57 protein-coding genes (1 of these 57 only partly in view) are annotated in these 54,918 nt (G+C 63.1%); 29 read left to right on the top strand and 28 right to left on the bottom strand.

All coding sequences use genetic code 11. From position 1 onward, the window contains the following. The 5 genes in view from folK to C5F53_RS08920 are tightly spaced (at most 30 nt apart) and all read right to left on the bottom strand, a layout consistent with a single transcriptional unit that may run on beyond the window. Positions 1 to 141, bottom strand: the start of a protein-coding gene (folK, locus tag C5F53_RS08940; RefSeq protein WP_105261041.1) for a 2-amino-4-hydroxy-6-hydroxymethyldihydropteridine diphosphokinase. 330 nt of this gene lie to the left of the window's left edge; only the first 141 of its 471 coding nucleotides appear in the window; its start codon is at positions 139 to 141; the stop codon falls past the left edge of the window. Between the two features lie 14 nt (positions 142 to 155). Further along, on the bottom strand, positions 156 to 1,730 hold the full coding sequence (gene pcnB, locus C5F53_RS08935) for a polynucleotide adenylyltransferase PcnB (protein ID WP_105261040.1): 1,575 nt from the start codon (positions 1,728 to 1,730) through the stop codon (positions 156 to 158). A gap of 30 nt (positions 1,731 to 1,760) precedes the next feature. Next, complete coding sequence (locus C5F53_RS08930; protein WP_105261039.1) at positions 1,761 to 2,447, bottom strand: HAD family phosphatase; 687 nt, start codon at positions 2,445 to 2,447, stop codon at positions 1,761 to 1,763. Further along, complete coding sequence (hda, locus tag C5F53_RS08925) at positions 2,444 to 3,130, bottom strand: DnaA regulatory inactivator Hda (RefSeq protein ID WP_105261038.1); 687 nt, start codon at positions 3,128 to 3,130, stop codon at positions 2,444 to 2,446. Before hda ends, C5F53_RS08930 begins: the two co-directional genes overlap by 4 nt. A 10-nt stretch (positions 3,131 to 3,140) precedes the next feature. Further along, positions 3,141 to 4,220 carry an AI-2E family transporter gene (locus C5F53_RS08920; RefSeq protein WP_105261037.1) on the bottom strand — a complete coding sequence of 360 codons (1,080 nt, stop codon included), beginning with the start codon at positions 4,218 to 4,220 and terminating at the stop codon, positions 3,141 to 3,143. 133 nt (positions 4,221 to 4,353) lie between these two features. Here C5F53_RS08920 and purM point away from each other — a divergent pair, with 133 nt between their 5' ends. Then, positions 4,354 to 5,403, top strand: coding sequence for a phosphoribosylformylglycinamidine cyclo-ligase (gene purM / locus C5F53_RS08915; protein ID WP_105261036.1), 1,050 nt, complete (start codon positions 4,354 to 4,356; stop codon positions 5,401 to 5,403). Between the two features lie 134 nt (positions 5,404 to 5,537). Next, positions 5,538 to 6,410, top strand: coding sequence for a ParA family protein (locus C5F53_RS08910; protein WP_105261035.1), 873 nt, complete (start codon positions 5,538 to 5,540; stop codon positions 6,408 to 6,410). Position 6,411: 1 nt separating this feature from the next. On the opposite strand, the gene C5F53_RS08905 is transcribed toward C5F53_RS08910, so the two are convergent. After that, entirely contained in the window at positions 6,412 to 7,269 is an 858-nt protein-coding gene (locus C5F53_RS08905; RefSeq protein ID WP_105261034.1) for a SirB1 family protein, read from the bottom strand. A 14-nt stretch (positions 7,270 to 7,283) separates the two neighbouring features. Continuing rightward, the gene (gene murJ, locus C5F53_RS08900; RefSeq protein WP_105261033.1) at positions 7,284 to 8,849 is read right to left on the bottom strand and encodes a murein biosynthesis integral membrane protein MurJ; all 1,566 of its coding nucleotides are present in this window, start codon (positions 8,847 to 8,849) and stop codon (positions 7,284 to 7,286) included. A gap of 109 nt (positions 8,850 to 8,958) precedes the next feature. On the opposite strand from murJ, the gene C5F53_RS08895 reads away from it, so the two are divergent. Further along, positions 8,959 to 10,260 carry a diguanylate cyclase gene (locus C5F53_RS08895; RefSeq protein ID WP_105261032.1) on the top strand — a complete coding sequence of 434 codons (1,302 nt, stop codon included), beginning with the start codon at positions 8,959 to 8,961 and terminating at the stop codon, positions 10,258 to 10,260. A 66-nt stretch (positions 10,261 to 10,326) separates the two neighbouring features. Further along, positions 10,327 to 10,626, top strand: coding sequence for a 30S ribosomal protein S20 (gene rpsT / locus C5F53_RS08890; RefSeq protein WP_105261031.1), 300 nt, complete (start codon positions 10,327 to 10,329; stop codon positions 10,624 to 10,626). Positions 10,627 to 10,769: 143 nt separating this feature from the next. Here rpsT and C5F53_RS08885 read toward each other — a convergent pair whose 3' ends face one another. After that, positions 10,770 to 11,081, bottom strand: a complete 312-nt coding sequence (locus C5F53_RS08885; protein ID WP_105261030.1) for a DUF3579 domain-containing protein — start codon at positions 11,079 to 11,081, stop codon at positions 10,770 to 10,772. A 243-nt stretch (positions 11,082 to 11,324) separates the two neighbouring features. Here C5F53_RS08885 and C5F53_RS08880 point away from each other — a divergent pair, with 243 nt between their 5' ends. Next, positions 11,325 to 12,542, top strand: coding sequence for an aspartate aminotransferase family protein (locus tag C5F53_RS08880; RefSeq protein WP_105261029.1), 1,218 nt, complete (start codon positions 11,325 to 11,327; stop codon positions 12,540 to 12,542). After that, positions 12,539 to 13,501, top strand: coding sequence for an ornithine carbamoyltransferase (gene argF / locus C5F53_RS08875; protein ID WP_105261028.1), 963 nt, complete (start codon positions 12,539 to 12,541; stop codon positions 13,499 to 13,501). The genes C5F53_RS08880 and argF overlap by 4 nt, the downstream gene beginning before the upstream one ends. Before the next feature lie 74 nt (positions 13,502 to 13,575). Here the strand turns inward: argF and C5F53_RS08870 are convergent, their stop codons facing one another. Beyond that, positions 13,576 to 14,067: a hypothetical protein gene (locus C5F53_RS08870; RefSeq protein ID WP_105261027.1), complete on the bottom strand. Its 492-nt coding sequence runs from the start codon at positions 14,065 to 14,067 to the stop codon at positions 13,576 to 13,578. Positions 14,068 to 14,184: 117 nt separating this feature from the next. Between C5F53_RS08870 and kynU the strand changes: the two genes are divergently transcribed. Together kynU and kynA are read left to right on the top strand one after the other, a co-directional pair. Beyond that, on the top strand, positions 14,185 to 15,486 hold the full coding sequence (kynU, locus tag C5F53_RS08865; RefSeq protein WP_105261026.1) for a kynureninase: 1,302 nt from the start codon (positions 14,185 to 14,187) through the stop codon (positions 15,484 to 15,486). A 1-nt stretch (position 15,487) separates the two neighbouring features. Further along, entirely contained in the window at positions 15,488 to 16,381 is an 894-nt protein-coding gene (gene kynA, locus C5F53_RS08860; RefSeq protein ID WP_105261025.1) for a tryptophan 2,3-dioxygenase, read from the top strand. 72 nt (positions 16,382 to 16,453) lie between these two features. Here kynA and C5F53_RS08855 read toward each other — a convergent pair whose 3' ends face one another. The 6 genes from C5F53_RS08855 to dctP all read right to left on the bottom strand — a co-directional run bounded on the left by C5F53_RS08855 (position 16,454) and on the right by dctP (position 22,099). Then, positions 16,454 to 16,900: a nuclear transport factor 2 family protein gene (locus C5F53_RS08855; RefSeq protein ID WP_105261024.1), complete on the bottom strand. Its 447-nt coding sequence runs from the start codon at positions 16,898 to 16,900 to the stop codon at positions 16,454 to 16,456. After that, positions 16,897 to 17,622: an alpha/beta fold hydrolase gene (locus tag C5F53_RS08850; RefSeq protein WP_105261023.1), complete on the bottom strand. Its 726-nt coding sequence runs from the start codon at positions 17,620 to 17,622 to the stop codon at positions 16,897 to 16,899. The genes C5F53_RS08855 and C5F53_RS08850 overlap by 4 nt, the downstream gene beginning before the upstream one ends. Before the next feature lie 2 nt (positions 17,623 to 17,624). Continuing rightward, positions 17,625 to 18,797 carry an ABC transporter substrate-binding protein gene (locus C5F53_RS08845; RefSeq protein ID WP_105261022.1) on the bottom strand — a complete coding sequence of 391 codons (1,173 nt, stop codon included), beginning with the start codon at positions 18,795 to 18,797 and terminating at the stop codon, positions 17,625 to 17,627. A 98-nt stretch (positions 18,798 to 18,895) separates the two neighbouring features. Beyond that, positions 18,896 to 20,110, bottom strand: a complete 1,215-nt coding sequence (locus tag C5F53_RS08840) for a LysR family transcriptional regulator (protein WP_105261021.1) — start codon at positions 20,108 to 20,110, stop codon at positions 18,896 to 18,898. Between the two features lie 5 nt (positions 20,111 to 20,115). Then, positions 20,116 to 20,946, bottom strand: a complete 831-nt coding sequence (locus C5F53_RS08835; RefSeq protein WP_105261020.1) for a phytanoyl-CoA dioxygenase family protein — start codon at positions 20,944 to 20,946, stop codon at positions 20,116 to 20,118. Positions 20,947 to 21,007: 61 nt separating this feature from the next. Next, positions 21,008 to 22,099, bottom strand: a complete 1,092-nt coding sequence (gene dctP, locus C5F53_RS08830; RefSeq protein WP_105261019.1) for a TRAP transporter substrate-binding protein DctP — start codon at positions 22,097 to 22,099, stop codon at positions 21,008 to 21,010. 205 nt (positions 22,100 to 22,304) lie between these two features. Between dctP and C5F53_RS08825 the strand changes: the two genes are divergently transcribed. Then, entirely contained in the window at positions 22,305 to 23,024 is a 720-nt protein-coding gene (locus C5F53_RS08825) for a response regulator (protein WP_105261018.1), read from the top strand. After that, positions 23,021 to 24,427, top strand: coding sequence for a HAMP domain-containing sensor histidine kinase (locus C5F53_RS08820; RefSeq protein WP_105261017.1), 1,407 nt, complete (start codon positions 23,021 to 23,023; stop codon positions 24,425 to 24,427). Before C5F53_RS08825 ends, C5F53_RS08820 begins: the two co-directional genes overlap by 4 nt. 16 nt (positions 24,428 to 24,443) lie before the next feature. On the opposite strand, the gene C5F53_RS08815 is transcribed toward C5F53_RS08820, so the two are convergent. Both C5F53_RS08815 and C5F53_RS08810 read right to left on the bottom strand, forming a co-directional pair. After that, positions 24,444 to 24,722, bottom strand: coding sequence for a hypothetical protein (locus C5F53_RS08815; protein ID WP_105261016.1), 279 nt, complete (start codon positions 24,720 to 24,722; stop codon positions 24,444 to 24,446). A gap of 33 nt (positions 24,723 to 24,755) precedes the next feature. Continuing rightward, entirely contained in the window at positions 24,756 to 25,259 is a 504-nt protein-coding gene (locus C5F53_RS08810; RefSeq protein WP_105261015.1) for a DinB family protein, read from the bottom strand. Positions 25,260 to 25,376: 117 nt separating this feature from the next. Here C5F53_RS08810 and C5F53_RS08805 point away from each other — a divergent pair, with 117 nt between their 5' ends. The 5 genes from C5F53_RS08805 to C5F53_RS08785 all read left to right on the top strand — a co-directional run bounded on the left by C5F53_RS08805 (position 25,377) and on the right by C5F53_RS08785 (position 28,320). Continuing rightward, a complete protein-coding gene (locus tag C5F53_RS08805) occupies positions 25,377 to 25,853 on the top strand; it encodes an Rrf2 family transcriptional regulator (protein ID WP_105261014.1) in 477 nt (158 codons plus the stop codon). Beyond that, positions 25,850 to 26,746 (top strand): NAD(P)/FAD-dependent oxidoreductase, encoded by an 897-nt coding sequence (locus C5F53_RS08800; protein WP_105261013.1) that lies wholly within the window; start codon positions 25,850 to 25,852, stop codon positions 26,744 to 26,746. The genes C5F53_RS08805 and C5F53_RS08800 overlap by 4 nt, the downstream gene beginning before the upstream one ends. 584 nt (positions 26,747 to 27,330) lie before the next feature. Next, positions 27,331 to 27,519, top strand: coding sequence for a hypothetical protein (locus C5F53_RS20330; RefSeq protein WP_201740826.1), 189 nt, complete (start codon positions 27,331 to 27,333; stop codon positions 27,517 to 27,519). Positions 27,520 to 27,714: 195 nt separating this feature from the next. Further along, positions 27,715 to 27,996, top strand: a complete 282-nt coding sequence (locus tag C5F53_RS08790) for a type II toxin-antitoxin system RelE/ParE family toxin (protein WP_105261012.1) — start codon at positions 27,715 to 27,717, stop codon at positions 27,994 to 27,996. A 9-nt stretch (positions 27,997 to 28,005) separates the two neighbouring features. Then, positions 28,006 to 28,320 (top strand): HigA family addiction module antitoxin, encoded by a 315-nt coding sequence (locus C5F53_RS08785; protein WP_105261495.1) that lies wholly within the window; start codon positions 28,006 to 28,008, stop codon positions 28,318 to 28,320. A gap of 137 nt (positions 28,321 to 28,457) precedes the next feature. On the opposite strand, the gene C5F53_RS08780 is transcribed toward C5F53_RS08785, so the two are convergent. Then, positions 28,458 to 29,384: a LysR family transcriptional regulator gene (locus C5F53_RS08780; protein WP_105261011.1), complete on the bottom strand. Its 927-nt coding sequence runs from the start codon at positions 29,382 to 29,384 to the stop codon at positions 28,458 to 28,460. A 147-nt stretch (positions 29,385 to 29,531) separates the two neighbouring features. Here C5F53_RS08780 and C5F53_RS08775 point away from each other — a divergent pair, with 147 nt between their 5' ends. Continuing rightward, positions 29,532 to 29,927 (top strand): RidA family protein, encoded by a 396-nt coding sequence (locus C5F53_RS08775; protein WP_105261010.1) that lies wholly within the window; start codon positions 29,532 to 29,534, stop codon positions 29,925 to 29,927. A 17-nt stretch (positions 29,928 to 29,944) separates the two neighbouring features. Here C5F53_RS08775 and C5F53_RS08770 read toward each other — a convergent pair whose 3' ends face one another. The 4 genes from C5F53_RS08770 to C5F53_RS08755 are packed head-to-tail and all read right to left on the bottom strand — an operon-like array spanning position 29,945 to position 33,195. Then, complete coding sequence (locus tag C5F53_RS08770) at positions 29,945 to 31,603, bottom strand: hypothetical protein (RefSeq protein ID WP_105261009.1); 1,659 nt, start codon at positions 31,601 to 31,603, stop codon at positions 29,945 to 29,947. Between the two features lie 39 nt (positions 31,604 to 31,642). After that, positions 31,643 to 32,395, bottom strand: a complete 753-nt coding sequence (locus C5F53_RS08765; protein ID WP_105261008.1) for an SDR family oxidoreductase — start codon at positions 32,393 to 32,395, stop codon at positions 31,643 to 31,645. Positions 32,396 to 32,422: 27 nt separating this feature from the next. Further along, complete coding sequence (locus C5F53_RS08760) at positions 32,423 to 32,818, bottom strand: DUF1398 domain-containing protein (protein WP_105261007.1); 396 nt, start codon at positions 32,816 to 32,818, stop codon at positions 32,423 to 32,425. An 11-nt stretch (positions 32,819 to 32,829) separates the two neighbouring features. Continuing rightward, complete coding sequence (locus C5F53_RS08755; RefSeq protein WP_255413705.1) at positions 32,830 to 33,195, bottom strand: MarR family winged helix-turn-helix transcriptional regulator; 366 nt, start codon at positions 33,193 to 33,195, stop codon at positions 32,830 to 32,832. A 250-nt stretch (positions 33,196 to 33,445) separates the two neighbouring features. On the opposite strand from C5F53_RS08755, the gene C5F53_RS08750 reads away from it, so the two are divergent. The 3 genes from C5F53_RS08750 to C5F53_RS08740 all read left to right on the top strand — a co-directional run bounded on the left by C5F53_RS08750 (position 33,446) and on the right by C5F53_RS08740 (position 35,197). Next, a complete protein-coding gene (locus tag C5F53_RS08750; RefSeq protein WP_105261006.1) occupies positions 33,446 to 33,985 on the top strand; it encodes a PEP-CTERM sorting domain-containing protein in 540 nt (179 codons plus the stop codon). A gap of 155 nt (positions 33,986 to 34,140) precedes the next feature. Then, positions 34,141 to 34,392: a hypothetical protein gene (locus tag C5F53_RS08745; protein WP_236635318.1), complete on the top strand. Its 252-nt coding sequence runs from the start codon at positions 34,141 to 34,143 to the stop codon at positions 34,390 to 34,392. Further along, positions 34,382 to 35,197, top strand: coding sequence for a zeta toxin family protein (locus C5F53_RS08740; RefSeq protein WP_105261004.1), 816 nt, complete (start codon positions 34,382 to 34,384; stop codon positions 35,195 to 35,197). Before C5F53_RS08745 ends, C5F53_RS08740 begins: the two co-directional genes overlap by 11 nt. 31 nt (positions 35,198 to 35,228) lie before the next feature. On the opposite strand, the gene map is transcribed toward C5F53_RS08740, so the two are convergent. The 5 genes from map to hutU form a co-directional block, all read right to left on the bottom strand. Further along, a complete protein-coding gene (gene map / locus C5F53_RS08735) occupies positions 35,229 to 36,020 on the bottom strand; it encodes a type I methionyl aminopeptidase (protein ID WP_105261003.1) in 792 nt (263 codons plus the stop codon). Then, entirely contained in the window at positions 36,020 to 36,277 is a 258-nt protein-coding gene (locus C5F53_RS08730; RefSeq protein ID WP_105261002.1) for a ParD-like family protein, read from the bottom strand. Before C5F53_RS08730 ends, map begins: the two co-directional genes overlap by 1 nt. A 68-nt stretch (positions 36,278 to 36,345) precedes the next feature. Continuing rightward, positions 36,346 to 37,761 (bottom strand): DHA2 family efflux MFS transporter permease subunit, encoded by a 1,416-nt coding sequence (locus tag C5F53_RS08725; RefSeq protein ID WP_105261001.1) that lies wholly within the window; start codon positions 37,759 to 37,761, stop codon positions 36,346 to 36,348. A 52-nt stretch (positions 37,762 to 37,813) separates the two neighbouring features. Further along, positions 37,814 to 39,361: a histidine ammonia-lyase gene (gene hutH / locus C5F53_RS08720; RefSeq protein WP_105261000.1), complete on the bottom strand. Its 1,548-nt coding sequence runs from the start codon at positions 39,359 to 39,361 to the stop codon at positions 37,814 to 37,816. A gap of 26 nt (positions 39,362 to 39,387) precedes the next feature. Beyond that, positions 39,388 to 41,091 (bottom strand): urocanate hydratase, encoded by a 1,704-nt coding sequence (gene hutU, locus C5F53_RS08715; protein ID WP_105260999.1) that lies wholly within the window; start codon positions 41,089 to 41,091, stop codon positions 39,388 to 39,390. A 77-nt stretch (positions 41,092 to 41,168) separates the two neighbouring features. On the opposite strand from hutU, the gene hutC reads away from it, so the two are divergent. From hutC to C5F53_RS08670, 10 genes are all read left to right on the top strand, one after another. Next, positions 41,169 to 41,870: a histidine utilization repressor gene (hutC, locus tag C5F53_RS08710; RefSeq protein WP_105260998.1), complete on the top strand. Its 702-nt coding sequence runs from the start codon at positions 41,169 to 41,171 to the stop codon at positions 41,868 to 41,870. Further along, positions 41,867 to 42,466: a HutD family protein gene (locus C5F53_RS08705; RefSeq protein WP_105260997.1), complete on the top strand. Its 600-nt coding sequence runs from the start codon at positions 41,867 to 41,869 to the stop codon at positions 42,464 to 42,466. Before hutC ends, C5F53_RS08705 begins: the two co-directional genes overlap by 4 nt. Further along, positions 42,463 to 43,680, top strand: a complete 1,218-nt coding sequence (gene hutI / locus C5F53_RS08700; protein ID WP_105260996.1) for an imidazolonepropionase — start codon at positions 42,463 to 42,465, stop codon at positions 43,678 to 43,680. Before C5F53_RS08705 ends, hutI begins: the two co-directional genes overlap by 4 nt. Then, on the top strand, positions 43,677 to 44,474 hold the full coding sequence (gene hutG, locus C5F53_RS08695) for an N-formylglutamate deformylase (RefSeq protein ID WP_105260995.1): 798 nt from the start codon (positions 43,677 to 43,679) through the stop codon (positions 44,472 to 44,474). Before hutI ends, hutG begins: the two co-directional genes overlap by 4 nt. Further along, complete coding sequence (locus C5F53_RS08690; protein ID WP_105260994.1) at positions 44,471 to 45,850, top strand: formimidoylglutamate deiminase; 1,380 nt, start codon at positions 44,471 to 44,473, stop codon at positions 45,848 to 45,850. The genes hutG and C5F53_RS08690 overlap by 4 nt, the downstream gene beginning before the upstream one ends. Positions 45,851 to 46,028: 178 nt before the next feature. After that, positions 46,029 to 50,333, top strand: a complete 4,305-nt coding sequence (locus tag C5F53_RS08685; RefSeq protein ID WP_161499908.1) for an EAL domain-containing protein — start codon at positions 46,029 to 46,031, stop codon at positions 50,331 to 50,333. Then, on the top strand, positions 50,330 to 50,479 hold the full coding sequence (locus tag C5F53_RS20250; protein WP_161499907.1) for a hypothetical protein: 150 nt from the start codon (positions 50,330 to 50,332) through the stop codon (positions 50,477 to 50,479). Before C5F53_RS08685 ends, C5F53_RS20250 begins: the two co-directional genes overlap by 4 nt. After that, positions 50,476 to 51,318: an HDOD domain-containing protein gene (locus C5F53_RS08680; RefSeq protein WP_105260992.1), complete on the top strand. Its 843-nt coding sequence runs from the start codon at positions 50,476 to 50,478 to the stop codon at positions 51,316 to 51,318. Before C5F53_RS20250 ends, C5F53_RS08680 begins: the two co-directional genes overlap by 4 nt. Before the next feature lie 12 nt (positions 51,319 to 51,330). Beyond that, positions 51,331 to 52,791 carry an ATP-binding protein gene (locus C5F53_RS08675; RefSeq protein WP_105260991.1) on the top strand — a complete coding sequence of 487 codons (1,461 nt, stop codon included), beginning with the start codon at positions 51,331 to 51,333 and terminating at the stop codon, positions 52,789 to 52,791. Next, a complete protein-coding gene (locus tag C5F53_RS08670; RefSeq protein ID WP_105260990.1) occupies positions 52,788 to 54,167 on the top strand; it encodes an HD domain-containing phosphohydrolase in 1,380 nt (459 codons plus the stop codon). The genes C5F53_RS08675 and C5F53_RS08670 overlap by 4 nt, the downstream gene beginning before the upstream one ends. Positions 54,168 to 54,397: 230 nt before the next feature. Here the strand turns inward: C5F53_RS08670 and C5F53_RS08665 are convergent, their stop codons facing one another. After that, positions 54,398 to 54,685 (bottom strand): hypothetical protein, encoded by a 288-nt coding sequence (locus C5F53_RS08665; protein WP_105260989.1) that lies wholly within the window; start codon positions 54,683 to 54,685, stop codon positions 54,398 to 54,400. Positions 54,686 to 54,918: the final 233 nt, after the last annotated feature.

Raw genomic sequence — 54,918 nt, 5'->3', positions numbered from 1 at the left:
GGCGCTGCCGTACAAGGCGGACTGGCGCCGCAGCGTGCACTGGGGCACGGTGGCCAGCGCCGCCAGCGCTGCCTGCAGTGCAGCCACCGGTTCCCCGAGGTTGGCCCCCAGGCCGATGTAGGCCAGCACCGGCGCACGCATGGTGAAACGTCGGCTTATTCGGCGCTGCCGCCGGATGCGCCACCCTCGGCTCTGCCCGCGCCAGAGCGGCGGCGACGGCGGCGTTTGCGTGGGGCATCGTGGCCATCGGCGGGAAAGTCTGCTTCGGGGCTGTTGTCCACTGCATCCGCGGCGGCCGGGCCGGCAGGCGCCGATTTGGCCGGTGCGCGGTGCACACGCGGCGCTTGTTTGCGCTGCTGTTGTTGTTCGGTACGCACCTGGTCCACCATGTCCTGGCGCACATCGTCGCTGGCCATGCTGAACTCTTGCCACCAGTCGGCCAAGACCTCGTCAATTTCACCGGCGTCAGCGCGCAGGCGCATGAAGTCGAACGCCGCACGGAAACGCGGCTGGTCCACCATGCCAAAGGGCGTGCTGCCCACACGTTTCTCGAAGCGGGGCTGCATGAGCCATATTTCGCGCATGTCGCCGGCCAGCTTGCCGCGGCCGGACACATCACCAATACGCGCGTTGAACACGTCCTCGATCGCGTCTTGCAGTGCTGGATGGCCGTGCTGGCCATTTTTCATGCGCTGGTCCCAGCCATCGCGCACGTCGGCCCACAACACACAGGCCAGCAGGAAGCTGGGCGCCACGGGTTTGCCTTCTCCCACACGGCGGTCGGTGTCTTTGAGGGCGGCAGCCACAAAGGGCTGCTCGGCGCGCTCCACCACCACGTCCAGCAGCGGGTAAATGCCGCGGGCCATGCCCAAGAACTTGAGTTGCTCCACCGAAGCCAGCGCGTGACCGGTCTGCAGCAGCTTGAGCATTTCGTCGAACAAACGGCTTTGCGGCACGTCGTTCAACAGGCTCTGGCTCTTAATCAGCGGGCCGGCGGTTTTGGCTTCCAGCTTGAAGCCCAGCGGGCTCAACTTGGCAGAGAAACGGATGGCGCGGATGATGCGCACCGGGTCTTCGCGGTAACGCGTGGCAGCGTCGCCGATCATGCGCAGGGTGCGGCTTTTCGCGTCCTTCAAGCCGTTGTGGTAATCGACCACGATTTGCGTCTCGGGGTCGTAGTACATCGCGTTGATGGTGAAGTCGCGGCGCACCGCGTCTTCTTCCTGCGGGCCCCAGACGTTGTCGCGCAGCACCCGGCCGGTGCTGTCGACGGCGTGTTTCATGCCGGCGAGCTCGTTTTTGCTGGTGCGTTCGTTGCCCGCCACCTGTTCGGCGGCGGCGTTGTCCAGGTAGGCACGGAAGGTAGAGACTTCAATCACTTCGTGCTCACGCCCGCGGCCATAGACCACGTGCACGATGCGAAAGCGCCGGCCAATGATGAAGGCACGGCGGAACAGGCCCTTGACCTGCTCCGGTGTGGCGTTGGTGGCCACGTCAAAGTCTTTGGGGCGCAGGCCGACCAGCAGGTCGCGTACGGCGCCGCCCACCACATAGGCTTCAAACCCGGCTTGCTGCAGGGTGCGCACGACGTTGATGGCGCGTTCGTCCACTAGGTTGGGATCGATACCGTGGACAGAGACAGGCACTTCCACCCGTTTACCGAACTGGGGCTTTTTACTGGCGGCAGACGGGCTCTTGCCCAGCAATTTGTCGATGAATTTCTTGATCAAGAGAAGGTTCCAAGCGGTCAGGGCCGCGGGTCAGGGAAAGAGGTCAAGTATGCGCCATCCGCGCTCTTGGGCCAGGGCGCGCAGGCGCGCATCGGGGTTGGTGGCCACGGCCACATTGGCTTTTTCCATCAAGGGCACGTCGTTGATGGAGTCGGAATAGAAGGTGGTGTGCACGGTCTCCCAGGCCAGGCCGCGCTCGCTGAGCCACTGGTCCACACGTGTAACCTTGCCTTCGCGGAACGACGGCACGCCGGCAATTTCACCGGTGTACCAGCCGGTGCCGCCGGGGGCGTCGTCTGTCACCAGGTCCACGGCAATCAGGTCTTCCACACCAAATGCCGTCGCAATCGGGCGGGTCACAAAAGCGTTGGTGGCGGTCACGATGATCACCGTGTCGCCCGCGGCCTGGTGGTCCTGCACCAGCTTCAGGGCCTGGGGTTGGATGGCTTTTTGGATCACGGCCCGCATGAAATCTGCGTGAGCAGCTATCGATTTCGCAGCACCCTGCTTCACCACGGCTGCTGTGGCAAAGCGGCAGTAGGCATGAATATCCAGCGTACCCGCCTTGTAGTGTTCGTAGAACGCGTGGTTTTGCGCCTGGAAGCTGGCAGCGTCCGTCCACCCCAGGGCGGTGGTGAATTCGCCCCAGGCGAAGTCCGAATCCAGCGGAATCAGCGTGTGGTCCAGATCGAAAAGGGCAATCTTTTTGAGTGTCATTGGTTGTCCAGCATGGCTTTGATCATCGGAATGGTGATGGCGCGCTGGGTTTGCAGCGCGTAGCCGTCCATCAGTTCCAGCAGTTCCATCAGGCTGCCCAGGTCGCGGCTGAAGCGGTTGAGCATAAAGTCCATCACCTCGTCGCTCAGGAACACGCCGCGCGCATCGGCCGCCTGGCGTAACACAGCGCGCCGCTCGGGCTCGCTCAGGGCATGCAGGCCAAACACATGGCCCCAGCCCAGGCGGGTACGCAGGTCGTCGCGCAGTTTCAGCTCCACCGGCGCCAGTTCCCCGGCCGCCAGCACCGGGCGCTGGTGGGTCTGGGCGTTCACAAACCAATTGAAGGCCATGTGTTGCTGCTCGGCGGTGTACAGATGCACATCGTCCATCAGCACCGCGGCCCAGCCTTCGTCAAACTCGGCCGGCTCCAGCACGGCAGCATCCAGCCAGCCCACGCGGGCGCCCTGCTCGCGCAGCGCCTCACGCGCAGCCTTGAGCAGATGGCTTTTGCCACTGCCTTCGGGGCCCCAGAAGTAGGTGGGCACGGGCGAGCGGGCTTGGGCGCTGCTTTTGGCCCCAATCCAGAGTTCCAGGTGCTTGAGTGCCGCCTCATTGGGCCCGGCGAAGAAGTTGGCCACTGTCGGCCCGGCGGACAAACCGATGTCCAGCGCGATCTGTTGCATCACTGAAGTCTTACCCCAAATACAGGCGACTGGCCAGGTAGCTGGTGCGCACACGGCGCACGGCCACCAGCAGCACGGCACTGGCCGGCAGGGCAATCAGCACACCCACAAAACCGAACAGCTGGCCAAAGGCCAGCAAGGCAAAAATGACGGCCAGCGGGTGCAGGCCAATGCGCTCGCCTACCAGGCGCGGCGTCAAATACAGACTTTCTACCAGTTGGCCCAGGCCGTAGACCACGGCCACCATGACCAGCGGGTAGACCAAACCGCCACTGGAAAACTCCAGCAGACCGGCAAAGGTGGCCAGCACCAGCCCCACGCCAAAACCCAGGTAAGGCACCGAAATCGCCAAGCCCGTAAAGATGCCGATCGGCAAGGCCAGGTCCAGCCCAAACAGGGCCAGACCCACGCTGTACGCCACGGCCAGAATCACCATCACCAACAGTTGGCCGCGCAGGTACTGGCCCAGCACGTCGTCCGCCTCGGCCAGAAAACTGTCCACACTCTCGCGCAGCCGTGGGGGCACCAGGTCGCGCACCTGGCCCACAAAACGGTCCCAGTCCATCAACAAATAAAACAGCGCCACGGGAATCAGGATGGCGTTGCCGATGATGGCAAAGGCCACGCTGCCACCCAGCTTGACCGAGGCCAGCACCGAACCCAGCGCGTCTTCCACATTGGCGTTGAGGTACTTCATGACAAAATTCTTGATGCTGCCCACATCCAGCGACACGCGGATACCCCACTGCGCCAGCCAGGGTTTGACGGTGGTGTTCAGGCTGTCCAGCAGCACCGGAAATTGCTCTCGCATCAGCGGCAACTCTTTGGCAAAGATGGGAACAATGAGCAACAGCACGCTGAGCAATACCACCACAAACAGCAGCTCCACCACCACCACGGCAGCCAGGCGCGGAACCCGGCCCCGCCCCACATCGTCCAGCCAGTCCACCACTGGGGTCAGCGCATAGGCCAACACTGCCGCCACCACAAAGGGGGCCAGCACCGGGGCCAGCAGCCACAGCGCGAGCACCACCAGGCCCGCAATCAGCAGCCAGGCAGTGAATCTTTTTTGGGCGGGGGTGAATTGCATGGGGTGGGGTCAAACCTTATAGGGCGGTTTTAGCGAAGGCGGAGCATGATCCGGGGAGGCTGGTCCAGTCGAAGCTAAAATCTGGGCAAATTCTATCGGGGTCTGCCTCTGTTCTGCCCCAAAGCCACTTCCCATGACCCAATCTGCCTCCCCCACTCCCCTTTCCTACAAAGACGCCGGTGTCGATATCGTTGCTGGCGACGCGCTGGTTGAGCGCATCAAGCCCCTGGCCAAGAAGACCATGCGAGAGGGCGTACTGGCCGGTATTGGCGGTTTTGGCGCCCTGTTTGAAGTGCCCAAGCGCTACAAGGAACCCGTGCTGGTGAGCGGCACCGACGGCGTGGGCACCAAGCTCAAGCTGGCGTTTGAGTGGAATATGCACGACACCGTGGGCATCGACCTGGTGGCCATGAGCGTGAACGACGTGCTGGTGCAAGGCGCCGAACCCCTGTTCTTTCTGGACTACTTTGCCTGCGGCAAGCTGGACATCGACACCGCCGCTGCCGTGGTGGGTGGTATTGCCAAGGGTTGCGAGCTGTCCGGCTGCGCGCTGATTGGCGGCGAAACTGCCGAAATGCCCGGCATGTACCCCGCGGGTGAATACGACCTGGCCGGTTTTGCCGTTGGTGCGGTCGAAAAATCCAAGATCCTGACCGGCGCCGATGTGAAGCCCGGCGACGTGGTGCTGGGCTTGGCCTCCAGCGGCGTGCATTCCAACGGTTTCAGCCTGGTGCGCAAATGTATTGAGCGTTCAGAAGCCGCCGGTACGGTACCCGCCACGCTGGACGGCAAGCCGTTCAAGCAGGCTCTGATGGAGCCCACCCGCCTGTACGTGCTGAACGTGCTGGCTGCGCTGGCAAAACACCCGATCAAGGCCCTGGCCCACATCACCGGCGGCGGTCTGCTGGAGAACATTCCCCGGGTGCTGCCCGAAGGCACGGCCGCGCATCTGGTCAAGGGCAGCTGGCCCCAAACCGAGCTGTTTGCCTGGCTGCAAGCCACGGCGGGCATTGACGACATCGAGATGAACCGCACCTTCAACAACGGCATTGGCATGGTGGTGGTGGTGGACGCCGCCAACGCCGAAGCCACGGCCGCCACGTTGCGCGCCAGCGGCGAAGCGGTGTACACCATCGGTGTCATCGCCCCCCAAGGCAGCGGCGCACAAGTCGTCGTCGCCTGACCGGCAAACCGGGGCCTGTTGCCCCGGCGCCACCCCGTGCTAGTAAATTTGTAGCTGCTCGCGCAAGCACCATCTGGACTTTTGGCACTTTTTGCTCCAAACTTTGCGCTTCGTTGGTTACCACACGGAGCAGCATGCCGGTTATCGCAATCGTCAACCGCAAGGGCGGAAGTGGAAAAAGCACCCTGGCTACGCACCTGGCCGCTTGGCTGGCGCAACTGGGTGTGGCCGTCATGCTGGGTGATGTGGACCGCCAGCAAAGCACCAAGGCTTGGCTCAAACGCCGCGCGCCGACCCTCCCCGCCATCTCCCCCTGGGCGCTGGACCAAAAAAACGTATTAAAGGCGCCTCCCGGTGTCACCCATGTGGTGCTGGACACCCCCGGCGGCATGCAGGGTTTTGAATTGGCGCGTGTGATCATGTCCGCCGACGCCGTGGTGGTGCCGGTGTGTAACTCCCTGTTCGACCGTGAATCGGCCGCCGCCTGCCTGGCCGAACTGTCCGCCCTGCCCCGCGTCGCCTCCGGGCGCTGCCAGCTGGGCGTGGTGGGCATGCGGCTGGACGCACGCACCAAAGGCGCCGAGACGCTGCGCCTGTGGGCCGAAGACCTGAAGTTCAATTTTTTGGGCGTGCTGCGCGAAACCCAAAGTTATGTGCGCGGCCTGGAAACCGGCGTCACTTTGTTCGACACGGCCAGCGCGGCCCAACAGGCCGACTTGGCCCAGTGGGAGCCCATCCTGCAATGGCTGCGCCCTATTGCACGACTGCAGCCCCCTGTGGTCGCCACGCCAGCACCGGCCAGCAAGCCCACGGCCCAGCCCAGCACCATCCAGGCATCCCGTGCCGCCAGCCTCATGCCCGCGCAAGAGTCTTTGGTGCACGGCAGCCGCCTGACGGTGTTTGCCCCGGGTATCAAAACCGAGTCCGACGCGGTGGTAGGGGTGGACCTGAACCGCGCCCTGCCGGGCCACGGCGGTGCGGTCCCGCAGTTTTTACTGCGTCACTAGGTCAGGGCTGGCGCAGCTGCCGGCGCAACACGTTCACCTGCTCGGCCACGGCATCCACGTCCACCACGTTTTCGGCGTGGACCAGGTAACACTCCAAGTCAGCCAGCGCCGCCGCCTGGTGCCCCAGAGAAGCGTGCACCAGCCCCCGGTCGCGGTACTCGGACCAGGACTCGGGCAACAAGACCACCAGGCGCTCCTGCACGGCTAGCAGACGGGGCCAGTCTTCCTGGGATTTGTAGATCTCTTTAAGGTTGCGCAGCATGCGCGCCAGGATCTCGCGCGGCGTGGCCGACTGCAGGTACAGGCCCAGCGGCGCTTCGAAGGCATCGACCAGCCCGCTGCGCTTGCGGTAGGGCTCCAGCATTTCGGACAGTTCTTCGCGGCTCAACGAGCGCCCGGTCAGGGGTTCGATGACCGCCTGGCCGATGGGCAACATGACCTTGACCAAAAAGTGACCTGGAAAACCCACCCCTGACACATCCAGCCCCAGGCCCTGGGCCAGCTCCATCCAGACCACGGCCAAAGAAATTGGAATGCCGCGCCGGGTGCGCAAGAGCACGCTGGGAAAGCTGTTGTCCGGGTCGTAGTAGTTGTTGAGGTTGCCACCAAACCCCAGGTCGTCATAAAAAAAACGGTTCAGCACGCGCAGGCGCTGGATCGGTGGGGCGTCGGCCGCCAGGCGACGTTTGACCCGGGCCAGCAGCTGGTCCACATCCCCGAGCACGGTTTGCACATCGGTGTCCGGGTACTCGTCCTGCGCCAGGCTCACGGCGGCTTCGAACAGGGCAAAGTCCCCATCGCTGCGCACCAGGGCGCCAAAGTAGTCCAGCGGGGTCGGAATGGCAAATTGCAGGGCCACGGCAACGTCTCCGTCTAGCGGCGCACAAACTGCCGCAGGTTCAGACCAGCGGCCCAGGCCGCCCCCAAGTACACCAGCATGGCACCACCCAGCAGCAGGGTCAACCAGCCAATGCGCAACAGGCTGTGGCTGCGCAGCGCCACCCAGTCCACCAGACCGGCAGCCCACAGCAGATAAATCACCAGCAGCGCACTGGCGGCCAGCACCTGCAGCACAAACCGCCCCCAGCCCGCCTGCGGCCGGTAGCTGCCTCGGCGCAGCAAGCCGATCAGCAACCACAAGGCATTGATCATGGCGCCCAGGCCAATGGACAGTGACAAACCCGCGTGTTTGAAGAGGGGCACCAGCGCAATATTGAGCAACTGGGTGACCACCAGCACCACCACGGCAATACGCACCGGCGTCTTGATGTCCTGGCTGGCGTAATACCCCGGGGCCAACACCTTGATGGCCACAATACCCACCAGCCCCACCCCCCAGCCCATCAGGGCCAGCGTGGTCTGCTGCACATCGTTGGCCGAGAACGCCCCGTAGTGGTAAAGCACCGCCACCAGCGGCTTGGCAAAGGCCAGCAGCCCAATGGCGCAGGGCACCGCCAACAGCACCACAATGCGCAGCCCCCAGTCCAGCAGGGCCGAGTATTTGTCGGCATCCCCCGTGGCTTTGGCACCGGCCAATTGCGGCATCAGCACCACGCCCAGGGCCACCCCCAGCATAGCGGTGGGAAATTCCATGAGCCGGTCGGCATAGGTCAGCCAACTCACACTACCCGTGGGCAGGTGCGAAGCAATCTGGGTATTGATGAGCAAGGAAATCTGCGCCACGCTCACGCCCAGCAGGGCTGGCAGCATGAGTTTGCCAATGCGGCGGGTTTCGGGGTCGGCCCATGCTTCACGCAAGGCGGGGCCCATCAGCCGCAGGCGCGGCAGCATGCCCAACTGCGCCAGCGCCGGAATTTGCACCGCCAGCTGCAACACTCCCCCCACCATCACCCCCCCCGCCATGGCGTAAATCGGTTCGATCCCCCGCGCCGCCAACCAGGGCACGCCCAGCCAGGCGGCGGTGATCATGGACATATTGAGCAGCACGGGCGTGGCGGCCGGCACCGCAAAGCGCTTCCAGGTATTCAAGATGCCGGACGACAGGGCCACCAAAGACATGAAACCGATGTAGGGAAACATGAACCGCGTCATTTGCACCGCGGCGTCGTAACCCGCCGGGTTCTGCTGCAAGCCGCTGGCCATGGCCCACACCAGCAACGGGGACAACACCACGCCCAGCACACAGGTCAGCACCAGCGCCAGCGCCAGCAGGCTGGCCACCCGGTCCACCAACAGCTTGGTGGACGCTTCGCCATGCTGGGCTTTGTTGGCGGCCAGGACCGGCACAAAGGCCTGGCTAAAGGCGCCCTCGGCAAACAGGCGGCGAAACAGGTTGGGGATGCGAAAGGCCACGTTAAAGGCATCGGTCATGGCGCTGGCGCCAAAGGCCGCCGCCATCAGCAGCTCTCGGGCCAGCCCGGTAATGCGGGAGGCCAATGTCCACAGGGACACGGTAGATACAGATTTGATCAAGCTCACCCGCCGAAGTGTAGCCGCGGCTCCCCGAGCATTCCGTGCGCCTGCACTTTGCCCCAAGGCGTTTCATATGTTTGAATAGACGTCTATCCGTACCAGCAGGCCCAGACCGATGACTTCCTTATTGCGACACGCCGATCGCTCCGTCCCTGGTGCATCTCAACGCGCAGCCTCCCGCTCCGTGCTGATCGTGGAAGACCAGCGGGCCTTGTCGGAAATGCTGGCCAGCATGCTGCAAGCCCGGTGGGGCTACACCGCACGGATCGCTGCCACGATGGCGGAAGCCCGCCAACTCCTGGACACCCGGGGCGACGAGTTTTTTGCCGCCGTCTGCGATGTCAACCTGCCCGATGCACCATATGGTGAAGTCATCGACCTGGTGGCCAAGCACCACATCCCCGCCATTGCGCTGACCGGAACCATCAGCAACGACATCCGCGACATGATGACGCAAGGCCACATCGTGGACTACGTGCTGAAAAAAGGCATGCCATCGTATGAGTATGTCGTGCAGTGGGTGGGCCGGCTGCACCGCAACAGCGGCATCAAGGTGCTGGTGGCGGACGACTCACCGTCCTCGCTGGAGGTGATACGCCATATGCTGGGCATGCAAGGCCTGCAAATTCAGGTGGCCCACAACGGCCAGGAAGCGCTGGCGGTACTGGCGGCACAACCCGACATCAAACTCGTGCTGGTGGACTACAACATGCCGCTGGTAGATGGCTACGAGTTTGTGATGGAAGCCCGGCGCATGATGGGCAAGGAGCGTTTGGCCATCATCGGTATATCTGGAGACAACCGGGCCGACATCTCGGCCCAGTTCCTCAAGCACGGGGCCAACGACTTCATCTCCAAGCCCTACTCTTTTGAGGAAATGACCTGCCGGGTCAACCAGAACCTGGAAATGCTGGAGCTGCTGGACAGCCTGAACAAGCTGGCCAGCAAGGACCACCTGACGGGGCTGCACAACCGGCGCTACTTTTTTGAGCAGGGACAGGCCCAATTCCAGAGCGCCTGCAAAAACGCACTCCCCGTGGCAGCCGCCATGCTGGACATCGACCACTTCAAATCGATTAATGACCGTTTTGGCCACGCCTTTGGCGACCAAGTCATCCAGCAGGTAGCGCAAAGCCTGGAAAAACACTTCCCCGACATGCTGATCGCACGCATCGGCGGAGAAGAGTTCGCCATCCTGGCCACGGGTGATGCGGTGTTGGACATCCGTACCCGACTGGAAAACTTCAGGGCGCGCTTGCCCATCAATACCGGAGCCCTGGCCCCCGCCTTCATCGCCACCACCGCCAGTATCGGCGTGCACACCCAAAGCGACACCGACCTGAACGCCCTGCTACAGGCTGCCGACCAACGGCTTTACGAGGCCAAAGCGAATGGGCGAAACCGCCTAGAAGGCTGATTCAGGGCCCCGGTGTATAATCTTTGGCTTTGCTGACAACATCCTCAGACACAAGGAATATTTACTATGGCATCTGGAAAACCCAAGAAAAAGAACCCGCGCCTGGCGTCGGGCCGTAAACGCGTCCGCCAGGACGTCAAAATCAACGCAGCGAACACTTCCCTGCGCTCCAAATACCGCACTGCGGTGAAGAACGTGGAAAAAGCAGTTCTGGCTGGTGACAAGACCAAAGCCGGTGAACTGTTTGCCAAGATGCAAGCCGTGGTGGACACCGTGGCCGACAAGGGCATCTTCCACAAGAACAAAGCAGCCCGCGACAAGAGTCGTTTGGCTACCAAGGTGAAAGCCTTGGCACTCGCCGCCTAACTCGTTAGGCAATCGCACGAATCCTGCCCGTCAGGATTCGCCGTTTGTAGTGGGTGCGCTGTCAGCAAAGCAAAAAAGCCGTTCATTTGAACGGCTTTTTTGTTTCCGGGTCCCGCGTGTGGGTTGCGCCGGGGGCGGTCGTATCAACACGGTGGAATTTCGGGACGGGTTTCGCTGACCTGCAATTCGTTGTCGCGCGCAAAGTTCAGGCAAAAGTCCCAGGCCATCACGTCGTAGTCACGCAGGTCGCTGTGAACTATGACACATTTGGTCTGCCCGAACGAGGTGGGCACACACCAAGGAGAGTAACCCAGATGGCTGCCCGGCTGCGGGCCGCCGGGGCGAAACTGGCTCATCACCCCAGCCAGTCGCTCTGCCCAATCGCTGGGGCGAAACGTCTTGCCTTGCAAGGTCAATCCCAGGATGTAGAGTTCTTTGGAAGGAGTGGAAGCCATCGGTTACAGGGTTAGGGCGGCAGGGTCCGCGCAGGGTCTTGATGCTGTGCTGCGCCGCACAAGAATTCTACCCGCTCCGCTGTCGTCCAGATGACAAAGCAGCTATGCCGGCGTGCATCACTGTGATGTGCATTTGTCACCAAACGGCCACTGGGCATGCGCCTAAAATCAGGCTTCAACGGCCCAACCTGCCTTTGTTCAAGTTGGGCCGCCTTGTTTTGTAGCCAACCCCGGAGTTATTGCATGACCGCCGCCACCGTTACCACGCCGTCTTCGCCCCACGTGATGAACACCTATGGCCGCCTGCCCATCGCCCTGAGCCATGGCCAAGGCTGCCGCGTGTGGGACGTGAATGGCCGCGAATACCTGGACGCGCTGGGCGGCATTGCCGTCAACACCCTGGGCCACAATCACCCCCAACTGGTGCCCGCGCTGCAAGACCAGTTGACCAAGCTGATCCACACCTCCAACTACTACCACATCCCCCTGCAAGAAGAGCTGGCCAAGCTGCTGGTCGAACGCTCGGGCATGACGAATGTGTTCTTCTGCTCAACCGGCCTGGAGGCTAACGAAGCCGCGCTCAAGCTGGCACGCAAGTTCGGCCACGACAAGGGTATTGAGCGCCCCGAGGTAGTGGTGTACGAGAAGGCCTTCCACGGCCGCAGCATTGCCACCCTGAGCGCCACCGGCAACCCCAAGGTGCAAGCCGGCTTTGGCCCACTGGTGGAAGGCTTCATCCGCGTACCCGTCAACAACATTGACGCACTGAAGGCCGCAACCGAAGGCAACCCCAATGTGGTGGCCGTGTTCTTTGAAGCCATCCAGGGCGAAGGCGGCGTGAACCCCATGCACATGGACTACCTGCGCGACGTGCGTGCCTTGTGTGACCAGCGCGACTGGCTCTTGATGATTGACGAAGTGCAGTGCGGCATGGGCCGCACCGGCAAGTGGTTTGCCCACCAGTGGGCTGGCATTAAGCCCGACGTGATGCCATTGGCCAAGGGCCTGGGCTCTGGCGTGCCAGTGGGCGCGGTGGTGGTGGGTCCCAAGGCCGCCACCATCTTCCAACCCGGCAACCACGGTTCCACCTTTGGCGGCAACCCGCTGGCCATGCGCGCCGGGGTCGAAACCATCCGCATCATGGAAGCCGAAGGCCTGCTGGCGAATGCGGAGAAGGTGGGCAACTACCTGAAGGCCAGTTTGGAAAAAGCTTTGCACGCCGAGATTGCTAACGGCGGCGTGAAAGAAGTGCGCGGCCAGGGCCTGATGCTGGGCATTGACCTGGCCAAGCCTTGCGGTGCGCTGGTGCAACGCGCCCTTGATGCCGGCCTGCTGATCAGTGTCACCGCGGACACCGTGGTGCGCTTGGTGCCTCCGCTGATCCTGACCACGGCAGACGTCGACGAGATTGTTGCCATCCTGGCCCCGCTGATCTCGGCCCTGCTGAAGGAGGCCGCATGAACCCCGTAGTACCCAGCACCCTGCCCCAGGGAGCGCCGCCCGTGCGGCACTACCTGCAGTTTGACGACTTCACGACCGAGGAATACCGCTACCTGCTGGAGCGCACGGCGTTTATCAAAGCCAAGTTCAAACGGTTTGAGCGCCACCACCCGCTGGCAGACCGCACGCTGGCCATGATTTTTGAAAAAGCCTCAACCCGCACGCGGGTGAGCTTTGAGGCCGGCATGTACCAGCTGGGCGGCAGCGTGGTGCACCTGACCACGGGTGACAGCCAGCTGGGCCGCGCCGAGCCGATTGAGGACAGCGCCAAGGTCATCAGCCGCATGACCGACATCGTGATGATCCGCACCTACGAGCAGACCAAGCTGGAGGCCTTTGCCGCCAACTCGCGCGTGCCCGTCATCAACGGCCTGACCAACGAGTTCCACCCCTGCCAAATTTTGGCCGACATCTTCACCTACATCGAGCACCGTGGCCCCATCGAAGGCAAAACGGTGACCTGGGTGGGCGACGGCAACAACATGGCCAACACCTGGCTGCAGGCAGCCGCCATTCTGGGCTTCCACCTGCGCGTGAGCACCCCCAGTGGTTACGAGGTGAATGAAAAATTGGCCGCCAGCGCCGGTGGAATGGGCGCGGGCAGCTATAAAACTTATAGTGACCCGCTGGAAGCCTGCCGCGGTGCCGACCTCATCACCACCGATGTGTGGACCAGCATGGGCTACGAGGCCGAGAACGAAGTGCGCCGCAAGGCCTTTGCCGCCTGGTGTGTGGACCGCAAAATGATGGCCGTGGCCGCACCCAATGCGCTGTTCATGCACTGCCTGCCCGCCCACCGTGGCGAAGAGGTGGAAGCCGAAGTGATCGACGGGCCGCAAAGCGTGGTCTGGGATGAGGCCGAAAACCGCATGCACGTGCAGAAGGCGCTCATGGAGTACCTGCTGCTAGGCAAACTCTGAAACCCTGAGACACCCAGCCCCTCGCAGCAAGCACGGCTTGCACGCAGGGGTCCGTGTGTCTGATTGATGCTGCCTTAACGCATCAGGTCTTCAATCGCATCCACCACCATGCTGGTACCGATGGCGATCATCAAAATGTCATTCGCTACGCGCACATATTTGTAACCTGCAGGTGGCAGACCGATCTTCACGGTCACCGCCCGGGGCACGGGGTAAAAGACCACGTCCCGTGGCAAGGGCTGGCCTTTGGCCCACTTCTTGGCCTGGCCCGGGGGCATACAACCATTGTTCTTTTTGGCCAGGCCGGGCGGGCAGTGGCCCTTGGCTTTTTGCTTGCCGTAGTAGTCATGTGCGGCATGGCGCTGGTCATCGCCAAAGTAGCCGCCCACGCGGATTTCTACTGCCGCGCCCTGCTCCTGCCGGTGTTCTTCTTCACCTTGTTTGTTTTTTCCTTTGCCAGCCCACTCGGGCTTGGCCGCTTGGGCGGCGGCGGCCAGCACAACGCCGGTGAACAGCAGCGCAGTAGCGCGGGCCAAAGATGTGAGGGATTGAGAGGGACGGTGCATAACGACTCCTTGTATTTCTGCTTGGAAAGCCCGATTGTGAACCTGTTGGAAATAACCGACACCACGCTTTGAAACCAGGTGTTACCTTTGCGCCGCTTTACGAATTTGAGGACCGACATGAGCACTTCCACCACCACTTTGCAAGACTGCCAGGCGCTGGACGCCGCCGATACGCTGCGCCCGCTGCGCGAGCTGTTTGACATCCCCGCCGGCGTGATTTACCTGGACGGCAACTCCCTGGGCGTGATGCCCAAAACCGCCGCCGCACGCGCCGCCGAAGTGGTCACCCAGGAATGGGGCCAGGGCCTGATCCGCTCCTGGAACACGGCCGGCTGGTTCAGCCTGCCACAGCGCCTGGGCAACCGCATTGCCCCACTGATTGGCGCCGATACCGACGAAGTGGTGGCCACCGACACCACCTCCATCAACCTGTTCAAGGTGCTGTCCGCCGCGCTGTCTATTGCCGCGCAGGACGCGCCCCAGCGCAAACTCATCGTGAGCGAGCGCAGCAACTTCCCCACCGACCTCTACATCGCCGAAGGCCTGTGCAAGGAACGCGGCTACACGCTCAAGCTGGTGGAGCCCGAAGAGATTGCCAGCGCACTCACGGCCGACGTGGCCGTACTGATGCTCACCCATGTGAACTACCGCACCGGTGCCATGCACGACATGACCGCGGTGACGGCCGCGGCCCATGCGGCAGGCGCGCTGGTGGTGTGGGACCTCGCGCACAGCGCGGGTGCCGTGCCTGTGACGCTCAAGGCGTCCAACGCCGACTTCTCGATTGGCTGCGGCTACAAGTACCTGAACGGTGGCCCCGGCGCGCCGGCCTTTGTGTGGGTACACCCCAAACATGCGGACCGCTTCTGGCAGCCGCTGTCGGGCTGGTGGGGCCACGCGGCTCCATTCGCTTTCACACCCGAGTACCAACCCGCCCCCGGCATCACCCGCTACCTGTGCGGCACGCAGCCCATCGTCAGCATGTCGCTGCTGGGCTGCGGTTTGGAAGGCTTTGAAGCCGCCGACAAGCTGGGCGGCATGGCCGCGCTGCGCACCAAGTCGCTGGCGCTGACCGACGTGTATATCCAACTGGTGGAAGAACGCTGCCAGGGCTACGGCCTGGGCCTGGCGACCCCACGCGCCCACGCGCAACGCGGCTCGCAAGTCTGCCTGACGCGTGAGCATGCGGTGGGTGGCTCGGGTGCCTTTGCCATCGTGCAGGCGCTGATTGCGCGCGGCGTGATTGGTGACTTCCGCGCGGGTGACGACGGCATCCACAAAGACATCCTGCGCTTTGGCTTCACGCCGCTCTACATCGGGTTTGAAGATGTGTGGAATGCGGTAGAGCAACTGCGCCAGGTGCTCGAAACCGAAGAATGGAAGCGCCCCGAATTCAACCAAAAACACGCGGTGACCTGAGATGAGCGAGCCCACCTCTGGCTGCCCCATGCACGGGGCCGCAGCCCACCCGGCATCATCCGCGGGCGAGTCCATCGTGGCCGACGAAAAGGCCCAGCTCGACTTCAGCCAAAGCATGAGCTATGGCGACTACCTGCAGATCGACACCATCCTGTCGGCGCAGAAGCCGCTCTCGCCCACGCACGACGAGCTGCTGTTCATCATCCAGCACCAGACCAGCGAGCTGTGGATGAAACTCATGCTGCACGAGCTGACGGCCGCCATTGCGCACATTGCGCAGGACGACTTGCCACCCGCCTTCAAGATGCTGGCACGTGTGAGCAAGATCATGGAGCAGCTGGTGCACGCCTGGGACGTGCTGGCCACCATGACGCCGCCCGAATACAGCGCCATGCGGCCCTACCTGGGTGCAAGCAGCGGCTTCCAGAGTTTTCAGTACCGCTGCATCGAGTTCTCGCTGGGCAACAAAAACGCCGCCATGCTCAAACCCCACGCCCATGCGCCCGAGCGCCTGGCGCTGGTGCAGGCTGCGTACGCAGCGCCCTCGCTGTACGACGAAGCCTTGAAACTCATAGCCCGCCGCGGCATAACCGTGCCGGCCAGCCACATGCAGCGCGACTGGACCCAGCCCTATGTGGCCGACGCGGGTGTGGAAGCCGCCTGGTTGCAGGTGTACCGCGCGCCGCGCGAACACTGGGACCTGTACCAGCTGGCCGAAGAACTGACCGATCTGGAAGACGCCTTCCGCCTCTGGCGCTTCCGCCACGTCACCACCGTGGAGCGCGTGATCGGTTTCAAGCGCGGCACCGGCGGCACCGGCGGCGTGAGCTACCTGCGCAAGATGCTGGACGTGGTGCTGTTCCCCGAGATCTGGACGTTGCGCACGTCCTTGTAGGGAGAAATTATTGGTCAAATTGACTGCTATCCCCCGTGGAATATGCGCGAGCAGCTACTGAATCAATAGCAACTACGGCGCGCTTCCACGGTACAAAATGAACTGCGCGTGGCGGCTGCGGATGCGCCAGCCTTCGGGGGTGTGCTCCAACTGGTCCACGAACTCACCCACCTGGCTGACCACGTCGGCCGGGCGGCCCTGCGGGGTGGATGGGCTGCTGTGGCGGCCGGTCCAGAACAGAACTTTGCTGCGGGCGTGGGCCCGCCCTTGCACCACATCCACAGTCACTTGTTGGTTGCACACCAAGTGCTGGGTCAGCCGGTCCGGGTCGCGGTTGGCGTAGGCCTGGGCAATGGCCGCACGGCCTTGCAACACGCTACCATCTGGCCGCACCAACGTGCCCTCGGGCACAAACAGCGCGGCAAAGCCTTGCGCATCCCCACCGTCCACCGCGTCGGCGCCCTGCAGCACCAGGGCGCGGCACGCGGCCTCTGCGGCCAAAGTCTCCAGCGTGCTCATGTCGCCGTATCAACCAACCAGCGCAACAAACTTTGCGCCACCGCCAGCGGCCGCTCCATAGGCGCCATGTGGCCCGCATGGCCAATCACGTCCAGCACGGCATGCCGCGCCAGTGTTTGCATGTCTGCATGTTGCGCGGGCGGCGACCAGCTGTCTTGCGCGCCACACTGCAGCAGGGTGGGCACGGCCAGCGTACGCAGCACGTCGCTGGCATCGGGCCGCGCCAGCAGGGCCTCGATCTGCGCAGCAAACACGTCGGCGCTCTTGCGCGCAAACATGGCCACAACTGCTTCAATCAGCGCCACGTCCTGCAAGCGGTCGGGGTGCACCATGCCCTGCACCCAGGTCTGGGCCATGGCACGCACACCTTGGGTGCGCGCCACCTCCAGCAGGGCATGGCGTTTGGCTGCCTCTTGCGCACCGGCCTCACCCGCTGCGCGCGGCAGGTGGCCCGTATCCATCAGCGCCACGCCGGTCACGCGCTGCGGCGCCTGGCGCAGCACCTCCATGGCCACACGCCCGCCCATGGAGTGGCCAGCCAGTGCAAACCGCTCGGCCGGCGCCTGCTGCAGCACCAGCGTGGCCATGGCGCCCAGGCTGTTGGCCATGCCGTAGTCGGCCACCCACGGCGTGGTGCCTGCAGGCAGGTGCGGGTACAGTGGCTCCCACACACCGGCGTCGCACATCAGGCCGGGCAGCAAAACGAGTGTCGACGCGCCCATGTTTATTTGCCCGCCTTGGCCGGGTCTTTGACGGCGGTGAAGGTTTGCACCTCGGTGTTCCAGAGCTGGCCACCCACCTTCTCCACCTTACGCACATAAATGTTGTGCACCACGTCACGCGTCTGTGGGTCGATGGTGACCGGGCCGCGCGGGCTCTCAAAACTCTGGCCTTTCATGGCCTGCAGCAGTGCTTCGCCCGTGCCACCTTGCGTGGCCTTGGCAGCCTCATAAATCACGCGCATGCCGTCATAGGCGCCCACCGCCATGAAGTTGGGGCGCAGGCCACCATTGGCCTTGCCAAAGGCTTCGACAAACTTTTTGTTAAGCGCCGAGTTGTGCGCGGCCGAGTAGTGGTGCGCGGTCACCACACCCAGCGCCACCTCACCCATGCCATCCAGAATGTCGTCGTCCGTCACGCTGCCCTCGGCAATCACGCGGATGCCGGCCTTGTCCATGCCGCGCTCGGCAAACTGCTTCATCAGCGCCGTGCCCACGCCGGCGGGCACAAAGGTGAACAGCGCGTCGGGCTTGGCGTCACGCACCTTTTGCAAAAACGGCGCAAAGTCCGGGCTGCGCAGCGGTACCCGCAGCGACTCCACCACCACCCCGCCCTGCGCCACAAAACGCTGGTTGAACCAGGTCTCGGAGTCCACTCCCGGGGCGTAGTCGGTCACCAGCGTTACCACCTTGCGGATGTCGTTTTTGATGGCCCAGTCCGCCAGGATGGTCACCACCTGCGGCACCGTAAAGCTGCTGCGCACGATGTAGGGCGAGGCCTCGGTAATGCTGGAGGTGGCCGCCGCCATCACCACCATGGGGGTTTTGGATTGGGTGGCAATGGTGGCACTGGCCATGGCCAGCGGCGTGAGGCCAAAACCGGCCAGCACGTTCACTTTGTCGTTCACCACCAGCTCCTGTGCCAGGCGCTTGCTAACGTCGGCCACACCGGTGTCGTCTTTCACAATCAGCTGCACTTTTTTGCCTCCCACGGTGTCTCCGTTCTGGGCGATGTAGAGGCGCGCCGCACTCTCCAGCTGTTTGCCGGTGGACGCAAACGGCCCGGTCAGCGGCAGCAGCAGGCCAATCTTGAAGGTGGTGTCTTGCGCCCAGGCCAGCCCTAAGCTGGCGGCCAGCGCGGTGACCGCAGCGGTGCGAATGAAGTTACGTTTTTGCATGGGCTTGTCTCCGGTTTTTAGGGTCCGGCGCCAGTGTGCAATTCCCGCGCAACAGCGTCCAATGCAAAGGCCTGCTGACCTATGCAATCTGCTTATGTCTACCGGCCACCATCAAGTGCCAACCCCACCTGCCGCAAGATGCCCTGCCACTGTGCTGCGGCTGGTGTGGGCAAATAGCTGGTGCGCCACATGGCGCCAATCTGCCGCGGCGCGTGTTGCACCGGCAAGGGCAGCTCCACCAGCAGGCCCGCCGCCATTTCGCGCGCCACCTGGCGGGGCGACATCAGGGCCAGGCGGTCGCTGTCTTGCAGCATGGCCTGCATCATCAGCGCGCTGTTGGCACGCACCTGCCCGGCCGGTGCTGGCAGGCCCGCGGCCTGCAGCATCTGTGCAAATGCCTTTTCGGCCGGGGTGTTGGGCATGGGCATGACCCACTGCGCCGTACGCAGGGCCGCCCAGCCCAGGCGGCGGCGCTGCGCCAGCGGGTGGCCGGCACGCGCCACCACGGCCAGCCGGTCTTCAAACAGCACCTCCTGGCTCAGGTCTGCCGACGGTGGTGTGTTGCGCAAGGCCCCCACGATGCAGTCCAGCTCCGCATGGCGCAGCTGCGCCACCAGCGCATCAAAAGTGCCGTCGATCAGCACCAGCTGCACACCGGGCTGCTGCGCCAGCAACTGCTCCACTGCAGGCGCAAGCAGCACGGTGGTGGAAAACGGCAGCGTGCCAATCACCAGCCGCCCCTGCAGCGCCGCACCGGGCTCTGGCCATTCGTCCACCGCTTGGCGCAGCTCGGCCTGCGCCAGCTTGCTGGCCAGCAACAGGCCCTCACCCGCCTCGTCCAGCCGCAGGCCGCTGCGTGCGCGAATAAACAGCGACGCCGCCGCCATGTGCTCCAGCTGCTGCAGGCTTTGGTGCACGGCCGGCTGGCTCACACCCAGCTGCTGCGCTGCACGCCCTTCGCTGCCCGTGTCCACCAGCGCCTGCAGCACCTGCAGGTGGCGCGCAGCCACGCCCAGCGCCAGCGGGCTGTGGTGCCAGACCGCCGCACTGCGCGTGCGATGCCGGTCCGCATCGGCCAGCAACTGCAAGGCCCGCGTGGCCCGCAGCGCCAGTTGGCGGCCACGCGGCGTGGGCTGCATGCCGCGCCCACCGCGTTCAAACATGGGGCTGCCCAGCGCAGCCTCCAGCTGCTGCACCGCGCGGACGACGGAGGACTGCGCCACATGCAATAGCGTGGCCGCCCGCTGGCTGCTGCCAGCCTGCGCCACGGCGGCCAGGGCGCGCAGCAAACGCACGTGCGGCAGCAGCTCCATGCGGCCTACCGCCAGTTCAGCAAGGGGAATAACGCGTCGTCCATCACTGCACCATCGGGCAGGCGGTCTGCCAGGCCGGGGAACGGCGGCGAGGTGCGCCAGCTGCGCACCGCGTGGCGCGCGTCGTCGCCCAGGTAGCGGGCCGAGAACACGCGCCGCCGCGTGCCCGGCCCCACGCCACTGCTGGCGTGCAAAGTGAGCATGTGGAAGGCCACGGCATCGCCCGGCTGCAGCGCCCAGCCCAGTTGTTCAAATTGGTCCGGTTGCGCGTCAATCTGCGGCAGCTCGGCCAGCGCGCCTTCGGGGAACCACTTGGCCTGCTGGTCGCGAAAGGTGCGTGGCATGTACCAGGTGCCCGCGTGCGAGCCGGCCACAAAACGCAGCGTGCTTTCCAGCGGCACCGGGTCCACGGGTATCCAGAAGCTCACGTTTTGCCGGCCACTCACGTTGTAGTAGGGCTGGTCTTGGTGCCAGGGCGTGGGTTGGCGCGTGCCGGGCTCTTTCACCAGCAGGTGGTCGTGGTAAATGCGCACGGTGTCGCTCTGCATCAGCTGCGCGGCCACGCGGGGCAAGGCGCTGTGCTGCATCACATCGGAATAGTCGGGGTTGTGTTGCCAAGTGCAAAAGTCTTCGACAAACCTGCCCGGGTCATCGGCCTGGCTGGCCACCAGGGCCAGCGGGCTCAGGTGGGCCAGGTTGTGTTCGATGCCGCGCGCAAGCTGGGCCACTTCATTCGGACTGAGCACACCGCGCAGCACCACAGCGCCCTGGCGCGCGTAGTCTTGCACGGTGGCGGGGGGCAAGGTGTAGCTGCTGCGTGTCGAGGTAGTAGCCATAAAAACGGATAGATCAACGATGCTGGAAGTCTATCCGCCAGCCTTGAGAAAGGCGCCTCGTCTAGCGCAAGGATGCTTCCAGGATCGTGGAGACTTGTTGGAGCACGGCCGTAGCGTTGCCCACGCCTTGCGTCTGTTGCTTGGCCGCCCAGGCATCCTGAATCTGCCGGTACTGCGTCATGGTTTGCCAGGTCTGTGCCTCGGCCAGGCTCAGCGTGCGCACCTTGGCACCCGCTTTTTGCAGATCATCGATCTGTGTGTTGAAGCTCTCGTCCATCACACGGCCCAAGGTGCGGTAAGACCGCTCGGCGGCACGTCGAATCGCATCTTTGTCCTCCACAGCCAAGCCCTCCCACACGCTCTTCTTCATGGCGACCAAGTACAGGTGCCCCAACCACAGGTCTTTGGAGACCAGCACATTGGGTGCCATCTCATGGGCCTTGAGCATGTAGCCGCTGTCCACGTTGACCATCAGGCCGTCCAGCGTTTTGTTCTTCAGCGCGGCGGCAACTTCCGGGCCCCAATGCATGGTGACCGGCGTGGCCCCGGCATTGCGCAAAAAGTCCAGATGCCAAAAGCTGGCCGACCGCCATTTGTTGCCCGCCACGTCCTTCACATCTGCAATCGGGGTGGTGCTGTAAAACGCTACGGGGTAACCCGTGCCGAAGTACAGGCTCACCAAATCATTCTTGGCCAGCTCATCGTTAAACGCAGGTACCTCCTGGTACACACGGCGGAAAAACTGAACCTGCTTGTCACCCGTGGGCCCCACCGGAAAACTCTTGAAAAGTTGGTGCAACGGCAGCTCTTTGGCCGTGTACTCGGGCACCACCGTGGCCATGTCTACGGTGGGCAATTTGCCAGCGCTACCCAGTGCTTCATACGGCCCTGCCAGTTCGCCATTCCAGTGGTCTTCCACTTTCAGTCGCCCTTTTGATTCCTGCTCAATCGCAGGGAAAAACACCTCCTTGAGAAAACGGGTGCGCATGCCACCCAAAGGCTCGTGGTCGCTGAAGCGCAGGACCGTGGGCGAGGCAGTTTGTGCGATGGCAAGACCGCTGACCAACGTCATAGACATCAGGGCCGCAACGGCTTTGAACAGGGTGCGCCGATAGGGCTGCTGCAGCTTGCTGTGGATGGGAGATTTCGTCATGTTTTTTCCTCTGGTGAATACGGTGTGGTTGCCAATAGAAACCGAGGTTAACGAACACTTGTCGCCAAAGTGTGCCGAGAAAATCCGCAGCTGTACTAATTTGTATCAAGCGCCAAATGGGTGCCATAAACCGGCATCGCGCCGCTATAGTTTCCTGGCTACCCCGCTGAATCAGCCGCTCGCCAGCTCCAACAAAAACACACCCATGACCCAAGAGTCACATGTCATCGTCGTGGATGACCACCACGACATCCGTGACCTGCTCTGCCAATACCTGTCGCAGCATTTCCTGCGCGTCAGTGCGGTGGAGAGCGCCGCCGCATTGCGCAGCCTCATGGCGCGCGAGAAGGTGGATGTGATCGTGCTGGACATCATGATGCCCGGCGAAGATGGCCTCTCCGCCTGCCGCCAGATCCGCCTGACCAGCCAGGTGCCCATCATCTTCTTGACCGCGCTGGCCGACGATGCGGACAAGGTGGTGGGCTTGGAACTGGGTGCAGACGACTACCTGGTGAAACCCTTCAACCCACGCGAGCTGCTGGCCCGCATCCGCACCATCCTGCGGCGCAGCGCTGGTGCCCCCGTGTTGCCCGACAAACCCGCGAGCCAGGTGCTGGGCTTCCACGGCTGGCGCCTGAACCTGCCCCAGCGGGAGCTGCAAAGCCAAGACGGTGTGGGTGTCGCGCTGAGTACGGCAGAGTTCCGCCTGCTAAAGGTGTTTCTGGAGCATCCACACACGGTGCTCTCACGCGACCAGCTGCTGGACTTGACCAGTGGCCGCACCACCAGCCCGCTGGACCGCACCATCGACAACCAGATCAGCCGGTTGCGCAAGAAGATCGAACCCGATCCCAAGGCCCCCACCATCATCCAGACGCACTGGGGCGGCGGGTACAGCCTGTGTGTGGACGTGGAGGCGCTATGAGGCGCTGGTGGCAACGCAGTCTTGCGGGGCGGTTTGTGGCCCTCATTCTGCTGGCGCTGCTGGTTGGGCAGGGCATTGCGTTTCTCATCTCCTCGGTGCAGCGCGAAGCGGCCATCCGCCAAACCGTGCAGGCGGATTTCATCAACCGCAGCACGGCGCTGTCCAAGGTGCTGGGCACGGTGCCACGCGAGGTACGTCAAACGGTGCTCATCGCCAGCTCCACCGGCTACGCGCGTTTCTGGCTGTCTGATGAAGCCTCCACCCGCGATCCGCAGGTGTGGTTTGGCATGGCCCGGTCATACCTGGACCAATCGGTGCAAGAGCTGATCCGTACCCAAACGCAGGCCGACCGCTCCATCAGCCCTGCAGCAATACCCACAGGTGCCGCGCCCCCCGCTGACGTCACCGCCTGGCAAACCTTCACCGCTGATTCCGGTCTGGCCAGCGCGCGTTTTGTGTACTTCTCGGGCCACGAAGGTATGGGCATCGTGGGGCAGCTGGACGATGGAACCTGGCTAAACGCCGCGTACCACAAGCCCACCCCGGTGAGCCTGTGGAGTTCGCAGTCGCTGCTGTCGGTGGGCATTACCGCGGCCGTGTTGTGCCTGATTGGTGTACTGGTGGCTCGGCAGATTGCGCGCCCGCTGCAGCAACTCACCGCCTCTGCGGAGGCGCTGGGCCGCGGTGAATCCGCCCCACTGGAGCCACCCAGTGGCCCGGACGATGTGCGCCAACTGTATGAATCCTTTAACCGCATGCAGCTGCGCTTGCACCGCTTCATCGTGGACCGCACGCGCATGCTGGCCGCTATCGGCCACGACCTGCGGACACCGCTGACCACCCTGCGCCTGCGCGCCGAGTTCATTCCCGATGCCGAACTCCAAGCCCGAATTCTGGACACCGTGGCCGAGATGCAGGCCATCACCGAGGCAACGCTGTCATTTGCCAAACACGAAGGGGCTGAGGAAGAAACCCGGGTTGTGGACATCACCGCCCTGCTGGGCAGCCTGTGTGACGATCTGGCCGAGCTAGGGCTGGCCGTGGAGTTTCTGGAGAGCGAACGCATCGACTACCGCTGCCGGCCCAACAGCCTGCGCCGCGCCATTCGCAACCTGATCGAAAACGCCGTGCGTTATGGCGGCTCGGCGACCGTGAGGCTGCAGGAGCTACCGGGTTCGCTGGACATTGCGATCCAAGACCCAGGCCCCGGCATCCCGCCCGAAGAAATGGAGCGGGTGTTTGAACCCTTCTACCGGTTAGAGCACTCCAGAAGCCGGGACACCGGCGGGGTGGGCTTGGGTTTGTCCATCGCGCGAGCCGTAGCCCGACAGCATGGCGGCGACGTTACCTTGGCATCCTTAAACCCCGGCTTGCAAGCCGTGGTGTCTTTGCCCCATGGCTAGGTGTAACTACTGCGCCCTACTCCGCCCCACCCTGCGCCAGCGCCTGCTGCATGCCAGGGGCGTAGTCGGTGCTGATCCACTGGGCAATCACCTCGGGCGTCAGGCTGTCGGGGTGGCCAGCCTCTTCGCTCACGCGGGCCACTTCTTCGGCACCGGTGAGCGTGCCCACAAACATCTGCAGCACGGCTTGCAAGCCACCCTGCGCCAGCGCGGCGTCGCCCAGTTGTTTGAGTGCCTCCCAGGCTTGGGCTTCGGAGGTGGCGCTGTTGGAAACGAAAGGTGTGTTGTTTGGCATAAATGGAAGCATCTATCAAAAGAAATGAAAACATCAGCCCTGCCGTCTGGCAGGTTCACGCTGGTGCAAAAACTTGGTCAGCAGATCACGCGGTGGCGTGACGCTGATGCCCTTGAGCACCTGGCCCACATTGCCGCGGTGGTAGGCCCCGTGGGTGAGCACATGGAACAGCATCTCCTCCCGCGTCATGCGCCCGGCGTCGCCATCGGTGAACTGGAACGTCAGGCTCTCCGTCAGCGCGCTGGCGTCCAGCCCGGCCAGGTGGGCCTCAAACCACAGGTCCGTCTCGGCCGCCGCAAAGTGCAGCTCGCCCAGTTCGGGCGTCTCTACCGTGTTGCTCTGCGTGTAACCATGGGGCTCGCCCAACAGGTGCGCGCGAAAGATGCGGTCCACCACATAGATGTGGTTGAGCGTGCGGATGGCCGTGTGCAGCGGCTCGGCGTGCTGGGCCGGGTCCACCGTGGCCATGCAGTCGTACAGCTCGGCATTGGCCCAGGTCTTTTGGGCATACAGGGTTTTCAGCATCGCAAGGGACATGACAGGCTCCGGGTGGGTGGCTGCGGGGTGTCTGCCTATTATCGAGCGGCGCCAGCAACCAGCCCGCCAAAATCCTTGCACCTAGCAAGGTTTACATCATGAAACTATATTTGTTGCATGAAACAAAACAGCCAACTGTCCGACGTATTGCACGTGTTGCTGCACATGGCCGAGGGCGAAGGCCCTGCCACCTCCGAGGCGCTGGCCGCCGCCATGCAGACCAACCCCGTGGTGCTGCGCCGCCTGATGGGCGGCCTGCGCGACGCAGGGTTTGTGGTGTCGGCCAAGGGCCACGGCGGCGGCTGGCTGCTGTCGTGCGATATGGACCGCATCACCCTGGGCGACGTGTACCAGGCGCTGGGCGCGCCGCCACTGGTGTCGCTGGGCTTTCGCGAAGACCGGCCCACTTGCCTGGTGGCCCAGGCCGTGAACGACGCCCTGGCCGGCGCCGCGCAAGAGGCCGAGGCCCTGCTGCTCAAACGCTTTGGCGCCGTCACCCTGGCCACGCTGTCTGCCGACTTTCACCGCCGCATGGTGCGGCACCAAGCCGCAGGCCACGCAACACACCACCATCTGAAGGAACACACCACGTGAAACACATCGACTTTGCCGTCATCGGCGGCAGCTACGCCGGCCTGTCTGCCGCCCTGCAACTTGCCCGCGCGCGCCGCCAGGTGCTGGTGGTAGACGCAGGCCAGCGCCGCAACCGCTTTGTGGACGCCGCGGGCGAAACATCACACGGATTCCTGACGCAAGACGGCCGCCCACCAGCTGAGATAGCCGCCGACGCCCGCGAGCAGCTCATGAACTACCCCAACGTGGAATGGCAACACGGCACCGCAGAAGACGCGCGTGTGGCAACTGATGGGCGGCTGGAGTTCCGCGTGGGCACGGAGGCCATCAGCGCCCACCGCCTCATCCTGGCCACCGGAGTGCGCGACGAGCTGCCCCCTGTGCCCGGTCTGGCCGAGCGCTGGGGCCGCAGCATCTTCCACTGCCCGTATTGCCACGGCTACGAGATGAACGCGGGCCCCATCGGCATCATCGCCGCGTCGCCCCTGGCGCTGCACCACGCCCTCATGCTGCCGGACTGGGGCAGCCCCACCCTGTTTCTGAACGGCGCCTACACACCCAGCGACGAAGACTTGGCCGCCATCGCCCGCCGCGGCACGCAGGTGGAGCCCGTGTTGATTGAACGCATAGACGGCCACGCCGACGTGGTGCTGCAAGACGGCCGGACCGTCCGCTTGAACGGCCTGTTCACCCAGCCACGCACGCTGATCAGCAGCCCCGTGGCCGAGCAGCTGGGCTGCGCGCTGGAAGACGGCCCCATGGGCTTGTTCATAAAGGTGGATGACTTCAAGGCCACCAGCGTGCCCAATGTCTTTGCGTGTGGGGATGCAGCGCGCGCGGCGGGGAATGTGACGCTAGCCGTGTCGGATGGGGCGATGGCGGGGTTTGGGGCGCATCGGGGGTCGATGGTTTGAGGAGATACCGACGCTACTTATCACATCAGGATTGCCGCATTGTCAAAAGTCATGTCCAAGACTATCGGCGAGCTCTTTACCCCCATTTTTTCTGATGCAACTTTGACCTCTGCAAGATTGAGTGCACTGTCCTTCGACTCAAAAAAATCTTCGGCTAAACCAAGTCATCGCAATGTGTTCAAGCTTTGGTATCAGGGGTGCTATCACTATGCTTTGTGGTGTTGCGCCCATCTTGGAATGACCGCCCCACTACTCCAGCAACATTCTCAACATGGCCTGCTGCGCGTCCAAAGGAATGAGCGGCATCAAGGGCTACGTTGCCCGAGTCACGACCAAGCCGACTCGCTTTGCGACCGAGCCTATACGCAGTATTCGGATTAACTAGAGCGCGCCAAAGGCGGCGTAGAAAGACTATGGCTAGAACAATGAAGGCTGCAACGCCTGCGTATGCAACGATTTTTTCAATTTCCATTGAACCTTCCTCTCCTTTTCTTGAATCTTGCAGCGCATAGCGTACCTTAGACCGCAATGGCTGCGGACAAATTTACCTGTATGGAGAGGGGTTTCAGCCGCCCTCCGCCCGCGTGGCCTACCGCTGCCTGGACTGGTCCGAACGCCGCGACCACATGGCAGGCAAGCTGCCCAAAGCCCTGCTAACCCACTACCTGCAACACGGCTGGCTGCGCCGCCACGAGGGCGAGCGCGCGCTGGAGGTCACGCCGCTGGGGCGCAGGCACTTGGCGGGGCTGCTGCCTTCGGTCAACGGGCTTTAAATAACGGGGCGGGTTCGCTGGCGTTTAGGCATCAATTGGCCTCTAGCCCCTTTGGAATATGCGCAAGCAGCTTCTGTTTTGATAGCAAATTGAGGCAACCAGAGCATCCAGTCCCGCGGCTTCAGATCGGCCAGCGTTGCATTTGACGCTACGGCAGCAGCTTGCAAAGCGTAGCGCTATGCGATACACTCACCCATGATCAAGTCATTCCGGCACAAGGGGCTGAAAGCCTTTTTTGAGAAGGGAAGCATGGCGGGCATTCAAGCGGTCCATGCGCCACGGCTGGCTGCCATGTTGCGCCGCTTGAACGAAGCCACCAATGCCCAGGGCATGAACCTGCCAGGCTGGGGATTGCACCCCCTGAAGGGGCGCGAACTCAAAGGCCATTTTTCGGTGTGGGTGAACGGAAATTGGCGAATGACCTTCACCTTTGAAGGCACGGATGCCGTGCTGGTGGACTATCAGGACTATCACTAGGAGATGGATATGGCGCGTATGTTTAACCCCCCTCACCCCGGCTTGACGCTGCGTGACGACGTGCTGCCCGCGTTGGGGCTGAATGTGACCGACGCGGCCAAGCAATTGGACGTTTCACGGGTGGCCCTGTCGCGTGTGTTGAATGGTCGTGCGGCTATTTCGCCTGAAATGGCCCTGCGCATTGAGGCGTGGCTGGGCGTGGAACGCGGTGGCGAAGCGCGCCTGTGGCTGGCAGAGCAAAGCGCCTACGACGTATGGCAAGCAAAGCTGCGGTTTGAGGCGTCACCCATGCACGTGCAGCCTGCGCCCGCAGTCACTGCGTAACGCAGTTGCTTCGCCAGAAGTTTATGAGTCAAACATGCCTCTAGCCCTTGTAGATATTGCGCGAGCAGCTACTGAATAGATAGCAAATATCTCGGCTATTTGGGGCAGCGCATATGGCGCAAACCCACGGACTCTCTTCACACACCTGATCTGACAGCGATGGACGCGTGCTCGGCCATCACCTCCACAACCCAGTTGATAAAGACCCGCAACTTGACGCTCACATGGCGGTTGGGGTGGAAGGCCAGGTACAGGGGCATGGGGTCTAGCGCCCAGTCTGTAAACAAGGGCACAAGTTCGCCACGCGCCAGGTGGGGCTTGGCCATGTAGTGCGGCAGCCAGAGCACTCCCACGCCCGCCAAGCCAGCGGCAAGGTAGGCGTTGCCGTCGTCCACGGCCAGGGCGTGTTTGCCTTTGACTTCGATGCGTTCATCGCCCTGGCGCAGGGTGCTGGGCAAGAGCTTGCCGGTGCGTGACGACAAAAAGCCAACGATGCGGTGCGGGTCTGCTTCCAGATCCAAAGGGTGCTGGGGTTGGCCGAACCTTTGCAGGTAGCTGGGCGCCGCATACACACCAAGCTGCAGGTCGCCCACATGGCGCGCGATGAGCGAGGGTTGGGTGACTTCGCCACCGCGGATCACGCAGTCCACGTTGTCGCCAATCAGGTCGACCATGCGGTCGCTCACGCCCATCTCGATCTGCAGGTCCGGGTAACGGGCGTGGAATGCCGGGAAAGCGGGAACCAACAACATGCGGGCCAGCGGACTCGGCACGTCCACCCGCAGCCGCCCCCGGGGCGCTGCGGTGGCGCTGGACAGGCTGGTCTCGGCGTCGTCCAGGTTCACCAGCAGGCGCACGGCCCGCTCGTAGTAGGCCGCGCCATCGGCGGTGACGTGGACCTGCCGCGTGGTGCGGTTGAGCAGCTTGACGCGCAGCCGTGCCTCCAACTGCTGCACCAGCTGTGTCACCGTGGTTTTGCTCATGTGCAGGGTGAGCGCGGCCTTGGTAAAGCTGCCCGTCTCCACCACGCGCACAAAGGCTTGCATTGCATCAAAACGGTCCATATCGGCCTCACCTTACCCCGTTGATTGTTTGGAAATTGCAAACAGTGATTGTGCGACTTGCTGGTTTATACCGGGGCCACGGCCGCCTAAATTCAGGGCGAGCCAATTGGCTTTTCTCTACACACCCACCATCGAACGAGGTATTCCATGTCAGTCCGCAATGTTGTTTTCCCCGCTGGGCGCCAGGCGCTTTATGAGCAGAACCGCTACTCGCCCGCCATCCAATCCAATGGCTTTTTGTTTGTTTCAGGCCAGGTGGGCAGCAGGCCCGACGGCTCGCCCGAACCGGATGTGACCCAACAGGTGCGCCTGGCGTTTGAGAACCTCAACGCCATCCTGGCGGCTGCGGGCTGCACCTTCGACGATGTGATTGATGTCACGGTATTTATCGTGGACCCGGAGCAACACCTGGAGACCATCTGGCCGGTGATCCATGAGTTTTGGGGCCCAGCGCCGCACCCGACGCTAACGGGTGTTGGCGTGACTTGGCTCTATGGTTTTCAGTTCGAGATCAAGGTGATTGCCAAGCTGCCAGAGGCTTAGGCGCACCAGCACCGCCCTCAATCCCGATCGCGCTCACGGGCCCAGATGGCGGCGAAGGCTTTGATCTTGGTCCAGGTGCCTACGCGTTCTTCGGAGATCACGTCCAGAAAATCAGACAGGCGCTTGGACTTGGCAATGGTGTAGACCGTGAGTGTGATGGTGACCCCAAACACCAGGGCAAACACCAGCACCTTGTGCGACAAGGGGGCGTCGGCCTCGGCCAGCAGATTCATGCCCAAGAAGCCGGTGGTGATGGTGCCGATCAAGCCCAGGATGGTGACCACGGTAAGGCGCACCACAGTGTTGGCCTGGCGGCGCAGGCTGTCTGCTTCCAGGTAGTTGTTCATGTCGGCGATGCGCTCTTTGACTTCGGCATACAGCGGGTCCAGCCCCAGGTGCTGCGCACACTTGGCAAACAGCGCGCGGGTTTGGGCCTGTTCCGAGATTTCATGAAACCAGTAGCGGTGGGTAAAGCGCAAAAAGCTGGCAAAGCTGCTGCGGATGCTGCGCTTGAACACGCGCACGCTGGCGGGGTCGCTGATGTTGAGGTTGCGCAGTGTTTCGGCCAGCCGGTCTGAAAACATCAGCAACGCGGCTTTCTGAAAATGTGCAATCAAAAACAGCAGAAAGTGCTGGTGCCTGAACTGTGCCAACACGCCCCGGTCGCGGCACGCAAAAAAGTGGCTGTTGGCATCGCCCACCACGACCAGCGAATGGCCGGTGCAGAGGTAGCGGGTGTGGGGCGCGGCACCTCCGGGCGTCCAAAACCGGTCGTAGCAGTACCGGTCTTCAAAGTCGCTCAGGTGGTCGTCGGCGAAGGGAAGCGGGGCTTCGCCATCGGCACGGCCCGCGCCGGTGACCAAGCCGAGCCGGACGAAATCGCTGCGGCTCAGGGTCTGGGGGTCGTCCACAGCCAGGTAGCCCAGCAGGGGCATGCGGTAGTACTCGATCTGCCGGTAGCGCAGTGCGCCCTCTTGCTCCGAATGGTCGCTCACCAGCGGCTGCAACAGCCAGTCCCAATGGGCGGCAATGCGGGGGGCGCGGTGGCGGGCCACATGCGCCATGAACAGGTCACGCTCGCCCGCGTTGGATTGCGCCAGCACCTGCCCCTGCGCGCCCAGCCACTCGGCTTGGTGCAGGCAGTGCTGGGCCTGTCCCTGCGCATCCCAACCCGAGGGGTAGCCACGGCCAAAGCGGTAGAGCAACTCCTGCGCCTGCGCCAGCGGCAAGTGGTCGCAGGCCACCTCGACGTTGAGCAGCACCAGGTCCAGGTCCAAAAAGAAATACAGGTCGACATGCACCACATTCAGGGTGATGGCTTCCTCGAAGGGGCGCAAAACGACACGCACCGCGCTGACATCGTGGCGGCGGAACACCCGCATGGGCGAGCCGTGCACCTGCCCGCCGCCCTTGGCATGGCCTTCGCCATACAGAAAGCGCTGCACGTAGGGCAAGAAGGTGACGAACTCGTTGTAATGCCGCTCGTGAAAGTTGCAGGCATCGCCGGTGTATTCGTCCACCACTTCGCGCCAGGGGGTTGCTTCGCCCATGGCGGACAAGATTTCCCAGGGCTTGGCGTGCTGCGCCTCCGCCCCCCGCACCGGCATCAGCCGCAGGGGCCAAAGCAGGATTTGTCCGAAATGGCGTACGCCGTGGGGAGCTTCAGGCTGGTGCATGCCGGCCAGTATCGCACCGGCATCTGGCTCTGAAAAGGCTCAGCCCCGCCCCACAAACGGCATGTTGGTGGCCATGATGGTCATGAACTGCACGTTGGTCGACAGCGGCAGCTGGGCCATGTGCAAGACAGCGTTAGCCACTTCCTGCACGTCCATCATGGGTTCCACGGCCACCTCGCCATGGGCCTGCAACACGCCGGTGGCCATGCGGGCCGACAGCTCGGTAAGTGCATTGCCAATGTCGATCTGGCCGCAGGCGATGTTGTACTTGCGGCCGTCCAACGAGATGGATTTGGTGAGGCCGGTGATGGCGTGTTTGGTGGAGGTGTAGGGCGCGGAGTTGGGGCGCGGGGCGTGGGCGGAGATGGAGCCGTTGTTGATGATGCGTCCGCCTTGCGGGCTCTGGCTCTTCATGAGGCGAAAGGCGCCTTGCGCGCAGAGGAAGGAGCCGGTGAGGTTGGCGTCCACCACCGTTTGCCATTGCGCAAAGCTGATGTCTTCGAAGTTGGCTTTGGGGGCGCCCACGCCGGCGTTGTTGAACAACAGGTCCAGCCGGCCAAACGTGTCCTTGATCATGGCAAACAACTGGTCCACCGATTCGGGCTGGCTCACGTCCACGCTGAAGGGGTGGGCGCGTTCGGTGCCGCTGGCCTGGGCCACCGCGTTCAGCGGCTCGGCCCGCCGCCCGGCCAATACGACGCGGTAGCCCGCTTGCAGCAGCGCCAGGGCCACGGCCCGCCCAATGCCAGTGCCCGCACCGGTGACCAATGCGACGGGAGAGGTGGAGTTCATGGGGGGGTCCTTCTAAAAACGAGAGGGTTAGTTGGGAAAGCGCTCGACATGTGTCTCGCCACGGCGGCCCAGGTAGACCACATGGCGGCCCGTGATCCAGACCGTGTAGCCCACGCAGCCGGCTTGCTGGGTGCGCTGCTTGAACTCAGGGTACATCACCCTGCCCTGCTGCGCACCCAAAATGGCGGCGCGCACGACGGCGCCGTCAAAGGCATCGGCAATGCCGTGCTGCGGGCGCTCGAAACTGAAGTCGGCGGTGTCGCCATCGGGCAGGTAATAGGTGGTGCGGCCGCTGCGGTAGTCCACATGGTAGGACTCTACCCCGGCGCCCACCAGTTGGCCAATCACCTGGCCAAAGTGGATGCTGCCCTGGTTGGAGGCTTCAAAGGTGGACTGGATGGTGGCGTGGGTGGTGGCGTTCATGGGTTGGCTTTCTAGGCGGTGGGGATGTCTTTGAGCTGGTGGTGTTGCACCAGGGCCTGCATGGCCTGGGTCAGCGCTTGGCGCTCTGCAGCGGGCAGGTGGCCAAAGAAATGGGCGTCGTTGGCATCGGCCAGCGCGGCCAGTTGGGGCACCAGCGCTTTGCCAGCGGCGGTCAGGCCCAGGCTTTGCGCGCGGGCGCGGCCATCCACCAACTGCCGCCCGGCCAGGCCTTTTTCTTCCAGGCGAGACACCACCTTGGACGCAGCCCCCTTGGTCATGCCCAGGGCGTCAATCAGCGCGGCATGCGTGGTTTCGTCTTGCGACCAGAGTGTACGCAGCGCCACCCATTCGGTGACGGTTACGCCCTTTGCTTCCAGCAGTTACTGGAAGCGAATAGACACGTGGTTGGAGACAAAGCGCAACCAGAAGCCCAAGTGGGCTTCCAGCGGTGCTGGTACTGGTTTGGTTTTGCGGCTGGCCATTAGGTTTCTCTGGAAACTATCTGTAGCTTAGTTTCCCAAGAAACCACTGTCAACACGTTCAAACCACACGTGTGACCTTTGGGCTGACACTCAGGGCAGCATTAAAATTTGTCGTGCAAAGCCAAATTCAATTAGGGAGTAAACAATGAAGAAGATTTTTGCTGCAGCCGTTTTTTCGTTCGCAGTGGTTGCGCAGGCAGCCACGTTCAACTACTCGTACAACCCAACGCCAGAATTCAGTATTTCTGGCTCGTTTGACGGCATCGCTACTGGCGACCTGGTCACAAACCTGTCGAATATCAGCGTCAGGGCCAGCTTCCTCAATGCGGAACTGGGTGGCGAAGGTGCCGCTCTTCCCTACCACTATGACACTCAGGCTGCAGATTGGGTGAGTGGTGATGCTGTGGTGTCGTTTAGCGGGGCGCAGAACAACTTTGCGTTCATTGCCGCCAAGACTTCCAATTATTTCAGGCCAATCGACAATGCCTACAGTTATGTAATTGGTTACAGCACGGGCGAAAGTTCGATCTATTACTTTTACAGCTATAACAAGGTCGCCGACCCCTACTGGAAATTGACCGAAGTGACAGCAGTGCCCGAGCCAGAGTCTTATGCCCTGATGTTGGCGGGGCTGGGTTTGATGGCAGGTGTTGCCCGCCGCCGCAAATTGGCGACAGCTGCATAAACTCACACTGCGCAACATACTGAATAAAAAAGCGGGAGCCGAGCTCCCGTTTTTTATGCTCATGCCAACTCTTGCTTCTAGGGCCATGAACGCTTGCCCCCCTTTGCAAGGGGCCGACTGTTAAAATGGGCCCACACAGGCTTTTTGGATCATTTATGTCTTCCCGCAACAGCTTGCCCTTGTCAGAACACGCAATGCAAATTGCCGAGCGTCGCTTCCCTGAGCTTGCGGCCAAGTCGGGGCACGCGGCCTACAAGACCACGTTGCACCGCACTGGCGCCGTCGTCGTGAAGACGAGTCAGGGCCAAATGGTGGAGCGTCGTGCGGATGGCACCTCCACCGTCATCAAGCCCCTGCCCCTGGGCAAGCGCGTGAAGCCTGGCGCCATCCTCAAGCGTGTCAAGTAAACCGGCAGGCAGCAAAACGGCGGCCAAGCCGCCCGCAAAACCTGCTCCTGCGGCCCAACCCCGGCTACGCGTACTGGCAGGCCCCAATGGATCGGGCAAGAGCACCATTCAAAGTGAACTCAAACCGCAGTGGATTGGCGTGTTCATCAACGCCGATGAAATTGAGCGCGCACTAAAAGACACCGGTGGCGAGCTCAGTTTGGCGAAGCTCGGCATCACAGCCCGGCCCGAGGCGGTGCTGCGTAGGCTCGAACAACACATCCAAAACTCCAAGTTTGCCGAGAAACTGGGGATGCACGCGTTGCTCGGGCAGATGACGATCAGCAAGTCGCTGACCTTGAAGGTGCCCAGCCCTTTTAACTCCTACCTCGCGTCGGTGCTGGCCGACGCTATCCGCCGGGAGTTGCTGGAAGAAGGCAAGACCTTCACCTTCGAGACGGTTATGTCTTCGCGCGACAAAGTCGATTTCATGAGGGAAGCGCGCAACCGGGGTTATCGGGTCTACCTCTACTTTGTCGCCACGGACGATCCCGAGATCAACCTGGACCGTGTGCGGCGCCGTGTCATGCAGGGCGGCCACCCTGTTCCAGCCGACAAAGTCAGAAAGCGCTACGGGGAATCAATCGGTCTGATGACCGAGGCCTCCGAGGTAGCCCATCGGGCGTACATCTTCGACAACTCGGGTTCCAGGCACAAGTTGTTGGCTGAAGTCCAGGAGCAAGCAGGTGAAGTCAGCCTCACCCTCCACACGAGTCGCATCAACACGTGGTTTGTGAACACGGCGCTGTGGCGGTCATTCTCCTAACGCATCCAGTGCGGCTGGCCTAGCGCGACTGTCACATCGCCGGATAAGCCCCGGTCCCGCCCGGCCACGCGGTCAACACCTCGTACCCATCCGCCGTCACCGCCACCATGTGCTCCCACTGTGCGGAGAGTGAGCGGTCTTTGGTCACCACGGTCCAGCCGTCGGCCAGTTGTTGGGTGTCGCGTTGGCCGGCATTCAGCATGGGCTCGATGGTGAAGACCATGCCGGGCTCCAGCGTCAGGCCGTGGCCGCGCTGGCCGTAGTGCAGCACCTGGGGTTCGTCGTGGTAGATCTGGCCGATGCCGTGGCCGCAGTACTCGCGCACCACGCTAAAGCGTTCGCGGTGGGCCACCGTCTGGATGGCGTGGCCCACATCGCCCAGCGTGGCGCCGGGCTTGACTTGCTGGATGCCGGCGCGCAAAGCTTCGTAGGTCGTTTCCACCAGACGCTTGGCCAACACGCTGGGCTCGCCCACATAGAACATGCGGCTGGTGTCGCCAAACCAGCCGTCCTTGTTGACGGCCACGTCGATGTTGACGATGTCGCCGTTCTTCAAAATCTTGTCGGCCGACGGGATGCCGTGGCACACCACCTGGTTCACAGAGGTGAGGATGGTCTTGGGGTAATCCAGATAGCCCAGGTTGGCGGGAATGGCGCCCTGCACGTTGACGATGTAGTCGTGGCAAATGCGGTCCAGCGCCTCGGTGCTGACGCCGGGCACGACATGCGGCTCGATCATGGCCAGCACTTGGGCCGCCAGCTGCGCGGCGCGGCGCGACAGGGCCAGTTCTTCGGCCGATTTGAGCGGGACGTCGTGCACCATCAGTGCTTCTTTTCAGCGGCGGACGCAGTGGGTTTGCCCAGCTGGCCTGCAGAGGCCATGGTGATGTCTAGCCCCCCCGCCAGTTCAGCCCGAATGAGCAGTTGGCAGATTTCCCGGTAGTCCAGTTCCGGGTACATCTCGGTCAGCATGCCGACGCGCATCCAGTGTTCGGCCTGTGCGTTGATAGACCGGCTGAGTGCACTGCCCGCCACACGCAGGTTCTCGTGCATCTGGTCCGAAATTTTGACAATACCCATGGGTTAACTCCATATGAAACGTATACGAATTATATATGCTTCATACATCGCCTCATGCAACCGAACTTTCAAGAAGCAGCCGCACTCCCCTTGCTGACACTCTCCCCATCCTCTGGCCGCAGCGTCCAGAACGCGGCGGACGACACCACGGTCAGCACTGCCAGCGCGATGAAGGCGTGGTGCAGCGATGCGGTCACGGCCAGCCGGTCGGACTGCGGCAGGCCTTCCAAGAAATAGGCCGTGATGAGCGAGCCAAAGGCCAGCCCGAAGCTCATGGACATTTGCTGCAGGGTACTGGCCAGCGTGCTGGCCATGGCGGTGTCGGCGGCGTCAATGTCGGCATAGGCCATGGAGTTCATGCTGGAGAACTGCAGCGAGTTGAACAGTCCCAGCGCCAGCCCCAGGCCCACAATGGCCCACAGCGGCGTGCCCGCATCCACCATCGCATAACTGGCAATGGCGCAGCCCACCAGCAGCGTGTTGACGATGAGCACGCGCCGGTAACCAAAACGCCGGAGCATGGGCGCGGCCAGCGCCTTCATGGCCATGGCGGCCACGGCGGCCGGCATCATCAACAGGCCCGACTGCCAGACCGGCAGGCCCAAACCCAGTTGGTACAGCAGCGGCAGCAAAAACGGCATGCCGCCCACACCCAGCCGCGTGACAAAACCGCCCAACACACCCACACGAAAGGTGCGCGTGGAAAACAGCGACAGGCGCAGCAGCGGGTGTGGCACCCGCTTGGCGTGCCAGCCATAGGCGGCCAGCAGCCCCAGCGACACGGCCACCAGCATGGCCACCGTCTCGTTGGAGAGACTTATTTCGCCAAACACCTCCAGCAGCCACGACAGCAAGCCAGCACCACTGGCGAACAACAGCAAGCCGCGCACATCCAGCGGGGGCGGTGTGTCGTTTTGGTAATTGGGCATGTGTTTGCTGGCAAACCACATGGCGGCCAGGCCCACGGGCACGTTCACAAAAAAGATCTCGCGCCACGAGGCCCAGTGCACGATCAGCCCGCCCACCGTGGGCCCCAGCAGGGGTCCCAGCAGCGCGGGGATGATGACGAAGTTCATGGCCTGCAGCAGCTCACCCTTGGAAAAAGTGCGCACGATGACCATACGCCCCACGGGCATCATCATGGCCGCTGCGATGCCCTGCGGCACCCGCGCGGCAATCAGCATGGTGGCGTTGACGGCCAGGCCGCACAACACCGACGACACCGTGAACAAGCCCACGGCAAACATGAAGACACGCCGGCTGCCATAGCGCTCGGCCAGCCAGCCGCTGATGGGAATGCTGACCGCCAGCGCCAGGATGTAGCTACTGACGACCGCCTTCAGGCTCAGCGGCGTAACGCCCAGACTGGCCGCCATCGCCGGGATGCCGGTGTTGACGATGGTGGAGTCCAGCTGCTCCATGAACAGCGCCGTGGCGACCACCCAGGGCAGGTAACGTTTGGTCGTGGATTCGCTGGTGGCCATGGCAAATGGTAGCCCCGGGGCAACAACCTTGCACCCGTTGCGGTATCGCCCCCTAGCCCGGAATCCAGAGCTTGGGCAGGCCGCTCAGTGGCTTGAGCAGCTTGGCCACTGCGCCGTCACGCACCAGCTGCGTGGCGTGTGCAATGTCGGGCGCCAGGTAGCGGTCCACGTGGTGGGCGGGCACGTCTTGGCGCAACAGCGCGTGCACGGCTTCGAGCACCGGCGAGCTTTGCAGCGGGCGCAAAAACTCGATGCCTTGCGCGGCGGCCAGCAGTTCGATGCCCAGGATGTGGGCGGTGTTGTGGATCATGCCCTGCAGGCGGCGCGCGGCGAAGGTGGCCATGGAGACATGGTCTTCCTGGTTGGCGCTGGTGGGCAGGCTGTCCACGCTGGCCGGGTGGGCCATGGATTTGTTTTCCGACGCCAACGCGGCGGCGGTAACGTGCGCAATCATGAAGCCACTGTTCAGGCCGGCATCGGCGGTGAGGAAGGGCGGCAGGCGCGACACGCCGCTGTCGATCAGCATGGCAATGCGGCGCTCGGCAATGGCGCCCACTTCGGCAATGGCCAGGGCCATGCCGTCGGCCGCCAAGGCCACGGGCTCGGCGTGGAAGTTGCCGCCGGAAATCATTGCTCCATCGTCGGGGAAGACCAGCGGGTTGTCCGTCACCGCATTGGCCTCGATCAGCAGCACGCGTGCGGCGTGGCGCAGCTGGTCCAGGCAGGCGCCCACCACCTGCGGCTGGCAGCGCAGGCAGTACGGGTCTTGCACGCGGTCGTCACCCTCTTCGTGCGACTTGCGGATCTGGCTGCCTACCAGCACCTCGCGGTAGTACTGCGCCACGTCGATCTGGCCGGGTTGGCCACGCACGGCGTGGATGCGCGGGTCAAACGGGCCATCGCTGCCACGCGCGGCGTCCAGCGTCAGCGCGCCGATCAGCAGCGCGGCTTCCAGCACCGGCTCAAACGCCAGCAAGCCGTGCAGTGCCAGCGCAGTAGAAGTTTGCGTGCCGTTGATGAGAGCCAGGCCTTCCTTGGCTTCCAGCTCCAGCGGAGTGATGCCCGCTTTCTGCAGGGCCTGCAGCGCGGGTACACGCTCGCCATTCACCATCATGTCGCCCTCGCCCATCAGCGCCAGCGTCATGTGGGACAGCGGGGCCAAATCGCCCGACGCGCCCACCGAACCTTGTGCGGGCACAAAGGGCACCAGGCCTGCGTTGTGTACGGCCAGCAGCGTGTCCACCACCAGTTCGCGGCAGCCGGAGTAACCGCGCGCCAGGCTGGCTGCCTTGGTGGCCATCATCAGCCGCATGATGGGCGCGGCCAACGGCTCGCCCACGCCCACGCTGTGGCTGCGGATCAGGTTGCGCTGCAGGGTAGCCAGTTGGTCTTTGCTGATGCGCTTATTGGCCAGCTTGCCAAAGCCGGTGTTCACGCCGTACACGGGCGCGTCGCCATCGGCAGCGGCTTTAACGAGTGCATGAGATGCCCGCATGGCCACGCGGGCAGATGCGGGCAGGCTCAGCTGGCACACACTGGCGTGGATCAGGCCCAGCTCGTCGAGCGTGATCTTTCCGGGGTGGAGGATGAGAGAAGTCATGGTTTTTTCTTTCTTGTTGTTGTGGATTATTTGGCGATCATCGGCAGGTTCATACCTTGTTCTTTGGCGCACTGCACGGCAATGTCGTAGCCCGCGTCGGCATGGCGCATCACGCCGGTGCCCGGGTCGTTCCACAACACGCGCTCCAGGCGTTTGGCGGCAGCGTCCGTGCCATCGGCCACGATGACCACGCCGCTGTGCTGGCTGTAGCCCATGCCCACGCCCCCCCCATGATGCAGGCTGACCCAGGTGGCGCCACCGGCGGTGTTGAGCAGCGCATTGAGCAGCGGCCAGTCGCTCACGGCGTCCGATCCGTCTTGCATGCTTTCGGTTTCGCGGTTGGGCGATGCCACGCTGCCGCTGTCCAGGTGGTCGCGGCCAATGACGATGGGAGCTTTGAGTTCGCCACGCTTCACCATTTCGTTGAAGGCCAGGCCGGCACGGTGGCGCTCACCCAGGCCAATCCAGCAAATGCGCGCGGGCAGGCCCTGGAAGGCGATGCGTTCACCCGCCATGTCCAGCCAACGGTGCAAGGCCTTGTCTTCAGGAAACAGTTCTTTCATCTTCGCGTCGGTCTTGCGGATGTCCTCGGGGTCACCGCTCAGCGCCACCCAGCGGAATGGGCCCTTGCCGCGGCAGAACAGCGGGCGCACATAGGCCGGCACAAAACCGGGAAAGTCGAACGCGTTCTGCACGCCCTGGTCCAGCGCCACCTGGCGGATGTTGTTGCCATAGTCCACCGTCGGAATGCCCATGGCCTGAAAGTCCAGCATGGCCTGCACATGCACCGCGCAGCCCTTGGCTGCCGCCAGGCGCAGCGCGGCGTGCTGGGTGTCGTCCGCTTGCGCGGCGCGCCACTGCTCCACGCTCCAGCCGCTGGGCAGGTAGCCGTTGACCAGGTCGTGGGCCGAGGTCTGGTCGGTCACGATGTCGGGGCGCACACCGCCAGTTGCACCACTCTTCACACGTTTCACCAGCTCGGGCAGGATGTCGGCCGCATTGCCCAGCAGGGCGATGGACACGGATTTTTTCTCGGCCGTGTAGCGGGCCAGGCGCGCCAGCGCGTCGTCCAGATCGGTAGCCTGCTCGTCCACATAACGGGTCTTGAGGCGGAAGTCGATGCGGCTTTGCTGGCATTCAATATTGAGCGACGACGCCCCGGCAAAGCTCGCCGCCAGCGGCTGCGCGCCACCCATGCCACCCAAGCCTGCGGTCAAGATCCAGCGGCCGGCCAGGCTGCCACCGTAGTGCTGCTTGCCCGCTTCCACAAACGTCTCGTAGGTGCCTTGCACAATGCCCTGGCTGCCAATGTAGATCCAGCTGCCGGCGGTCATCTGGCCGTACATCATCAAACCCTTTTTATCCAGCTCGTGAAAGTGCTCCCACGTCGCCCACTTGGGCACCAGGTTGGAGTTGGCAATCAGCACCCGTGGTGCGTCGGCATGGCTACGGAACACGCCAACCGGTTTGCCACTTTGCACCAACAGGGTTTCGTCTTCGTTCAAGTTGCGCAGGCTTTCCAGAATCGCCTCGTAGCAGTCCCAGTTGCGTGCGGCCTTGCCGATGCCGCCGTAGACCACCAGTGCGTCGGGGTTTTCGGCCACTTCGGGGTCCAGGTTGTTTTGCAGCATGCGGTAGGCGGCTTCGATGAGCCAGTTTTTGCAATGCAGCTCGATGCCACGGGGTGCGCGCACGGGGTGGGCTTGGGCGGGTGTGATGGTGGATGCCATGGTCTTTTCTCACAAACAACAAAGAATGCGGCGAAGTCTACTTGTCTAGACATGTCTATGCAACTAGAATTTGCACCATGGCTCAAGCACCCTATACCCGTGTCAAAGATTTTCTGAAACAAGGACTGGCCGAAGGCCGCTGGACGCCGGGCGCGCAGATGCCGTCTGAGTCCGAGCTAGTGAGCCAGTTCCAGGTCAGCCGCATGACGGTAGGCCGCGCCATCCGCGAGTTGCAGGCCGAAGGTCTGGTCACGCGCGTGCAGGGTGTGGGCACGTTTGCGGCGCACTTGGCGCGCGTGTCGTCCACCCTCACCATCACCGATTTGCACGAAGACATCTTGTCGCGCGGCCACCAGCACCAGGCGCGCGTGGTGCTGTCGCGCCAAGAGCCCACGGCCGATGGGCTGGCGCAGCAACTCGGCCTGCCGCTGGGCGCGCCGGTGTTCCACACGCTCATCATCCATTACGAGAACGGCGTACCGCTGCAGTGTGAGGACCGTTATGTCAACCCGGCCTGCGCGCCCGACTATTTGGGCGTGGACTTCACCCAAACCACACCCACACACTACCTGCTGGAGGTAGCGCCACTGTGGGAGGCGCAGTACTCTATCGAAGCCGGCCAACCCAGCGCACACGAGGCTGAACTGCTGGGCATCACCCCGGCAGACCCTTGCCTCATCATCGTGCGCCGCACCATGAACCGCGACGTACCTATCACCCTGGCGCGGCTGGTGCACCCCGGCGCGCGTTACCAAATCCACGGGCAGTTCAAGCCATGACGCCGCAACTCATCCACGCGCAGGATTGCACGCCCCAGCCCTGGCGCAATGGCGGCGGGCAAACGCGCGAACTGCTGGCGTGGCCGCCCGCAGATCCGGCAGACCCCTGGCAGCTGCGCATCAGCCGTGCGGACATTGACACCGATGGCCCTTTCTCTGCCTTTCCCGGCGTGCAGCGCTGGTTTGCCGTGCTGCAAGGTGCAGGCGTGGCCTTGCAGCTGGGCAGCGAACAGGTGCTGCGCGCTGGCGACGCGCCGCTGTACTTTGATGGCGCAGCCGCCCCCGGCTGCCGGCTGCTGGACGGCCCCACGCAAGACCTGAACCTCATGGTGCGCGGCGGCAAGGGCCTGATGCAGGCCGTGCAACCGGGCCTGGCCTGGCATGCCAGCTTGGTGGCTGGCGGCCTCTACACCTGCCATGCCGGCCGGTGGACCGATGGCACGCAGACCCTGCAGCTGGATGCCCACACCCTGCTCTGGCACTCCCAACCACGCAGCGCACGCTGGCAGTTTTTGGCGGACGATGCCGCGCAGGCCCCCTGCGCCTACTGGCTGGGCTTTTCTCCCCAAAGTGCCACCACCGGAGACCACGCATGACCGCCCTCACCCTCTGGCGCAATGCCAAGCTCGCCACGCTGCACGGCACCACCCCGTGGGGTTGGATTGAAGACGGCGCCCTGCTCACGCAGGGCGATCGCATCGCCTGGGTAGGCGAAGCATCTGCCCTGCCCGCCGCGCAGGTAAAACAGGTGGAGGACGAATACGACCTGGGCGGCGCGTTGCTGACACCGGGCCTGGTGGACTGCCACACACACCTGGTCTATGGCGGCCAGCGCGCGGCAGAGTTTGAGCAACGCCTGCAGGGCGCCAGCTACGAAGCCATCGCGCGCGCAGGCGGTGGCATACGCTCCACGGTAGCCGCCACGCGTGCCGCCAGCGACAAAGAACTGTTCGCCAGTGCCACCCGTTGCGCGCAAAGCTTGATAGCCGAGGGCGTGACCACCATCGAGATCAAATCGGGCTATGGCTTGAGTGAGGCCGACGAAGCACGTTGCCTGCGTGTGGCGCGCGCACTGGGCGACGCGCTGCCACTGAGTGTGCGCACCACCTACTTGGGCGCGCATGCCGTGCCGCCCGAGTTTGCGGGCCGCACCGACGACTATGTGGACGCCGTCTGCGCCTGGATGCCCGCGCTGCAGGCCGAAGGTCTGGTGGATGCGGTAGATGCGTTTTGCGAAAACATCGGTTTTACGCCTGCGCAAACGCGGCGCGTGTTTGAAGCGGCGCGCGCACTGGGCTTGCCAGTCAAGCTGCATGCCGAACAGCTGAGCGACCAGGGCGGGGCCGCGCTGGCCGCCGAGTTTGGCGCACTGTCGTGCGACCACCTGGAGCACTTGAGCGAATCCGGCATCCGCGCCATGCAAGCTGCCGGCACCGTGGCCGTGCTGCTGCCCGGTGCCTATTACTTTTTGCGCGACACCAAGCTCCCCCCCATAGCCGCCCTGCGCGCCCACGGCGTACCCCTGGCCATTGCCACCGACCACAACCCCGGCACCTCGCCCGGCCTGTCCTTGCTACTGATGCTCAACATGGCCTGCACGCTGTTTCGCCTGACGCCCGAAGAGGCGCTGCGCGGCGCCACGGTACACGGCGCACAAGCCTTGGGCCTGCACGACCGCGGCACGCTGGCGGCGGGCCAGCGCGCTGACTTTTGTGTGTGGGACCTGGAGCACCCCAACGAACTGGCCTACTGGTTTGGCCACAACCCTTGCCGCCGCGTCATCCACGGCGGGCTGGAGCGCAGCGTATGAGTCACCCCGTCTTCACCCTCACACCCGGCAGCACGCCGCTCTTGGTGAGCTTTCCCCACGTGGGCACCGAGATACCGGCGGACCTGCAAACCCGCCTGGTGCCGCGTGCACTGGCCACCGAAGACACCGACTGGTTTCTGGAGCCGCTCTACAGCTTTGTGCGCACCATGGGCGTCGGCACCATCGTGCCCCGCTATGCGCGTTATGTGGTGGACCTGAACCGCCCGCCAGAAAACGTGCCCATGTACCCCGGTGTGAACAACACCGAGCTGTGCCCCACCCGCTTTTTCAGTGGCGAGCCGCTGTACTACGAGGGCATGGCACCCAGCGAGGCCGAGATTTCTGGCCGGGTTGAGACCTACTGGCGCCCCTACCACGACGGATTGCAGACCGAGCTGCAGCGCCTGCGCAGCGTGCATGGCCACGCTGTCTTGTTTGATGCACACAGCATCCGCTCCGTGCTGCCCTGGCTGTTTGACGGCCAGTTGCCCGACCTGAACCTGGGCACCGTCAATGGCAGCAGTACCTCACCTGCATTGCGCGAGGCGCTATCGAAAGTATTGCAAGGCCAACAGGATTTCACCCAGGTGGTGGATGGCCGTTTCAAGGGTGGCCACATCACGCGCCACTACGGCCGGCCGGCCGAGAATGCGCACGCCATCCAGCTGGAGATGTGCTGGCGGTGTTACATGGTCGAGGAGCCGCCTTACGCTATCGACCCCACACGCGCCGCCGGCGTGCTGCCGGTGCTGCGGGCGCTGGTGCAAACCATGGTGAGCTGGAGACCCGCATGAGCGAAACATTGCTGTGGACACCGCAGGCTTGGCTGAATGGCCGCTGGGAACAGAACGTGTGCCTGGCTGTGGATGCGCAAGGCCGCTGGGCGGACATTACCTCCAACGTCCCCACCCCACCCGCCCACGCCACCGTGCTGCCCGGCCCGGTGCTGCCGGGTTTGGTCAACGCGCACAGCCACGCCTTTCAGCGCGCGTTTGCGGGCCTGGCCGAGCGACGTGAATCGGCGGCCGACGATTTCTGGTCCTGGCGCGACCGCATGTACGGTGTGGCGCTGCGCATCACGCCCGCGCAGCTGCGCGCCGTGGCGGCCCAGCTATATGTAGAGCTGCTGCAGGGCGGCTACACGCAGGTGTGCGAATTCCACTACCTGCACCACCAGCCCGACGGCCAGCCCTATGCGGACGAAGCCACCATGGCCTGGGCAGTAGCCGATGCAGCCGCCGATGCGGGCCTGGGCCTGACCGTGCTGCCCGTGCTGTACGAGCGCGCAGGTTTTGCCCAGCCCGCGTTGCGGCAGGACCAGCGCCGCTTTGCGGGCACACCGGATTTCATTGCCCGGCTGCAAGCCACGGTGCAGGCCAGTGGCCGGCCGCTGGTGAATGCGGGCGTGGCCATCCACTCGCTGCGCGCGGCCTCCACCGAATCTATCGACGCCCTGCTCGCCCAGGTGGGCGATGCAGACATGCCCATCCACATCCATGTGGCCGAACAGATGCAGGAGGTGCACGACTGCTTGGCCTCTACAGGCCAGCGGCCCATCGCCTGGCTGGGCCAGCGCTGGCAAATGGACGCACGCTGGCAACTGGTGCACGCCACGCACACCGAGCAGGCCGAGATCGACGCCGTGGCGCGCAGCGGCGCCGGCATCGTCATCTGCCCCAGCACCGAAGGCAACCTGGGCGATGGCTTTGCCGACCTGCCGGCGTGGCTGGCCGCGGGCGTGCCCATGGCCGTGGGATCGGACAGCCATGTGTCGCGCCAGTGGGCGGAAGAACTGCGCTGGCTGGAATACGGCCAGCGCCTGCGCCTGCAGCAGCGCAATGTGGCCGCCGCGCCAGGGCAGCAGCCCGCCACAGCCGCCCGCCTGTTCGACGCCGCCTTGCAAGCCGGTGGCCCGGCCGCTGGCCAGGCGCAATGGGGACTGACGCGCGGCGCACGTGCCGACGCACTGGTGCTGGATGTGCAAACACCGGGGCTGCTGGGTGTGCCCGCCAGCCACCAGTTGGATGCGCTGGTGTTTGCCACCAACCGCTCGGCCCTGAGCCAGGTCTGGGTGGCTGGCCGCAAGCTGGTGCATGCGGGCCGCCATGTGGAGCAGGACCGCATTGCACAGGCGTTCGAGGCCACCATGCAGGCGCTCTGGGAAAATTAAGCCAAATTGGCCTCTAACCACCGTGGATATTGCGCAAGAAGCTACTATTTTTATAGCAAACCAGAACTAAATCATATAAAAGTAGTTAGTGAAAACCCGTAGACGAATCGCGCTATTACGTCCTTGGTGATTGCGGGCAATGCCCCTAGACTGTGGAACATGGTTTAACCACCGGCACATGATCCACCTCTACCCTGGCGACCCGCACCGCGCGCACCCTGCGCCATCCCAGGGACGCAGCTCCGTCAAACTCAAAATCATTTGGGTCGCGTTGGTGGCCATCCTGTTTTCGGGAATCGGCTTGCTTGTGGTGCTCTTGCACCTGCGTACCCTGGCATTGGACACAGGGGCCCGGCTGACAGAGTCATTTGCGCTGGGCATTGAGGAGCAAACTACACGCTCCTTGCAAGCGGTAGATATGAGTTTGCAATTGGCCGCCAACAAACTGGCGCAGCTGCAAACCAGCGGCACATTGACGCAGCGCAGCGCTGGTGTCGCCTTGCGCGAAAGCCGGGACCAAATCCCTTTTGTCTCCGAGCTGGTGGTAACAGATGCCAACGGCCAGGTGCAGTACGAGTCGGGCGGCAGTGCCATTGGTGTCAACTTGGCAGACCGTGCGTATTTTCAGCACTACCGCGACAGCGCAGACACGGGGTTTTACCTGGGCAGCCCGGTCCAGGGGCGGGTGTCTGGCAAGTGGCATTTGAATGCAGTGCGGCCCCTGCGCAGTGCCGATGGCACGCTCACTGGTGTGATGGTCATGGGGGTCAACCCCCAGTACCTGAACAAGCTGTGGGAGCGCATCGACCTGGGGGACCAGGGCTCCATCTCCCTCTTCAGCCAAGAGGGTGTGCTGATGATGCGCACGCCGTTTGATGCCACCATCATGGGTAAAAATTTTGGGGACAGGCCGCTCTTCAAGACGCTGCTGCCGGCCAACGCCCATGGCAATTTTCAGAGTGTCAGCCCGATCGACCAGGTGACACGCATGTTTTCTTATCGGCAACTGCAGGAGTACCCCCAGTTGGTGGCGGCGGTCGGCATTTCGCACCCGCTACTGCTGGCACCGTGGGAGCGTTTGGCCTGGATTGCGGCAACGATCTGGGGAATCGCGTCGGCTGTCGTGCTGACCCTGTGTTACTTCCTCAACCAGACGTGGCAGCAAACCGTCAGCAGCGCCGCCCGGCTGCAAACCATGGCGCGGCGTTTTGAACTGTCGACCGACGCGGCCTCAGTAGGCGTGTGGGATTGGGACATCGGACACGACACCTGGTATGCGTCGCCCACCTACTACACCATGCTAGGTTATGCCCCCGAAGAAGGCCCAGGAAACCGGGCCCTGTGGCTATCCAGAGTGCACCCGGAAGACCGGGCGGGTATTGAGGAGCAGATCCGCAGCGCACTGGCCAATGGGTCGGCCGACTACCAATACGAAGGACGCCTGCAGCACGCCGATGGCAACTACCACTGGATGCAGGTGATTGGCCGGGCGCTGGAGCGGGATGACGCGGGCAAACCGTTGCGGCTCATGGGGGTACGGCTTGACATTACACAACGCAAGCTGGCCGAAGACGCCTTGCGCCACAGCGAGGCCTTCAGCCTGGCGATTCTGGATTCAGTGGTGGCCGAGATTGCGGTGCTAGACACCCGCGGGACCATTCTGGCGGTGAATGCACCCTGGCGGCGCTATGGCGTGGACAACGGCAGCCCGGAAGGCATCAGCGCACTGCGCGCAGGGCCGGGCGACAACTACCTGGAAGCCTGCCACCTGCCGCAGACCGACGTAGCCAGCGACAGCCAGAAAGCGCTGAACGGCATTGAAGCCGTGCTGCAGGGGCGTTTGCCCAGCTTCTTTATGGAGTACCCCTGCAACAGCCCGACCCAGGAACGCTGGTTCAGCATGAGCGTGACGCCGCTGGGCACCGAGGGCGCAGGCGTGGTGGTGGCGCACCTAGACATTACCGAGCGCAAGGCACAACAGGCCATGCTGAAGCTGTCGGAGCAGGTCTTTGCGCAGGGGCTAGAGGGCATCATGGTCACCAACGCCAAGGGCCGCGTGGTGCTGGTGAACCAGGCGTTCACCGATATCTCCGGCTACGCGCAGGCCGATGTGATTGGGCAAAAACCGCGCTTGCTGGCCTCGGAACGCCACGGCGACGACTTTCACCAGGCCATCACCGACGCGGTGCGAACCCAGGGCACCTGGCAGGGCGAGATCTGGAGCCGGCGCAAAAACGGCGCCGAGTACCCGCAGTGGCTCAAGATCAGCGTGGTGCGCGATGCGGGCGGCAAGGTCTGCAACTTTGTGGGCACCTTCAGCGACATCTCCGAACAAAAGGCCAACCAGGAGAAGATCAACTGGCTCTCGCATTTTGACCCACTCACCGGCCTGCCCAACCGCTTTTTGCTGCACGACCGTGCCGCCCACGCCATCAGCATGGTGCAGCGCGCCGAGCAGCCGCTGGCCATGATGCTGGTGGGGATTGACCACTTCAAGACCATCAACGACACACTGGGTTATGCCGCTGCAGACCAGGTGCTGCAACAGGTGGCGCAGCGGCTACGGCAGTCGGTGCGTGACCAGGACACACTGGCGCGCATGGGCGGCAAAGAGTTTGTGCTGGTGCTGCCCGGCACCCAGGCCGAAGGGGCAGCCCACCTGGCCACCAGCCTGCTGTGGAAGCTGAGCCAGCCCTACGAGGTGGACGGGCAAGCGCTGACCCTGAGCGCCACCATTGGCATTGCCACCTACCCCGACAACGGCGCAGATTGCAATGCCCTGCTCAATGCGATTGAAATTGCCATGCACCGTGCGCAGGCCAATGGCCGGGGCAGCTTTCAGTTTTACAACGAGGGCATCTACCTGCAGGTGCTGGCGCGCGACCACCTTACCAAGGCCTTGCGCAACGCCATTGGGCTGAACCAGCTGAGCCTGGAATACCAGCCCCTGGCCGACCTGCAATCGGGACAGATCAGCGGCATGGAAGCCTTGCTGCGCTGGACTCACCCCGAGCTGGGCCGGGTGTCGCCGGTGGAATTCATTCCCCTGGCCGAGGAGTCGGGGCTGATCAAGGGGATTGGCGAGTGGGTGCTGCGCAGGACCTGTGAGGACATCCAGAACTGGCAGCGCAATGGCATCGTGGTGCCGCACGTGGCGGTCAACGTGTCGCCCCTGCAGTTTCGGGACCGGGACTTGCTCGCACAGGTCCGGCGTGCGCTGGACGACTTCCAGATCGACCCGTCGCTGATCTACCTGGAAGTGACCGAGAGCGCGCTGATGGAGGATGTGGACCGCAGTGAGGCCATGCTGCGGGAGCTCAAGGCCATGGGCCTGCGCCTCTCGCTGGATGACTTTGGGACCGGCTACTCGTCGCTCAGCTACCTCAAGCGTTTTCCGTTTGACAAGGTGAAGATCGACCAGTCCTTTGTGCGCGACATCACCAACAACCGCACCGACATTGTCATCGTGCGCGTGATCGTGTCCATGGCCCATGGCCTGGGCCTGAAGGTGATTGCCGAGGGGGTGGAAACCGAGAGCCAGTGCGAAATCATGCGCACCAACGTGTGTGATGAGATACAGGGCTACTTTTTCTCCCGCTCGGTATCGGCCCAGACGATTGAGACACTGTTTGCCCAGCCCTTGCAGCTGCCGGGCGAGTTGCTGCGCTTCCGCAAGCCGCAGCGCACCCTGCTGCTGGTGGACGACGAGGCCAATGTACTGGCCTCGCTCAAGCGCCTGTTCCGCCGCGACGGCCACAACATCATCACCGCCAGCAGCGGCCAGGAGGGGCTGGACATTTTGGCCAAACACAATGTGGATGTGATCATCTCCGACCAGCGCATGCCTGGCATGACGGGCGTGGAGTTTCTGCGCGCCGCCAAGACCAGCCACCCGGACACCATCCGCATCGTGTTGTCGGGCTACACCGAGCTCCAATCGGTAACCGACGCCATCAACGAGGGCTCGATCTACCGCTTCTTGACCAAACCCTGGGAAGACGAGCAACTGCGCGACCACATCCGCAAAGCCTTTGAATACAAGGAGCTGCAGGAAGAGAACCAGCAACTGGACATCAAGATCCGCACCACCAACCAGGAGCTGGTGTCGGCCAATATGCAGCTCAACGCCGTGCTGGAGACCACCCGCAACCAGGTGCTGCGCGACGAGACCACGCTGGCCATCGTGCGGGAGGCGCTAGAGTGCATTCCCCTGCCGGTGATTGGAGTGGGTGACGATGGGCTGGTCGCTTTTGTGAACGAAGGGGCCGACACCCTGCTGCGCGACCACGGCCTGTTGCTGGGCGAGGCGCTGTCGCAATGCCTGCCCGCGGTACACGCTGTGGTCAGCCACTCGGCAGAACACGCAGCCCAGCCGTTTCAGCTGGGTACGCGCAGCCTGCAGATCGCTTGGAGCGGCATGGGCGTGCGTTCACAGTCCAAGGGGATGCTCATTACGTTCACCGAACTCCTGGGGGCTGCGTGACCGCTACGACCAGCCCACCCGCCGCCCCTCTGCCCTGGCCCACCCAGGAGCGGCTGGACTACCTGTTTCGGCATGTGGCGCAAGACCCGGGAGCGCAGGTGCTGAAGGCCCTGTTGCAAGACTTGTTAACACCGGCACAGCCATGACGTCCCCCGCCCTGCCCGATCTGGCGCCGGTGATCAACAGCCTGCCTTCGCTGTCTGCCGTGGTGCTGGACCTGCTGCAAAGCCTGGGACACGAGGAAGTCGGCAACACGCTGCTGGCCCAGAAGATCAGCCAAGACCAGGCCCTGTCTGCGCGCACGCTCAAGCTGGCCAACTCCTCGTTTTATGGCAGCAATTTTCGCAGCAAGACGGTGCATGAGGCGGTGGCGGTACTGGGTAGCAAAACCATACGCCGCCTGGCCACGGCCTCGGCCCTGATTGACGGGCTGCAAGGCGGTGGACGCAGCGGGTTTGACGTGACATCGTTGTGGCGCCACTCGATTGCCACCGCCCTGTGTGCCGCCGAATTGGCGCAAGCCACCGACGGCCCCTCCGACATTGCCTATGTGGCAGGCCTGCTGCACGACGTAGGCCGGCTGGCGCTGGCCACCCACCTGCCCACCGAATACCAGCAGGCCATGGCCTACCGCGCGCAGCACGACTGCAGCGTGCTGCAGGCCGAGCGGCAGGTGCTTGGCACGGACCACTCGGCCGTCGGTGAGGCCCTGGCCCAGCACTGGAAGTTGCCCGAGGAGCTGCAGCAAGCCGTGGCCTGCCACCACGCCGTGCGGGCCGGCAACAAGGGGCTGCTGCCCATCATCGTGCTGGCAGCGGACGCCATGGCACACGCCCTGGACCTGGCGCAGGACCCGGGCGAGGCGGTACCACCCATCCCCGCCATGGTCTGGAGCACACTGGCGCTGGACGACGCAGCCCTGCAAAGGGTGATGCGCAAGGTGTTACAACAATTCGAAGCCGCCAGCAGTGTGCTGGACTCTTGAGAAAGACCACACATGGACGCCCACAGCAACACCTTGCCAACCGGACTGGGCTTTGGAAGCATTGACCAGACGGTGTTTTTTGAAGGCAGCCCGGTCGCCACCTTCATCATCAATGCCGACCATGTGGTCACCCATATGAACAAGGCTTGCGCCACCACGCTAGGCATTGCCGCGCAAGACTACATTGGCAAAGTCGGCCTCGGCCAGGTTTTTTATGGCTACGACCGCCCGGTAATGGCCGACCTGATCGTGGACGGCGCGATGAAAGAAATCATCGACGACCTGTACCAGAACAAGTACCGCGCCTCGCTGCTGATTGCCGACGCCTACGAGGCCGAGGGTTTCTTTCCCACCCTGGGCCAAGGCGGGCGCTGGCTGTTTTTTACCGCCGCGCCCCTGCGCAACGAACATGGCAACCTGATCGGTGCGATCGAGACGCTGCAAGACATCTCGGAACGCAAGATTGCCGAAGCCGCCCTGCTGAAGGCGCAAACCGAGATTGAGCTGGTGGTGGAGCAACGCACGGCGCAGTTGGCCGAGGTGAACCAGACCCTGCGCGAGGACGTAGACCGGCGCGAGCTAGCCGAGCAAAACCTGCTGAACCGCAACAACGAACTCAACGCCCTCAATGCCAAGCTGACCGAGGCGCACGAACACCTGATTCAGTCCGAAAAACTGGCCTCTATTGGGCAGCTGGCGGCGGGTGTGGCGCACGAAATCAACAACCCGATTGGCTACATTTTCTCCAACTTTGGCACGCTGGAGAAATACCTGGCGGACCTGTTCCACATGCTGGAGGTGTATGCCGAGTGGGAGCAAAAAACCAGCGACAAGGCCATGCAGGCCCAGCTGAAGCAGGAGCGCGACAACATCGAGCTGGATTTCTTGCAAGAGGACATTCCGGTCCTCATGAAAGAGTCACGCGAGGGCATTGTGCGGGTGCGCGAAATCGTGCAAGACCTGAAAGACTTCTCGCACGTGGACAAGACCCTGGACTGGCAGTTTGCCAACCTGAACCAGGGCATAGAAACCACGCTGAACGTGGTGAACAACGAAGTGAAATACAAGGCCGATGTGGTGCGCGAACTGGGCAGCCTGCCCGATGTGCAGTGCATGCCCTCACAGATCAACCAAGTGGTGCTCAATCTGATTGTCAATGCCGCCCACGCTATGGGGCCGGAGCGCGGCGTCATCACTTTGCGCTCTGGCCGCCTGGAGGACAGCGTGTGGTTTGAGGTGGCCGATACGGGCAGCGGCATTCCCAAAGACGTGTTGCCCAAAATTTTTGACCCGTTCTACACCACCAAACCGATTGGCAAAGGCACCGGGCTGGGCCTGTCACTGTCGTATGGCATTGTGCAAAAACACAATGGCAACATTGAGGTGCAAACCGAGATCGGCAAGGGCACCACCTTTCGCGTCACGCTTCCTTTGCTGCAGCCCCAAACCCCTGAATCTGGCGACCGACTATGACCCTTGAAACGCCCGACCTGGGCCACAAAGAAACGATGGCCGCGTTCAGCATCCTGTGCGTGGACGATGAACCCAACATCCTCTCGGCGCTGCGGCGCCTGTTTCGCGGGCAAGGCTTCAAGGTCCACATTGCAGAGAGCGGCAAGGCCGGGCTGGAGGTGCTGGCCAGCCAGCAGATCGACCTGGTCATCTCGGACATGCGCATGCCAGAGATGGACGGCGCCCAGTTTTTGGAGCAGGTGAAGATGCGCTGGCCCGGCACGGTGCGCCTGCTGCTCACCGGCTACGCCGACATCAGCTCCACCATAGGCGCCATCAACCGCGGCGAGATTTACCGTTACATCACCAAACCCTGGGACGACACAGACATCAGCCTCATCGTGCGCCAGGCCCTGGAGCGGCAGGCCCTGGCGCTGGAGAAGGCCCGGCTGGAGACCCTAACGCAGCAGCAGAACGAAGCGCTGCAAGTGCTGAACGCGTCGCTGGAAGCCAAAGTCTCGGAGCGTACGGCTGAGCTCAAGGTTGCCAACGACAGGCTCAAAGACAGCTTCATCACTTCTATCAAGGTGTTTTCCACCCTCATAGAAATGCGCGGTGGCAACCTGGCGGGCCACTCCCGGCGCGTGGCCGACCTGTGCCGCAAAATTGCACAAAAACTGGGGCAGGACAGCAAGCAGGTGCAAGAAATTTTTGTGGCGGGCCTGCTGCACGAAATTGGCAAGGTCGGCTTTGCCGACGAACTGCTCAACACGCCCGTGGCCATGATGACGCCCGAGCAGTTGGAGGCCTACCGCAAACACTCGCTGCACGCCGAGCAGTTGCTCATGCCGCTGCAGGATTTGCAGAAATCGTCCGAATACATCTGCGCCCAGTTCGAGCGTTTTGATGGCTCCGGCTTCCCAGGCCACTTGGCCGGCGAAGACATTCCTCTGGGCGCGCGCATCCTCGTTCTGGCGAGTGACTACGACAACATGCAGATCGGCACCCTGACCCAGCGGCGCCTGACCCCGGAAGAGTCCAAGATCATCATCATCCACGGCAGCGGCAAACGCTACGACCCACGCGTGGTGGAGGCCTTCAAGGAAATACTCTGGCCCACCGTGCCCAAACCCGAGCCCGAAAAATCGCCCTACGACGAACTGGCCGCCCTCTCCCCCGCGCTCATATCCGGCATGGTGCTCGCCCGTGACCTGATCACCCCCAACGGGCTGCTCATGCTGTCCGCCAAACACGTGCTGGACCAGCGCCTGATCGACAAAATTGTGGACTACGAGCGCTCCACCGGCATGGAGCTCACCGCCTACATCCGGGTGCCCAAGGGTTACGTCCCACCCCCGGTGAAAATTCCAACCGGCGATGACGCGACGGCGATTTGAGGCCAAGCGCCTCAACTGCGCGCAGCCCCATTTTCAAGCAAAAAGTGGCTCTAGCATCCGTGGTTATTGCGCAAGCAGCTTCTCTTTTGATAGCATTTTTTGTAGGCAGTAACTCCGCACGCAATGCGCTGATTGTTTGACACTGATGCGTCATCGGCAGAACTCGACCCCAAGCGGAAGTCGGTGGCTTCAGATTCAACGCCGGATAGCCAACCAATCGCGTCACACCTCTACATCACCTTCTTGACCACCCAAGCCGCCACAAGGGCCAGGCCCAGCAGCCATTGAAGCCACCAGGCAGCGTTGCAAGCTTGCGCGAAACCGGCCACCAAAGCCGCTTTGTTGCGGGCGAACAGCCCCAGAACCAGGGAGACGCAGAACGCGATTGCCCAAGCAAACCAGGCAACCCCCAAGCCCATGCACCCGAAGCTCTCGCACTGCAGGCGCCAAATGGCGACGGCAGTCGCGAACAAGGCGAGGACCGCAATCACGTAAAGACTGACAAGTGTTTTAGCCATGGCAACAGCCTAACGCAAAAAGCGTAACCGCTATCCCACGGCACCGGTACCAGCCCCTGGGGCAAGGCTCCACCCAGCGCCGCTTAGTCTCAAGTTCTTAAGCCAAATCTTGATTTCCAAATCGAATTGCGACACCTCATGAGCGCATGACGAAGGGCTGAGGATGGAGTGAATTGGTTAGCCTTTTGGTTCCTACACCGACAGGTTTGCCAATGACCCACAACCACCTCAGC

This window comes from Rhodoferax sp. TS-BS-61-7 (assembly GCF_002943465.1).
Taxonomy (GTDB): domain Bacteria; phylum Pseudomonadota; class Gammaproteobacteria; order Burkholderiales; family Burkholderiaceae_C; genus Allorhodoferax.
This window is presented reverse-complemented; position numbering and strand designations above follow the sequence as displayed.

What these genes read in the sequence shown, in the direction of transcription:
- C5F53_RS08770 (WP_105261009.1), bottom strand. Translation starts at nt 31,603, where the DNA reads ATGCACCAGCCTGAAGCTCCCCACGGCGTACGCCATTTCGGACAAATC.
- C5F53_RS08820 (WP_105261017.1), top strand. Translation starts at nt 23,021, where the DNA reads ATGAGGCGCTGGTGGCAACGCAGTCTTGCGGGGCGGTTTGTGGCCCTC.
- C5F53_RS08885 (WP_105261030.1), bottom strand. Translation starts at nt 11,081, where the DNA reads ATGGCTTCCACTCCTTCCAAAGAACTCTACATCCTGGGATTGACCTTG.
- hutG (WP_105260995.1), top strand. Translation starts at nt 43,677, where the DNA reads ATGAGTCACCCCGTCTTCACCCTCACACCCGGCAGCACGCCGCTCTTG.
- C5F53_RS08815 (WP_105261016.1), bottom strand. Translation starts at nt 24,722, where the DNA reads ATGCCAAACAACACACCTTTCGTTTCCAACAGCGCCACCTCCGAAGCC.
- C5F53_RS08845 (WP_105261022.1), bottom strand. Translation starts at nt 18,797, where the DNA reads ATGCAAAAACGTAACTTCATTCGCACCGCTGCGGTCACCGCGCTGGCC.
- C5F53_RS08665 (WP_105260989.1), bottom strand. Translation starts at nt 54,685, where the DNA reads ATGGCTAAAACACTTGTCAGTCTTTACGTGATTGCGGTCCTCGCCTTG.
- C5F53_RS08680 (WP_105260992.1), top strand. Translation starts at nt 50,476, where the DNA reads ATGACGTCCCCCGCCCTGCCCGATCTGGCGCCGGTGATCAACAGCCTG.
- argF (WP_105261028.1), top strand. Translation starts at nt 12,539, where the DNA reads ATGAACCCCGTAGTACCCAGCACCCTGCCCCAGGGAGCGCCGCCCGTG.
- C5F53_RS08690 (WP_105260994.1), top strand. Translation starts at nt 44,471, where the DNA reads ATGAGCGAAACATTGCTGTGGACACCGCAGGCTTGGCTGAATGGCCGC.
- hutU (WP_105260999.1), bottom strand. Translation starts at nt 41,091, where the DNA reads ATGGCATCCACCATCACACCCGCCCAAGCCCACCCCGTGCGCGCACCC.
- C5F53_RS08910 (WP_105261035.1), top strand. Translation starts at nt 5,538, where the DNA reads ATGCCGGTTATCGCAATCGTCAACCGCAAGGGCGGAAGTGGAAAAAGC.
- dctP (WP_105261019.1), bottom strand. Translation starts at nt 22,099, where the DNA reads ATGACGAAATCTCCCATCCACAGCAAGCTGCAGCAGCCCTATCGGCGC.
- C5F53_RS08745 (WP_236635318.1), top strand. Translation starts at nt 34,141, where the DNA reads ATGTCTTCCCGCAACAGCTTGCCCTTGTCAGAACACGCAATGCAAATT.
- C5F53_RS08920 (WP_105261037.1), bottom strand. Translation starts at nt 4,220, where the DNA reads ATGCAATTCACCCCCGCCCAAAAAAGATTCACTGCCTGGCTGCTGATT.
- C5F53_RS08705 (WP_105260997.1), top strand. Translation starts at nt 41,867, where the DNA reads ATGACGCCGCAACTCATCCACGCGCAGGATTGCACGCCCCAGCCCTGG.
- kynU (WP_105261026.1), top strand. Translation starts at nt 14,185, where the DNA reads ATGAGCACTTCCACCACCACTTTGCAAGACTGCCAGGCGCTGGACGCC.
- C5F53_RS08670 (WP_105260990.1), top strand. Translation starts at nt 52,788, where the DNA reads ATGACCCTTGAAACGCCCGACCTGGGCCACAAAGAAACGATGGCCGCG.
- hutC (WP_105260998.1), top strand. Translation starts at nt 41,169, where the DNA reads ATGGCTCAAGCACCCTATACCCGTGTCAAAGATTTTCTGAAACAAGGA.
- C5F53_RS08880 (WP_105261029.1), top strand. Translation starts at nt 11,325, where the DNA reads ATGACCGCCGCCACCGTTACCACGCCGTCTTCGCCCCACGTGATGAAC.
- C5F53_RS08805 (WP_105261014.1), top strand. Translation starts at nt 25,377, where the DNA reads ATGAAACAAAACAGCCAACTGTCCGACGTATTGCACGTGTTGCTGCAC.
- C5F53_RS08685 (WP_161499908.1), top strand. Translation starts at nt 46,029, where the DNA reads ATGATCCACCTCTACCCTGGCGACCCGCACCGCGCGCACCCTGCGCCA.
- C5F53_RS08765 (WP_105261008.1), bottom strand. Translation starts at nt 32,395, where the DNA reads ATGAACTCCACCTCTCCCGTCGCATTGGTCACCGGTGCGGGCACTGGC.
- hutH (WP_105261000.1), bottom strand. Translation starts at nt 39,361, where the DNA reads ATGACTTCTCTCATCCTCCACCCCGGAAAGATCACGCTCGACGAGCTG.
- map (WP_105261003.1), bottom strand. Translation starts at nt 36,020, where the DNA reads ATGGTGCACGACGTCCCGCTCAAATCGGCCGAAGAACTGGCCCTGTCG.
- C5F53_RS08790 (WP_105261012.1), top strand. Translation starts at nt 27,715, where the DNA reads ATGATCAAGTCATTCCGGCACAAGGGGCTGAAAGCCTTTTTTGAGAAG.
- C5F53_RS08850 (WP_105261023.1), bottom strand. Translation starts at nt 17,622, where the DNA reads ATGGGCGCGTCGACACTCGTTTTGCTGCCCGGCCTGATGTGCGACGCC.
- C5F53_RS08870 (WP_105261027.1), bottom strand. Translation starts at nt 14,067, where the DNA reads ATGCACCGTCCCTCTCAATCCCTCACATCTTTGGCCCGCGCTACTGCG.
- kynA (WP_105261025.1), top strand. Translation starts at nt 15,488, where the DNA reads ATGAGCGAGCCCACCTCTGGCTGCCCCATGCACGGGGCCGCAGCCCAC.
- C5F53_RS08930 (WP_105261039.1), bottom strand. Translation starts at nt 2,447, where the DNA reads ATGACACTCAAAAAGATTGCCCTTTTCGATCTGGACCACACGCTGATT.
- C5F53_RS08895 (WP_105261032.1), top strand. Translation starts at nt 8,959, where the DNA reads ATGACTTCCTTATTGCGACACGCCGATCGCTCCGTCCCTGGTGCATCT.
- rpsT (WP_105261031.1), top strand. Translation starts at nt 10,327, where the DNA reads ATGGCATCTGGAAAACCCAAGAAAAAGAACCCGCGCCTGGCGTCGGGC.
- C5F53_RS08780 (WP_105261011.1), bottom strand. Translation starts at nt 29,384, where the DNA reads ATGGACCGTTTTGATGCAATGCAAGCCTTTGTGCGCGTGGTGGAGACG.
- C5F53_RS08760 (WP_105261007.1), bottom strand. Translation starts at nt 32,818, where the DNA reads ATGAACGCCACCACCCACGCCACCATCCAGTCCACCTTTGAAGCCTCC.
- hda (WP_105261038.1), bottom strand. Translation starts at nt 3,130, where the DNA reads ATGCAACAGATCGCGCTGGACATCGGTTTGTCCGCCGGGCCGACAGTG.
- C5F53_RS08840 (WP_105261021.1), bottom strand. Translation starts at nt 20,110, where the DNA reads ATGGAGCTGCTGCCGCACGTGCGTTTGCTGCGCGCCCTGGCCGCCGTG.
- C5F53_RS08725 (WP_105261001.1), bottom strand. Translation starts at nt 37,761, where the DNA reads ATGGCCACCAGCGAATCCACGACCAAACGTTACCTGCCCTGGGTGGTC.
- C5F53_RS08675 (WP_105260991.1), top strand. Translation starts at nt 51,331, where the DNA reads ATGGACGCCCACAGCAACACCTTGCCAACCGGACTGGGCTTTGGAAGC.
- hutI (WP_105260996.1), top strand. Translation starts at nt 42,463, where the DNA reads ATGACCGCCCTCACCCTCTGGCGCAATGCCAAGCTCGCCACGCTGCAC.
- C5F53_RS08835 (WP_105261020.1), bottom strand. Translation starts at nt 20,946, where the DNA reads ATGGCTACTACCTCGACACGCAGCAGCTACACCTTGCCCCCCGCCACC.
- purM (WP_105261036.1), top strand. Translation starts at nt 4,354, where the DNA reads ATGACCCAATCTGCCTCCCCCACTCCCCTTTCCTACAAAGACGCCGGT.
- C5F53_RS08750 (WP_105261006.1), top strand. Translation starts at nt 33,446, where the DNA reads ATGAAGAAGATTTTTGCTGCAGCCGTTTTTTCGTTCGCAGTGGTTGCG.
- C5F53_RS08730 (WP_105261002.1), bottom strand. Translation starts at nt 36,277, where the DNA reads ATGGGTATTGTCAAAATTTCGGACCAGATGCACGAGAACCTGCGTGTG.
- C5F53_RS08810 (WP_105261015.1), bottom strand. Translation starts at nt 25,259, where the DNA reads ATGTCCCTTGCGATGCTGAAAACCCTGTATGCCCAAAAGACCTGGGCC.
- C5F53_RS08775 (WP_105261010.1), top strand. Translation starts at nt 29,532, where the DNA reads ATGTCAGTCCGCAATGTTGTTTTCCCCGCTGGGCGCCAGGCGCTTTAT.
- C5F53_RS08855 (WP_105261024.1), bottom strand. Translation starts at nt 16,900, where the DNA reads ATGAGCACGCTGGAGACTTTGGCCGCAGAGGCCGCGTGCCGCGCCCTG.
- C5F53_RS08825 (WP_105261018.1), top strand. Translation starts at nt 22,305, where the DNA reads ATGACCCAAGAGTCACATGTCATCGTCGTGGATGACCACCACGACATC.
- C5F53_RS08785 (WP_105261495.1), top strand. Translation starts at nt 28,006, where the DNA reads ATGGCGCGTATGTTTAACCCCCCTCACCCCGGCTTGACGCTGCGTGAC.